Origin of the sequence: Rothia nasimurium (assembly GCF_928381705.1) — a bacterium.
In the GTDB taxonomy this organism is placed as follows: Bacteria; Actinomycetota; Actinomycetes; order Actinomycetales; family Micrococcaceae; genus Rothia; species Rothia nasimurium_G.
In genome coordinates this window covers 1-56,687 of sequence record NZ_CAKMSR010000009.1, presented here as the reverse complement: position 1 = coordinate 56,687, position 56,687 = coordinate 1, and the positions used below count along the sequence as shown (strand labels likewise).

General features: G+C 58.0%; 57 protein-coding genes, 1 rRNA gene and 1 pseudogene (1 of these 59 running past the window's edge). 40 read left to right on the top strand and 19 right to left on the bottom strand.

The genetic code is table 11. The annotated features are described in order from the left end of the window. Together dapF and L6762_RS08550 are read left to right on the top strand one after the other, a co-directional pair. A protein-coding gene (gene dapF, locus L6762_RS08555) for a diaminopimelate epimerase (RefSeq protein WP_237186843.1) crosses the window boundary here: on the top strand, positions 1-591 show its 3' portion. It extends 366 nt beyond the left edge of the window; 591 of the gene's 957 nt are visible here — the last part of the coding sequence; its start codon lies off the left edge, out of view; the stop codon is at positions 589-591. Next, positions 592-1,233, top strand: coding sequence for a class I SAM-dependent methyltransferase (locus L6762_RS08550; protein ID WP_237186842.1), 642 nt, complete (start codon positions 592-594; stop codon positions 1,231-1,233). Here the strand turns inward: L6762_RS08550 and L6762_RS08545 are convergent. Beyond that, positions 1,210-1,815, bottom strand: a complete 606-nt coding sequence (locus L6762_RS08545; protein ID WP_237186841.1) for a class I SAM-dependent methyltransferase — start codon at positions 1,813-1,815, stop codon at positions 1,210-1,212. The genes L6762_RS08550 and L6762_RS08545 overlap by 24 nt on opposite strands. Before the next feature lie 87 nt (positions 1,816-1,902). On the opposite strand from L6762_RS08545, the gene hflX reads away from it, so the two are divergent. Beyond that, on the top strand, positions 1,903-3,507 hold the full coding sequence (hflX, locus tag L6762_RS08540; RefSeq protein ID WP_237186840.1) for a GTPase HflX: 1,605 nt from the start codon (positions 1,903-1,905) through the stop codon (positions 3,505-3,507). After that, positions 3,504-5,540, top strand: coding sequence for an ATP-dependent DNA helicase (locus tag L6762_RS08535; RefSeq protein WP_237186839.1), 2,037 nt, complete (start codon positions 3,504-3,506; stop codon positions 5,538-5,540). Before hflX ends, L6762_RS08535 begins: the two co-directional genes overlap by 4 nt. Positions 5,541-5,558: 18 nt before the next feature. Here L6762_RS08535 and lexA read toward each other — a convergent pair whose 3' ends face one another. Then, a complete protein-coding gene (gene lexA, locus L6762_RS08530; protein WP_185173259.1) occupies positions 5,559-6,275 on the bottom strand; it encodes a transcriptional repressor LexA in 717 nt (238 codons plus the stop codon). A gap of 218 nt (positions 6,276-6,493) precedes the next feature. Here lexA and L6762_RS08525 point away from each other — a divergent pair, with 218 nt between their 5' ends. From L6762_RS08525 to L6762_RS08495, 7 genes are all read left to right on the top strand, one after another. After that, the gene (locus L6762_RS08525) at positions 6,494-7,096 is read left to right on the top strand and encodes a LysM peptidoglycan-binding domain-containing protein (RefSeq protein WP_237186838.1); all 603 of its coding nucleotides are present in this window, start codon (positions 6,494-6,496) and stop codon (positions 7,094-7,096) included. Positions 7,097-7,171: 75 nt separating this feature from the next. Next, on the top strand, positions 7,172-8,281 hold the full coding sequence (locus tag L6762_RS08520) for a histidinol-phosphate transaminase (RefSeq protein WP_237186837.1): 1,110 nt from the start codon (positions 7,172-7,174) through the stop codon (positions 8,279-8,281). A gap of 54 nt (positions 8,282-8,335) precedes the next feature. Next, positions 8,336-8,968 (top strand): imidazoleglycerol-phosphate dehydratase HisB, encoded by a 633-nt coding sequence (gene hisB, locus L6762_RS08515; protein ID WP_237186836.1) that lies wholly within the window; start codon positions 8,336-8,338, stop codon positions 8,966-8,968. Further along, a complete protein-coding gene (gene hisH / locus L6762_RS08510) occupies positions 8,968-9,648 on the top strand; it encodes an imidazole glycerol phosphate synthase subunit HisH (protein ID WP_237186835.1) in 681 nt (226 codons plus the stop codon). Before hisB ends, hisH begins: the two co-directional genes overlap by 1 nt. Positions 9,649-9,651: 3 nt before the next feature. Beyond that, a complete protein-coding gene (locus L6762_RS08505; RefSeq protein ID WP_167752239.1) occupies positions 9,652-9,822 on the top strand; it encodes a hypothetical protein in 171 nt (56 codons plus the stop codon). 53 nt (positions 9,823-9,875) lie between these two features. Continuing rightward, complete coding sequence (gene priA, locus L6762_RS08500) at positions 9,876-10,607, top strand: bifunctional 1-(5-phosphoribosyl)-5-((5-phosphoribosylamino)methylideneamino)imidazole-4-carboxamide isomerase/phosphoribosylanthranilate isomerase PriA (protein ID WP_237186834.1); 732 nt, start codon at positions 9,876-9,878, stop codon at positions 10,605-10,607. Continuing rightward, on the top strand, positions 10,607-11,527 hold the full coding sequence (locus tag L6762_RS08495; protein WP_237186833.1) for an SseB family protein: 921 nt from the start codon (positions 10,607-10,609) through the stop codon (positions 11,525-11,527). Before priA ends, L6762_RS08495 begins: the two co-directional genes overlap by 1 nt. On the opposite strand, the gene L6762_RS08490 is transcribed toward L6762_RS08495, so the two are convergent. Then, a complete protein-coding gene (locus tag L6762_RS08490) occupies positions 11,524-11,943 on the bottom strand; it encodes a DUF1844 domain-containing protein (RefSeq protein WP_237186832.1) in 420 nt (139 codons plus the stop codon). The genes L6762_RS08495 and L6762_RS08490 overlap by 4 nt on opposite strands. A gap of 367 nt (positions 11,944-12,310) precedes the next feature. Here L6762_RS08490 and infC point away from each other — a divergent pair, with 367 nt between their 5' ends. The 3 genes from infC to rplT all read left to right on the top strand — a co-directional run bounded on the left by infC (position 12,311) and on the right by rplT (position 13,858). Continuing rightward, on the top strand, positions 12,311-12,961 hold the full coding sequence (infC, locus tag L6762_RS08485) for a translation initiation factor IF-3 (RefSeq protein ID WP_083093583.1): 651 nt from the start codon (positions 12,311-12,313) through the stop codon (positions 12,959-12,961). 204 nt (positions 12,962-13,165) lie between these two features. After that, a complete protein-coding gene (rpmI, locus tag L6762_RS08480; protein WP_135011425.1) occupies positions 13,166-13,360 on the top strand; it encodes a 50S ribosomal protein L35 in 195 nt (64 codons plus the stop codon). Positions 13,361-13,474: 114 nt separating this feature from the next. Continuing rightward, a complete protein-coding gene (gene rplT, locus L6762_RS08475; protein ID WP_135011424.1) occupies positions 13,475-13,858 on the top strand; it encodes a 50S ribosomal protein L20 in 384 nt (127 codons plus the stop codon). A 422-nt stretch (positions 13,859-14,280) separates the two neighbouring features. Here the strand turns inward: rplT and L6762_RS08470 are convergent, their stop codons facing one another. The 6 genes from L6762_RS08470 to L6762_RS08445 all read right to left on the bottom strand — a co-directional run bounded on the left by L6762_RS08470 (position 14,281) and on the right by L6762_RS08445 (position 16,083). After that, positions 14,281-14,646 carry a GNAT family N-acetyltransferase gene (locus L6762_RS08470; protein WP_237186831.1) on the bottom strand — a complete coding sequence of 122 codons (366 nt, stop codon included), beginning with the start codon at positions 14,644-14,646 and terminating at the stop codon, positions 14,281-14,283. A gap of 90 nt (positions 14,647-14,736) precedes the next feature. Beyond that, complete coding sequence (locus tag L6762_RS08465) at positions 14,737-14,835, bottom strand: type II toxin-antitoxin system RelE family toxin (protein ID WP_272878698.1); 99 nt, start codon at positions 14,833-14,835, stop codon at positions 14,737-14,739. After that, entirely contained in the window at positions 14,836-14,994 is a 159-nt protein-coding gene (locus tag L6762_RS08460) for a type II toxin-antitoxin system RelE family toxin (protein ID WP_237186830.1), read from the bottom strand. Positions 14,995-15,073: 79 nt separating this feature from the next. Further along, positions 15,074-15,349, bottom strand: a complete 276-nt coding sequence (locus L6762_RS08455; protein ID WP_237186829.1) for a type II toxin-antitoxin system YafQ family toxin — start codon at positions 15,347-15,349, stop codon at positions 15,074-15,076. After that, the gene (locus L6762_RS08450) at positions 15,346-15,618 is read right to left on the bottom strand and encodes a type II toxin-antitoxin system RelB/DinJ family antitoxin (protein WP_237186828.1); all 273 of its coding nucleotides are present in this window, start codon (positions 15,616-15,618) and stop codon (positions 15,346-15,348) included. Before L6762_RS08450 ends, L6762_RS08455 begins: the two co-directional genes overlap by 4 nt. Positions 15,619-15,861: 243 nt before the next feature. After that, positions 15,862-16,083 carry a hypothetical protein gene (locus L6762_RS08445; RefSeq protein WP_237186827.1) on the bottom strand — a complete coding sequence of 74 codons (222 nt, stop codon included), beginning with the start codon at positions 16,081-16,083 and terminating at the stop codon, positions 15,862-15,864. Positions 16,084-16,589: 506 nt separating this feature from the next. Here L6762_RS08445 and L6762_RS08440 point away from each other — a divergent pair. From L6762_RS08440 to L6762_RS08430, 3 genes are read left to right on the top strand one after another with little or no spacing between them, the layout of a single operon-like run. Then, a complete protein-coding gene (locus L6762_RS08440; RefSeq protein ID WP_237186826.1) occupies positions 16,590-17,477 on the top strand; it encodes a sce7726 family protein in 888 nt (295 codons plus the stop codon). Between the two features lies 1 nt (position 17,478). Next, the gene (locus L6762_RS08435; protein ID WP_237186825.1) at positions 17,479-18,432 is read left to right on the top strand and encodes a sce7725 family protein; all 954 of its coding nucleotides are present in this window, start codon (positions 17,479-17,481) and stop codon (positions 18,430-18,432) included. 8 nt (positions 18,433-18,440) lie between these two features. Next, positions 18,441-19,514, top strand: a complete 1,074-nt coding sequence (locus L6762_RS08430) for an RES domain-containing protein (RefSeq protein ID WP_237186824.1) — start codon at positions 18,441-18,443, stop codon at positions 19,512-19,514. Positions 19,515-19,545: 31 nt separating this feature from the next. Here the strand turns inward: L6762_RS08430 and L6762_RS08425 are convergent, their stop codons facing one another. From L6762_RS08425 to L6762_RS12075, 4 genes are all read right to left on the bottom strand, one after another. Further along, on the bottom strand, positions 19,546-22,098 hold the full coding sequence (locus L6762_RS08425) for a DEAD/DEAH box helicase family protein (protein WP_237186823.1): 2,553 nt from the start codon (positions 22,096-22,098) through the stop codon (positions 19,546-19,548). Next, positions 22,095-23,720 (bottom strand): Eco57I restriction-modification methylase domain-containing protein, encoded by a 1,626-nt coding sequence (locus L6762_RS08420; RefSeq protein WP_237186822.1) that lies wholly within the window; start codon positions 23,718-23,720, stop codon positions 22,095-22,097. The genes L6762_RS08425 and L6762_RS08420 overlap by 4 nt, the downstream gene beginning before the upstream one ends. Next, positions 23,721-24,392 (bottom strand): N-6 DNA methylase, encoded by a 672-nt coding sequence (locus L6762_RS08415; protein ID WP_237186821.1) that lies wholly within the window; start codon positions 24,390-24,392, stop codon positions 23,721-23,723. A gap of 171 nt (positions 24,393-24,563) precedes the next feature. Then, positions 24,564-24,782 (bottom strand): type II toxin-antitoxin system RelB/DinJ family antitoxin, encoded by a 219-nt coding sequence (locus L6762_RS12075; RefSeq protein ID WP_423817096.1) that lies wholly within the window; start codon positions 24,780-24,782, stop codon positions 24,564-24,566. Positions 24,783-24,947: 165 nt separating this feature from the next. Here L6762_RS12075 and L6762_RS08410 point away from each other — a divergent pair, with 165 nt between their 5' ends. From L6762_RS08410 to L6762_RS08350, 13 genes and pseudogenes are all read left to right on the top strand, one after another. Beyond that, positions 24,948-25,883, top strand: a complete 936-nt coding sequence (locus tag L6762_RS08410) for a TrmH family RNA methyltransferase (protein WP_237186820.1) — start codon at positions 24,948-24,950, stop codon at positions 25,881-25,883. Continuing rightward, a complete protein-coding gene (locus L6762_RS08405; protein ID WP_237186819.1) occupies positions 25,883-26,326 on the top strand; it encodes a (deoxy)nucleoside triphosphate pyrophosphohydrolase in 444 nt (147 codons plus the stop codon). The genes L6762_RS08410 and L6762_RS08405 overlap by 1 nt, the downstream gene beginning before the upstream one ends. 111 nt (positions 26,327-26,437) lie before the next feature. After that, complete coding sequence (locus tag L6762_RS08400) at positions 26,438-26,944, top strand: hypothetical protein (protein ID WP_237186818.1); 507 nt, start codon at positions 26,438-26,440, stop codon at positions 26,942-26,944. 122 nt (positions 26,945-27,066) lie between these two features. Then, a complete protein-coding gene (locus tag L6762_RS08395) occupies positions 27,067-27,507 on the top strand; it encodes a hypothetical protein (protein ID WP_237186817.1) in 441 nt (146 codons plus the stop codon). Positions 27,508-27,654: 147 nt separating this feature from the next. After that, positions 27,655-28,782 carry a phenylalanine--tRNA ligase subunit alpha gene (gene pheS, locus L6762_RS08390; protein WP_237186816.1) on the top strand — a complete coding sequence of 376 codons (1,128 nt, stop codon included), beginning with the start codon at positions 27,655-27,657 and terminating at the stop codon, positions 28,780-28,782. A gap of 3 nt (positions 28,783-28,785) precedes the next feature. Next, complete coding sequence (gene pheT, locus L6762_RS08385) at positions 28,786-31,338, top strand: phenylalanine--tRNA ligase subunit beta (protein WP_237186815.1); 2,553 nt, start codon at positions 28,786-28,788, stop codon at positions 31,336-31,338. 223 nt (positions 31,339-31,561) lie between these two features. Next, complete coding sequence (locus L6762_RS08380; protein ID WP_237186814.1) at positions 31,562-32,230, top strand: hypothetical protein; 669 nt, start codon at positions 31,562-31,564, stop codon at positions 32,228-32,230. A 202-nt stretch (positions 32,231-32,432) separates the two neighbouring features. Then, positions 32,433-33,476 (top strand): N-acetyl-gamma-glutamyl-phosphate reductase, encoded by a 1,044-nt coding sequence (gene argC, locus L6762_RS08375; RefSeq protein ID WP_237186813.1) that lies wholly within the window; start codon positions 32,433-32,435, stop codon positions 33,474-33,476. Continuing rightward, the gene (gene argJ / locus L6762_RS08370; RefSeq protein ID WP_237186812.1) at positions 33,473-34,690 is read left to right on the top strand and encodes a bifunctional glutamate N-acetyltransferase/amino-acid acetyltransferase ArgJ; all 1,218 of its coding nucleotides are present in this window, start codon (positions 33,473-33,475) and stop codon (positions 34,688-34,690) included. Before argC ends, argJ begins: the two co-directional genes overlap by 4 nt. Before the next feature lie 16 nt (positions 34,691-34,706). Beyond that, the gene (gene argB / locus L6762_RS08365; protein ID WP_237186811.1) at positions 34,707-35,717 is read left to right on the top strand and encodes an acetylglutamate kinase; all 1,011 of its coding nucleotides are present in this window, start codon (positions 34,707-34,709) and stop codon (positions 35,715-35,717) included. Positions 35,718-35,863: 146 nt separating this feature from the next. Continuing rightward, the gene (locus tag L6762_RS08360; protein WP_237186810.1) at positions 35,864-37,081 is read left to right on the top strand and encodes an acetylornithine transaminase; all 1,218 of its coding nucleotides are present in this window, start codon (positions 35,864-35,866) and stop codon (positions 37,079-37,081) included. A gap of 222 nt (positions 37,082-37,303) precedes the next feature. Further along, on the top strand, positions 37,304-38,260 hold the full coding sequence (gene argF / locus L6762_RS08355) for an ornithine carbamoyltransferase (protein ID WP_237186809.1): 957 nt from the start codon (positions 37,304-37,306) through the stop codon (positions 38,258-38,260). Between the two features lie 16 nt (positions 38,261-38,276). Beyond that, positions 38,277-38,765 (top strand): annotated as a pseudogene (locus L6762_RS08350) (arginine repressor); the annotation flags it as partial. 55 nt (positions 38,766-38,820) lie between these two features. Here the strand turns inward: L6762_RS08350 and L6762_RS08345 are convergent. Then, positions 38,821-39,216, bottom strand: a complete 396-nt coding sequence (locus tag L6762_RS08345) for an ankyrin repeat domain-containing protein (protein ID WP_237186807.1) — start codon at positions 39,214-39,216, stop codon at positions 38,821-38,823. Positions 39,217-39,376: 160 nt separating this feature from the next. On the opposite strand from L6762_RS08345, the gene L6762_RS08340 reads away from it, so the two are divergent. Then, on the top strand, positions 39,377-40,951 hold the full coding sequence (locus tag L6762_RS08340) for an AMP-binding protein (RefSeq protein ID WP_237186806.1): 1,575 nt from the start codon (positions 39,377-39,379) through the stop codon (positions 40,949-40,951). 29 nt (positions 40,952-40,980) lie between these two features. On the opposite strand, the gene L6762_RS08335 is transcribed toward L6762_RS08340, so the two are convergent. From L6762_RS08335 to L6762_RS08315, 5 genes are read right to left on the bottom strand one after another with little or no spacing between them, the layout of a single operon-like run. Further along, positions 40,981-42,222: a glycerate kinase gene (locus L6762_RS08335; protein ID WP_237186805.1), complete on the bottom strand. Its 1,242-nt coding sequence runs from the start codon at positions 42,220-42,222 to the stop codon at positions 40,981-40,983. A gap of 29 nt (positions 42,223-42,251) precedes the next feature. Then, positions 42,252-43,769 carry an SLC13 family permease gene (locus L6762_RS08330; RefSeq protein WP_237186804.1) on the bottom strand — a complete coding sequence of 506 codons (1,518 nt, stop codon included), beginning with the start codon at positions 43,767-43,769 and terminating at the stop codon, positions 42,252-42,254. Next, positions 43,769-44,431, bottom strand: coding sequence for a response regulator transcription factor (locus L6762_RS08325; RefSeq protein WP_237186803.1), 663 nt, complete (start codon positions 44,429-44,431; stop codon positions 43,769-43,771). Before L6762_RS08325 ends, L6762_RS08330 begins: the two co-directional genes overlap by 1 nt. A 42-nt stretch (positions 44,432-44,473) precedes the next feature. Beyond that, the gene (locus L6762_RS08320) at positions 44,474-46,057 is read right to left on the bottom strand and encodes a sensor histidine kinase (protein WP_237186802.1); all 1,584 of its coding nucleotides are present in this window, start codon (positions 46,055-46,057) and stop codon (positions 44,474-44,476) included. Then, a complete protein-coding gene (locus tag L6762_RS08315; RefSeq protein WP_237186801.1) occupies positions 46,050-46,508 on the bottom strand; it encodes a hypothetical protein in 459 nt (152 codons plus the stop codon). Before L6762_RS08315 ends, L6762_RS08320 begins: the two co-directional genes overlap by 8 nt. Positions 46,509-46,730: 222 nt before the next feature. On the opposite strand from L6762_RS08315, the gene L6762_RS08310 reads away from it, so the two are divergent. The 9 genes from L6762_RS08310 to L6762_RS08270 all read left to right on the top strand — a co-directional run. Further along, positions 46,731-47,933, top strand: a complete 1,203-nt coding sequence (locus L6762_RS08310; protein ID WP_237186800.1) for an argininosuccinate synthase — start codon at positions 46,731-46,733, stop codon at positions 47,931-47,933. A 119-nt stretch (positions 47,934-48,052) separates the two neighbouring features. After that, on the top strand, positions 48,053-49,495 hold the full coding sequence (gene argH / locus L6762_RS08305; protein ID WP_237186799.1) for an argininosuccinate lyase: 1,443 nt from the start codon (positions 48,053-48,055) through the stop codon (positions 49,493-49,495). 9 nt (positions 49,496-49,504) lie between these two features. Further along, positions 49,505-50,056, top strand: coding sequence for an adenine phosphoribosyltransferase (locus L6762_RS08300; RefSeq protein WP_237186798.1), 552 nt, complete (start codon positions 49,505-49,507; stop codon positions 50,054-50,056). Positions 50,057-50,913: 857 nt separating this feature from the next. Further along, the gene (locus tag L6762_RS08295) at positions 50,914-51,120 is read left to right on the top strand and encodes a hypothetical protein (RefSeq protein WP_237186797.1); all 207 of its coding nucleotides are present in this window, start codon (positions 50,914-50,916) and stop codon (positions 51,118-51,120) included. 146 nt (positions 51,121-51,266) lie between these two features. Beyond that, positions 51,267-51,521 carry a type II toxin-antitoxin system Phd/YefM family antitoxin gene (locus L6762_RS08290; protein WP_237186796.1) on the top strand — a complete coding sequence of 85 codons (255 nt, stop codon included), beginning with the start codon at positions 51,267-51,269 and terminating at the stop codon, positions 51,519-51,521. Positions 51,522-51,524: 3 nt separating this feature from the next. Then, the gene (locus tag L6762_RS08285; RefSeq protein WP_237186795.1) at positions 51,525-51,779 is read left to right on the top strand and encodes a Txe/YoeB family addiction module toxin; all 255 of its coding nucleotides are present in this window, start codon (positions 51,525-51,527) and stop codon (positions 51,777-51,779) included. Positions 51,780-51,900: 121 nt separating this feature from the next. Beyond that, positions 51,901-54,201, top strand: coding sequence for a HelD family protein (locus tag L6762_RS08280; RefSeq protein ID WP_237186794.1), 2,301 nt, complete (start codon positions 51,901-51,903; stop codon positions 54,199-54,201). Positions 54,202-54,403: 202 nt separating this feature from the next. Next, positions 54,404-55,711, top strand: a complete 1,308-nt coding sequence (gene tyrS, locus L6762_RS08275) for a tyrosine--tRNA ligase (RefSeq protein ID WP_237186793.1) — start codon at positions 54,404-54,406, stop codon at positions 55,709-55,711. An 847-nt stretch (positions 55,712-56,558) separates the two neighbouring features. After that, positions 56,559-56,687 (top strand): 16S ribosomal RNA (locus L6762_RS08270); the annotation flags it as partial.

Genomic DNA, 56,687 nt, shown 5'->3' with positions numbered 1-56,687 from the left:
GGACGCCTGCTCATCGCCACCCGCGCCGGTATCAAGGCCGTGGGCCGCACCGAAGACGGCTACGCCATCGACATGGGCCCCTGGGGCTTCATCAACGGTGACATGGCCCGCGATAACGGCACCGACGCCCAGGTGACCGCCAAGGGCCTACGCACTCCCCGCGGGGCCCTGTCCATCACCATGGGCAACCCCCATACCGTCGTCATGCTGGGCACCGACGGAAAACTTGACGGGCTGAACCTGCACGAGGCCCCCAAGGTTTCACCCAACCCGCCTGAAGGCACCAACGTAGAGTTCGTCGTCCCCGAAGAAATCTCAGCAGAGGACGGCGACCCCGCCACCGAAAATATCGGCTCAATTCGCATGCGCGTGCACGAACGCGGCGTCGGCGAAACCCTCTCCTGCGGTACCGGCGCTTGCGCCGCCGCAGCCGCTACCCGTTTCTGGGGTGGTGAGGACGCCCCCGACGAGTGGCTGGTCCGCGTACCCGGTGGAACCCTCGCCGTCACCTTCGTGCTGGGCCCCGACAACCTCGAACACGTTGTCCTGGCAGGCCCTGCCGCTATGACCGGCAAGGTGCTGCTGGGCTAAATGACTGAAAACGTAGAAAACAACCGGGAACTCTGGAACGAGATTTACTCAGAGCGGGAACAGATGTGGTCGGGCAAGCCCAACGCCTCACTCGTTACCCTGATTGGAGACCGCGCTCCCGGCTCCGTCCTTGACCTTGGCTGCGGCGAAGGCGGGGATGTGCTCTGGCTGGCAGCCCGCGGCTGGCAGGCTACCGGCATCGATATTTCGGACGTCGCGGTAGGGCGCGCTCGCGCCCGCGCGGCAGCCGAAGGGTTGGACGCCAGCTTTATCGACGCTGACCTTACCGACTGGTCCACCGACCAGCGTTTTGACCTGATTGTCACGAGCTTCTTGCAGTCCTACGCTGACTTTGACCGTCTACCCCTGCTTGCAGCGGCCCTGGATCTGCTGAAGCCCGGTGGAGAGCTCATATCGGTAGCGCACGCAGGTGCCCCCTCCTTCGCTGACCCCGAGGACGCCCGCAAACACAAGGCCCGCATGGTCAAGGCGGCAGAAGAGGCCCGGGCCCTTGCTCAGGGCCGGGACGATATTGAAATCGTGCTAGCCGAAGAATGGAATCGGGATATCACCTCACCCGAGGGTGAGCCCGCAACCATTCCAGACGCGGTGATGGTGCTACGCCGGGCGGTGCACCTCTAGAATGCGGAAGCCCTTCGAGGTAGCGTAGCGGGCTACCTCTAGGTCGGGGAAAGTCTCAGCCAGCCACTTCTGTAGGGAATCTGAGCCCAGGTTTTTCTGCACGACCAGGTAGGCGGTACCGCCGGGGGCCAGGCGGGGGAGCCAGGTGCGCATGATGCCGTGTAGAACGTCCTTGCCCACGCGAATGGGCGGGTTAGACCAGATGGTATCGAAGGTCAGCGACTCATCGAGGGCATCGGGGGCAGCTACCGTCACGTTGGTGAGACCCAGGCGCTCAGCGTTCATCTCGGTGAGCTGGGCGGAGCGGGAGTTCACCTCGACCCCGTAGACCTCAGCATCAGGCGCTGCCATCGCCAGGGTCAGGGTAATCGGGCCCCACCCGCACCCGATATCGAGCATGCGCGCCCCCTGCGGGGCGGGGGCCTCATCGAGGAGAATACGGGTTCCCTTATCAACCCCACCCGGGCTAAAGATGCCGGAAGCGGTCAGAACCTGCACCCGGCGTCCGCCCAGCTCAACAGTCACAGGCTGGGGCGAAAAATCGCCGGTGGGGTTTTCAGAAAAATAGTGCGCGCTACTCATAGACGTTCATTCTACGCTAAGCCCCTGCCCTTACCGCCCCGGAAAAGCTAGAATAGAAGGACGCCTCAACCCACCTCGAAAGGTACTATGACCGAGACTTCAACCCCCAGCAATGACCCCAAACTTCCCTCAGATGAACAGCTGAGACGTACAGTAGACCGCGTGCTGGGGCGGGCACAGGGCAACGGTAGTGTGCTCGATGAGAGGGCCCGCGAACTCTCTAATAACCAGCGCGAACACTCTGAATACGATGGTGACCAGCAGGACCTTGAAGAGCGCCGAGCCCTGCGCCGAGTGGCCGGCCTATCGACCGAACTCGATGACGTCACCGAAGTTGAATACCGCCAGCTGCGCCTTGAACGCGTTGTGCTGGCAGGTGTTTGGTCTGAGGGCACCCTGGAAGAAGCTGAAAATTCCCTGCGTGAGCTGGCCGCTCTAGCCGAGACTGCGGGTTCTGAGGTTTTGGACGGCCTGGTGCAGCGCCGCCTCAAGCCCGACCCGGGCACCTACTTGGGCTCAGGCAAGGTACTTGAACTCAAAGACATCGTTGAAGCTTCCGGCGCTGATACCGTGATTGTGGACGCCGAACTGGCCCCCTCCCAGCGCCGAGCCATTGAAGATATCGTCAAGGTCAAGGTCATTGACCGGACCGCCCTGATTCTTGATATCTTCGCCCAGCACGCTAAGTCGCGTGAAGGTAAGGCCCAGGTTGAGCTGGCCCAGCTCGAATACATGCTGCCGCGTCTGCGCGGCTGGGGTGCCTCGCTGTCCCGTCAGGCTGGTGGCCGTGCCGCCGGTGGTGAAGGTATCGGTTCCCGCGGCCCCGGTGAAACCAAAATCGAAATGGACCGCCGCCGCCTACGCGCCCGCATGGCCAAGCTCAAGCGAGAGATCGCGGCCATGGCTCCTGCCCGCGAAACCAAGCGCCTGAACCGCAAGCGTAACCGGGTGCCGTCCGTAGCTATTGCCGGTTACACCAACGCCGGTAAGTCCTCCCTGCTCAACCGCCTCACCGACGCCGGCGTGCTGGTCGAGAACGCCCTCTTTGCGACCCTCGACCCCACCGTACGCAAGGCCCAGACTCCGGACGGCGTGGGCTACACCCTATCTGACACCGTCGGTTTCGTGCGCGCCCTGCCCACCCAGCTGGTGGAGGCATTCCGCTCTACCCTTGAGGAAGTTGCCGACGCTGATGTGATCGTTCACGTTGTGGATGTCTCCCACCCCGACCCCGAGGGGCAGATTCACTCCGTCCGCCAGGTGATTACCGAGGTCGATGCCCAAAACATCCCCGAAATCATCGTGCTCAACAAGGCAGATGCGGCCGACCCCTTCGTCATTGAGCGTCTGCGGCAGAAGGAACCCAACCACGTTGTGGTCTCGGCTCGCACCGGTGAGGGAATTGAGGAGCTACAGCAGAAGATTGCGGACACCATTCCCCGCCCCTCGATTGAGCTCAACCTGCTGGTACCCTTCTCAGCAGGTGGCGTGGTGTCCCGTCTGCACGAGTGGGACGCCGAGATCCTGCGTACTGCCTTTGTGCAAGACGGTACCTATGTGCAGGCCCTGGTCCGCGAAGAAGTAGCCTCTGACCTCGCTGAGTACGTGCTCGAAGAAGACCTTCTTGAGGTACTGCAACCTGAAATCGACGAAGCTATCGCCTCAGGGGCAGTAGAGACCCAGCGCGCATGAACGACCACGTCACCGCACCCACCGGGCAGGAGCTAGAGACCCTGCCCGGAGCCAAACCCGTCCTACAGCTCCTCGACACCGTCGTGGAGCGTTCCGGCGGCCAGAAGCGCGACGGCCAGCGTACTATGGCAGCCCACGTAGCCCGCGCCCTCGACACCGAAAAACACCTGCTGGTGCAGGCTGGCACCGGCACCGGTAAGTCCCTGGGCTACCTGGTACCTGCCATTCACGCTGCCCAAACAGCAGAAAAACCTATCGTGGTGGCTACCGCAACCCTGGCCCTGCAATCGCAGATTGTTAATCGCGATATTCCGCGCCTGCTGGAATCTCTGGGTGATGAACCCGAGCACGAAACCGACGTCGCTATTCTCAAGGGCCGCAACAACTACGTCTGCCTGCACAAGCTTGAAGGCGGCTACCCCGAGGACGATGGCGACGCCCTCTTCGATATGGACGCCGCTACCGGCGCCACCGGCCCCTCCGGAAAACTGGGGGAAGAGGTGGTGCGCCTTCGCGAATGGGCACAAACCACCGACACCGGCGACCGTGACGAGCTGCTGCCAGGCGTGAGCGATAAGGCATGGCGGCAGGTAGCCGTCACCGCCTCAGAGTGCCTGGGCAAAAAGTGCCCCCTGGTCGAAGAATGTTTCAGCGAGATGGCCCGAACCAGGGCTGCTGAATCAGATATCGTCATTACCAACCACGCCCTTCTCGCTATCAACGCCTTTGAGGGTGCTGCGGTGCTGCCCGACCACGACATCGCCATCATCGACGAGGCCCACGAACTGGCTGACCGCGTCACCGGCGCCGTCACCGGGGCACTATCACCGGCCGCTATTACCAAGGTTGCCCGCAGCCTCAAGCGGCACACGGACGCTGATCACAAGGCACTCGAACAGGCAGCGCTCGCCCTTGACGACTCTCTCAATGGGGTACCCGCTGAGATGATGCCCAAGGGCTTGCCTGACCGGGTTGCCGCTGCCATGGAACGCGTGCGCGATGCGGCGCGTCAGGCCCTCACCGATACGAAGAGCGGGGACAAGGACGGCGACGCCGGCCGCCAGATGGCGCGTGCCGCCCTGACCGAGGTGCACGAAACCTCAGAAAAGATGCTGACCGCTGACCCGCTCTATCAGGTTATTTGGGTTTCTCGTATCGGCTCCTGGGAGCCCGGTAGGGGGTATGTGGCGGCAGCTGACGATGACCCCGCTACCCTGAACATTGCACCTATCTCGGTTGCCGGTTATCTGCGAGAAGGTCTTTTCGAAAACCGCACCGTGGTGCTGACGTCTGCGACGCTGACGGTGGGAGAAAGTTTTGATGCCGCCGCTGGTGCCCTGGGGCTGATGGGTAAGGACGCTCCGCGCTGGGACGGTATCGATGTGGGGTCTCCCTTTAACTACCCCAAACAGGGCGTGCTGTATCTAGCCTCTGACCTGCCTAAACCTGGGCGGGGAGTTTCGGTAGAGCAGCTGGACCGTATCGTTGAGCTTGTGACCGCTTCGGGTGGCGGCGCACTGGGGCTCTTTTCCTCTAAGCGCGGAGCTGAGCTGGCTGCCGAGTACGTGCGAGAGCGCACCGACCTGAACATTCTTCTGCAGGGAGAGTCGTCTCTGCGCGCCCTGGTGCAGGAGTTCACCGAGGACACCGATTCCTGCCTTTTCGGCACCATGAGTCTCTGGCAGGGCGTGGACGTTCCTGGCGACTCCTGCCGCTTGGTCATGATGGACCGTATCCCCTTCCCCCGCCCCGACGATCCGCTGTCGCAGGCTCGCACCCGGGCGGTAGCAGCTGCTGGCGGTAACGGCTTTATGGCTGTTTCTGCCTACCACGCGGCGGTACGCATGGCCCAGGGCGCCGGCCGCCTGGTGCGGTCGGTCGGTGACAGGGGAGTTGTGGCCGTCCTTGACTCCCGCATCGCTACTCAGCGATACGGCTCTTACCTGGTGAAATCCCTTCCACCCTTCTGGACAACAACCCGCAAGGACGTTGTACTAGGAGCGCTTGAGCGCCTCAAACAGTCAATCGACTAGTGAGAGACTAGACCACCGTTAGAGACTGCGCAGTACGGAGACGACCTTACCCATGATGGTGGCTTTATCGCCCAGAATGGGCTCGTACTGGGTGTTCTGGGGCAGCAGCCAGGTGTGACCATCGCGCTGGCGGAAGGTCTTAACGGTGGCCTCGTCATCGAGCAGGGCCGCGACGATGTCACCGTTCTGGGCGGTGTTCTGGGCACGCACTACGACCCAGTCGCCATCGCAGATTGCAGCATCGACCATGGAGTCGCCCTTGACTCGCAGCATAAAGAGGTCACCCTGACCTACGAGCTGGCGGGGGAGCGTCATGACGTCTTCAATTGCCTGCTCAGCGGCAATGGGTGAGCCCGCAGCAATACGGCCCACCAGGGGAACGGTAGCGAGGTTATCGTCGGTCTGCGCGAAGGTGGGCACAATCGGCAGCGTGATGACGCTGGTTTCAGGCTTTGCTTCTTCAGGGGAGGTCTCGCCGGTGAGAACCTCAATGGCGCGAGGACGCTTGGGGTCACGCCTAATATAGCCCATCTCTTCGAGGCGAGAGAGCTGGTGGGTAACAGATGAGAGTGAAGCGAGACCAACGAGGTCACCGATTTCACGCATAGACGGCGGGTAGCCGTGCTCATCAATAGCGCTGGAAATGGCGCTCAAAATTTTTTTCTGGCGGGCAGTGAGGGGGCGAGAGCCCTTGTGGGGCGGGCTTGCCGGAGTCTGCGGAGTTCGTTCGCTCACGGTATCTCGTCTCTGTTGGTTCTTAAAATGTCAGCCACCCGGTGTTCACTATCAAGTGGTCTTCTAAGACTATGTCAAGCAAACAGGTTATTCAAACATTTGTTCTAATTTTTCTCGACTATGTTCGATTTTTCTGATAGAACATAGATACGAAGAAATTTTAGAACAAAGATTCGACTTTTGGTTGAATGTTTGAGCGTGAATCAGGAGAAAGACTTATGAGCACCATCGCCTTGCCCGAGTTTATGGCTCGTACTTCTTTGAAGAAGCCCCTTGATCAGGCTGCTACTTTTACCGTCCGTCAGCACCCGCAGGTGCCCGCATCGGCCGGGGCACTGCGGCAACCCCAGTACCGCATTCGTTTTGCGGCACCTGTGTCTGCGCGTCCCGCACCTGTAGCTCCCTTGCGGAATCTGCCTTCCCACCCTGCTGCTTCTACCCCGGCTCAGCGGCCTAGCGCGGTAGTAGAACCGTCTCAGAAAGCGAAGACGGGGCGTGGGAAAATCCGTTTGACCCGCCGGGGGCGCCTGGTTTTTAGGGGCCTGCCTCTACTCACCCTCGTGGCTCTTGTGGTTCTCGGTGCCCTGACTTTCCTTGCACCCGGCGAAGCTAAGAGTGCCACTGTCGAACCTGTTGTTCCGGTTAGCCAAACGGTCACCGTTGTGCACGGCGATACTCTCTGGACCATCGCAGCAGATGTGGCACCCGGTGAAGATAATCGCGACGTCATCAATCGCATCATGCAGATTAACGACCTCACCAGCGCACAGCTGGTTCCCGGTCAGGTTCTTGAGGTACCTGTCTACACTCAGTCACAGTAAGAAAAAGAGCGGTACCCTATGCCAGACTGCGAAACAAGAATGCAGCGTACGGGGCTAGGTCGCTACACTAGGGGAGTGACCGAAACTACCACAGCACTCGAAGCCCTGCCCCTGCGCGAAGATTTGCGGGGCCGTTCACCCTACGGCGCACCCATGATTGATGTTCCGGTAACCCTCAACGTTAACGAGAACACCCACCCCATGCCGCAAGAAGTTATCGATGCCATCACGCGCGATGTAGCAGAGGCCGCCGTAACCCTGAATCGCTACCCCGACCGCGAGTTCGATACCCTCAGAGCGGAACTCGCAGACTACCTGGGGCACGGTCTGACCCCCGAAAACATCTGGGCAGCTAACGGCTCCAATGAGATTCTCCAGCAACTCATGCAGGTCTTTGGAGGCCCCGGGCGCTCGGTCATGAGCTTCGTGCCCACCTACTCTATGTACCCCCTGCTGGCAGACGGCACCAATACCGCTTTCATCGCGGGTACCCGCGCAGCCGACTACTCCCTCACCGCAGCTTCAGCAGTTGAACAGATTGAAGAGCACAAGCCTTCTATCGTTATTCTCTGCTCACCCAATAACCCCACCGGCACCGGCCTGGGGCTAGACGTTATCGAAGCGGTCTACGACGCGGTGGCAGCCTACAACGGTATCGTCGTGGTCGATGAGGCCTACGCAGAGTTTGCCCAAGACCGCACCCAGAATGCTCTCACCCTACTTCCCGGCCGCCCTAACCTGGTTGTCTCTCGCACCATGAGCAAGGCCTTCGCACTTGCAGGTGCCCGCTTGGGCTACTTTGCAGCAGATCCCGCTGTTGCCGATGCCGTCCGCCTGGTTCGCCTGCCCTACCACCTCTCAGCCGTCACCCAGGCAACCGCGATTGCAGCCCTGCGCCACCGCACCCAGCTGCTGGCCAACGTCGACGACATCCGCGCCCAGCGCGACCGCATCGTGGAACACCTCACCGGCCTGGGGCTAGAACCGGCTGTATCGGATTCTAACTTTGTGTTCTTCGGCGGGCTCAAGGACGAAAAAGCTGCCTGGAACTACCTGCTAGAACGCGGCGTCCTGGTGCGCGATAACGGAATCCCCGGCTACCTGCGCGTCACCGCCGGAACCGAAGCCGAGACCAGCGCCTTCTTAGACCACCTCACCGACTACGTGCAAACTTTCGAGCGCTAAGCGCAGCGCGTAGCCCCATCAATATCGGCAGACACCTTAGAAAAAGAGACAGACATGGCAGTACCTACTGAATCATCCACCGGCATCGGCCCCCGTATTGCAAAGATGGAGCGGGCAACCAGCGAGTCGTCCGTCAGCGTCGAAATTAACCTCGACGGCACCGGCATATCAGACATCGACACCGGTGTGCCCTTCTACGACCACATGCTCACCGCTTTGTCTAAGCACTCCCTGATTGATATGACCATCAAGTGCTCTGGCGATACCCACATCGATGTGCACCACACTGTTGAAGATACCGGCATCGTGCTGGGCGAGGTGCTCCGCCAGGCACTGGGCGATAAGGCAGGCATCCGCCGCTTCGGTACTGCCACCGTACCCCTCGATGAAGCTCTGGCCTCTGCCGTGGTCGATATTTCTGGCCGTCCCTACCTGGTCCACACCGGCGAGCCCGAAGGCTTCGAATACCACCTCATCGGTGGGCACTTCACCGGGTCAATGGTGCGCCACGTCTTTGAGGCTTTCGCCTATCACGCCGGTATCTGCCTGCACATCACCCTGCTGGGCGGGCGCGACCCCCACCATATCGCTGAAGCCCAGTTCAAGGCTCTCGCCCGTGCCCTGCGTCAGGCAGTAGAGCCCGACCCCCGTCACGCCGGTATTCCCTCGACCAAGGGAGCTCTCTAATGAGCGAAGCTGTACAGCAGAAGCCCACCGTCACCGTTCTTGACTACGGGGCAGGGAACGTGCGCTCAGCCGTCCGCGCCCTTGAAGAAGCCGGCGCCCGAGTGGTGCTGTCCCGCAAGGAGTCAGACGTTCTGGGCGCAGACGGCCTGGTCGTGCCTGGCGTGGGTGCTTTCAAGGCCGTGATGGACGGGCTCAAAGAGGCGGACGCTATCCGCATGATTGGCAGGCGCGTTGCGGGCGGACGCCCCGTACTCGGCATCTGCGTAGGCCTACAGGTCATGTTCGAAAAAGGCGTTGAGCACGGAGTTGAAGCCGATGGCCTGGGCGAGTGGCCCGGCACCGTCGAAAAGCTCAAAGCCGAGGTCGTGCCCCACATGGGATGGAATACCGTCCGCGCACCTGAAGGGTCCACGCTCTTCGCCGGTATCGAGAACGAACGCTTCTACTTTGTGCACTCCTACGGGGTGCAAGAATGGACCTTCGACCAGAACAACGAAGCCATGCTGCCTCCCCAGGTCACCTGGGCTAACCACGGCGGCGACTTCATCGCGGCGGTCGAAAACGGGCCCCTAGCTGCCACCCAGTTCCACCCCGAAAAGTCGGGTGAGGCCGGCATCCGCCTGCTCAAGAACTGGATCAGTTCCCTGCCCGTAACCGGGCGTCTAGACGGGGTGAAGTAGGATATGTCAGCTACAACGTCCGGGCTACTGCTCATGACCGTAGGCATGATGTTCATCGGCGGAGCCTACTCCTTCTACAAGCAAAAAATTACCTGGGTGGCCCAGCTTGTACTGCTGCTGGTGGGCCTAGCCTTTGCCGGGTACGGCCTGTACGTCGTGATGAACTACAGCTAGCTCGCTACCCCATAGACCTAGATTTTTACCGTCCTACTCCCAAGGAGAGAACAATGACTGATCGTCTCGAACTGCTGCCCGCGGTCGACGTAGCCAACGGCCAGGCCGTGCGCCTGGTACAGGGCGAAGCCGGATCGGAAACCAACTACGGTTCCCCCGTCGAAGCTGCCCTAGAGTGGCAGAACGCCGGTGCTGAGTGGCTGCACCTGGTCGACCTCGACGCTGCCTTTGGCCGCGGCGACAACATTGAGATTCTGACCGAGGTAGCTCAGGAACTTTCCATCAAGATTGAGATGTCGGGCGGCATCCGCGACGACGAATCTCTGGAACGGGCCCTGTCGCTCAACCCCGCCCGCATCAACCTGGGCACCGCTGCCCTCGAAAACCCCGAGTGGACCCGCAAGGTCATCGCCGAGCACGGCGATGTTATCGCTGTTGGGCTGGATGTCCGCGGGGACGTACTGGCCGCCCGCGGCTGGACCAAAGAAGGCGGCAACCTCTGGGAGGTTCTCGACCGCCTGAACGATGACGGCTGCGCCCGCTACGTCGTCACCGACGTCACCAAGGACGGCACCCTGCAGGGCCCCAACCTGGAACTTCTGCGCAAGGTCGCTGAACGCACCGACAAGCCGGTGGTCGCCTCTGGCGGTATCGCCACCCTGGACGACATCGCCGCCCTGCGCACCATGGTGCCCCACGGAGTTGAGGGCGCTATCACCGGCAAGGCCCTCTACGCCGGCAAGTTTACCCTCGCCCAGGCACTCGACGTCGCAGGTCGACCCTAGTGACAGACTTTTCAGATCGCGTGCACCGCGCCCACACCCACGGACACGGCAACCCCGGAGACCCCAGCGCACCCCGCCGGGAACTCCCCGCACATATTGCTGCCCAGCTGGCGTCCGCCGGCCAAAAAACCGATACCGGCGGGCAGCCCTGGGAAGGACGCAACCTGGGGGAAGGCACCAGCCACACCCACAAGTTCCCCGGCGACGACGGCAGAACCGACCCCGCCCTGCAAAAAGTTCTCGATGCTTTTGCCGCGGGCGAAGTCGATGAAGTCGCCGTGGTCGATGCCCTGCGCTCCGTGCGTATCTTTGCCCCGGTCGTAGCCCAGCTATCTCAAGCAGAAATCACCGAGCACGGCCTGGTATCAGACAAAGAATCGGATATGGCGCTGGTGAGTATCCAGGGTCCGGACGGACGCCGCGCCCTCCCCGTTTTCACCAATGTAGACGCCCTCACCGCCTGGCACGACCTAGCCCGCCCAGTTGCCGCAGACATGCGGAAAACCGCCCTATCAGCCGTTGAAGACGAGAACCAGCTGATTGTGGTAAACCCCGGCGCCGACCTCACCTTCGTCGTGCGCCGCCCAGCTTTCTGGGCAATCGCCAAGGGAGAAGAATGGGTGCCCTCCTACCGCAACCCCCGGGTCGCCGAAGAGCTCAGCAACATTGCAGCGCCCCTGTCTGCCGTGGTTGCGGTTGAAGCAGGCCCCGGCACCGGTGTGTACTCGCAGACCGCGAGCGGACGCGTACTGGCAGGTGGTGGGCACGGGCCAGAGCTGAAAATCATGCTCAAACTCCGCCCCGGCCTCACCCAGGAACAGGTCAACCAGACCGTGCAGACCTTCCAGCAGGGGCTCGCCCTCAACCAGGTCATTGCCGAGCAGGCTGACTCAGTGCAGATCGCTTTGGCCTCAGCCTAGAAAACCGGCCCGGTGAACTTTTCGCCGGGCCCCTTGCCGGGGGCGTCCGGGTAGGGGGAAGCCTCACGGAAGGCCAGCTGGAGGGAACGCAGGCCGTCACGCAGGGGAGCGGCGTGCTGGGAACCAATCTCGGGCGCCGCAGCGGTAACGAAACCTGCCAGGGCGGTAATCAGCTTGCGGGCCTCATCAAGATCTTTGAGGTCTTCGGCGTTCTCTTCAGCAGCCAGGCCGCACTTGACGGCAGCGGCGCTCATCAGGTGAACAGCAGCGGTCGTAATGACCTCAACGGCGGGAACCTCAGCGATATCGCGCATCTGGGCGTTAACTTCTTCAACCTGCTCGGCAGTCAGACCATCGGGTAGCGCCTCGCCCTGCTTAGCGGAATCTTCAAAACGGTAGCTAGTTTCGTTGCTCATGGTTACTAGAATCTCACACCAACCCCACCGAGCGTGAATCGCCCGTCACACTCAACCCGACCGCCGGCGTCCGCCCCAAGAAAAACAGCCAAAACCCTTGAAAAACCGCCCCTAACCCAGTAATGTTAAGAGCTGTTTGCAAGTGGAACTTAAGTTCCCACCCGCTGCCGCCAAATCTGGTGACCGGGTCAGCCCCAGGCTCCCGCAAGGGAAACCTTCGAAGGCTCATAGCGCCGACTACCGGCGTCCGCGCCTTCAGCCTGGGTAGGTAACTGAAGCCTCCGCTTGCTAGCCGCAACCGGGGGCTTTTTCGCCCCCACAGAAATTCACGGGGGACACCCCCACCACAAGCAACAGGAGCTTTGTCATTAGCGATCCACGCATCAACGACCGCATTCGCGTTCCGGAAGTTCGACTCGTCGGCCCCGGCGGTGAACAGGTCGGTATTGTCCGCGTAGAAGATGCACTGCGTCTTGCTCAGGAGTCTGACCTTGACCTGGTTGAGGTTGCCCCTAACGCTAAGCCGCCTGTGTGCAAGCTTATGGACTTCGGTAAGTACAAGTACGAAGCCGCAGTCAAGGCACGTGAATCTCGAAAGAAGCAGGTCAATGCTTCTTTGAAGGAAATCCGTTTCCGCCTCAAGATTGATACCCATGACTACGAAACCAAGGTAGGGCACGCACGTCGTTTCCTGGCTGGCGGTGACAAGGTCAAGGCTATGATTCAGTTCCGTGGTCGTGAACAGCAGCGCCCCGAGATGGGTGTGCGACTGCTTGAACGCATGGCGAACGACCTGACCGAGGTTGGCACCGTAGAGTCCAACCCTCGCGTTGATGGTCGCAACATGGTGATGGTTCTTGCCCCGCTGCGCGGCAAGCAGGAAGCCCGCCGTGAGAGCCAGAAGTCAGGTGGCCGCAAGGGTCGCGAACGCGTCAACACCACCGAGGCAACCCCTGTAACTAACTCCCTGGCAGATGCAATGCCCGAGGAGCTCAAGGCACAGGCGTCAGCCGAATAGGAGCTGTTTAGACAACCAGGCGCGAGCTCGTGTAGGGTTTCGTGCTTGGTCGTCGTTCGCTCTACCGCTGTTTTTATTGAAAGATAAGGGCACCGGTGAGCGGGCAGAACACCCTTAAAACTTCCCCGCCCGCCGGGGACGTTGAGTTTTTCAGTTCCTCACCCCGTAACCGGGGCGAGGGTAGAACGTAAGGAGAATCGGCTCATGCCGAAGCAGAAGACCCACTCTGGTGCTAAGAAGCGCTTCAAGCTCACCGGTACTGGCAAGGTTAAGCGCCAGCAGGCCAACCGCCGCCACTACCTCGAGCACAAGTCCTCCCGTCTGACCCGTCGTCTGGCTTCTGACCAGATCGTAACCGGCGGTCAGGCTAAGGTCATCAAGAAGATGCTGGGCAAGTAAGCTCCTTCTTTTTGAAGCTTCGCCCCGAAAGGGCGCACCAAAAGTAGATATTTTCTCTCCTGCACCAGCGCTAGAGTTTTTAGCTGGGTAGGACATAGACGTTAGGAGACACACGTGGCACGTGTGAAGCGCGCGGTTAACGCGCACAAGAAGCGCCGAGTAATCCTTGATCGTGCATCAGGCTACCGTGGCCAGCGTTCACGCCTTTACCGTAAGGCTAAGGAACAGGTCACTCACTCACTGGTATACAGCTACGACCACCGTCGTAAGAAGAAGGGCGACTTCCGTCGTCTGTGGATTCAGCGTATCAACGCAGCTGCACGCGCTGAGGGCCTGACCTACAACCGCTTCATCCAGGGCCTGAAGGCTGCTGAGGTTGAGGTTGACCGTCGTATGCTGGCTGAGCTGGCTGTTAACGAGCCTGCTGCTTTCTCAGCTCTGGTTGAAATCGCTAAGAACAACCTGCCTGAGGACACTTCAGCTCCCAAGGCTGCCTAAGTCTTTTTAGGTTTGTCTTGCCCCATCTAAGTGGTGGGGTGCGGACGCCGCCTCCCGCTTTCCTGCCACCTGGCAGGGCAGCGAGGGGCGGCGTCCTTTTTGTTGTGGTCTTACTGGGGCTGGAGCCTCGGGCTGGAGCTGGAGCACCGGGCCGGGGTGTCGGGCGGGAGCGCCTTGAGCGCCCACCAGACTCTCGCAGTGACTACTCCTATGATGGGCGCAGCGAGAGTCTGGTGGACAGTCAGATTTTGAGCGGGGATGGATGAGCGGCTATGTGTCGGCCGCGGCGCAAGGTTGCTGTCTTTATGACAGTGTTCGGAGCATCACCCCGTCCTTTTCACGGCCTGCTACAGGGACGAAGCCCTCAGCTAGGTAGAGGTTGCGGGCGAAGTTATCGGCTTCTACAGAGAGGCTCATCTGGTTCAAGTTCCTGGTGGCAGCTTCTGAAATGATGGCATGTAGAAGCACTCGGCCAGACCACGGCCGCGGTGCTCTTCTGATACCCAGAGGCTGACTTCGGGGATTGTTTCGTCGATGTAACCGTAACCGGGGTCGTCCGCTGACAAGTAGAGGGCCCAGACTACCCCAGCCGGTTCTTCATCGTGGTATGCGGCGATACCAAAATCGCCGCGTGCTGGTTTGCAACGGGTGTAGTGGGAAAATTCAGGACGGGTGCGGACGTCCGTGAGCGTGAAACGCGGCCCACACCAGTTCATGGTTCCCAGAGTCGCTTGTTCGAGCAGGGGAGTATCTTCTGCGCTGAGCGCGCGATAAGTGTATGTTGGCATGATTTCAAGGGTAGATATTTGGAGCTAGATCTTGTGCATGGGGTCTTAGAGCAATTTCTTTTTCTTGGCTGGGAAGGAAATACTGTTATCTTATCTGTAGACTTCTCGTTTATGCCCTAGTTTGAGCACTAATATGACTAGTTCCCCGTGTTCTACTTCGTAGATAATTCTGTAATTTCCTGTGCGGATTCAGAGTTCACCGGTACCGCCCTTGAGCTGAATTGCTCCCTGAGGGTAGGGGTTGCTCTGCAGGGCTTCTATTGCTGTGATTATTTGTCGGGCTATCTGCCGATCCAGCTTCTTGAGGGTTTTGGCTGCGGTAGGGGGATAGGTGATGGTGTAGGGCATGGACGTCAGCTACAAGTCGAGTTCCTTTATTGTCCTTGTGCGGACGGTAGCGGGGCGGACTAGATACCGGAATTAGTACTCAAAAGAGGTCTGAATGGCTACCTGTATTGAGCAAGATGAGAACCAGCTGATCTTCAACGTGTTCATATATAAGTAGCCAGTCTGGTTCGATATGGCACTCGCGAGTATCGGCGTAGTTTCCAGTGAGCGCGTGGTCTTTGTGTTTTGCGCTGAGTTGCTTGCCCTCGGCGAGAACCTCAACAATATCCGTGAGTTTCTGAAGGTCTTTTCCACGCTTTTTAGCGGTTTTTAGACCTTTTTTGAAAGCATTAGTAGTGATGATTTCGTATCTCATAGTTCGTTAATGAGAGATTTGAACTCCTCGATTGACCTAATCCGGGGAGTGTTTGGGTCCTGGGCGAGCCGACGTCCTTCTTCGATGGCAGCAATGGTTGTCGCATTGGGGTAGGGGCGCCCAACGGTGAAAGGTATTCTTCCTTCGCGAAGGGCCTGCTTCATGAACATGTTGATTGCTGTAGACATGTTTAGTCCTAGCTCGTTGAAGAGTTCCTCTGCCTGGCGTTTAGTCTCCTCGTCGGTTCTAACGCTAATGGTGGTGCTCATAGTCGCTCCTTTCTTGCATTTGTGCGACATAGTTCTACATTAGCAGGGATACATCAATGTTTGAAGAGTTATCAGGTTCGAGGAAATAGGTGAATAAAAAGCAAATACGAGATGGTCGAGGCGCTTGGGCCATGGTGTGCTGGGGGCCTGCTTACGCAAAAGCCCACCCTGCTTTCGTCCTAGTGCGGACGGCAGCGAGGTGGGCTTCTGCGCTACCTGAAGCCGCAGGTGGGGTGGGGGCTGCTACTTAACCCAGGTGATGACCTCTTCGGCGGGCTTGCGGGTCTGGGGCCAGGGCAGCTCTTCGGTGCGGTAACCAAGGGCCAGCATGGTAACGATGCCTTCGGTTTCGAGGATGTAGGTGATGTCGTCGTCGCTGATTTTCTTCTCGGTGTCGAAGAACTTGATGGCACGACGGCGGTGGGCGGCGTCAAGGACGAGCTGCTTGATGTCTTGGTTCTGCATGGGGCATTCCTTACCGTTGGGTTTATAGTGCTTATCTACTCAACATCTGGAGTATTTAGTTTATTCCGGATTGTAAGTGGAATACGAAGCTTATTTGCCAAGCTAATGATAGTCATGCACTGCAGGCTTGCTATTTTTAAGAGATACATGAAACATTAAATGATCCCTTAACTAAGAGGCTTATTCATAAGGGGTTCCGCAGGCTCACGCTCGCTGCCGACCCTCTCGCCTGGTTCGCTTTGCTCTCAAGGGCGATTTACGCCCCGCCTAGCGGCGGATTCCGTTCGCTCTTACGTGCTGTCGCACCCGCTCACTTCATCCGAGCCAGCAGCTTCGCTGTTAGCCTGCTCCACCTACCCTAATGAATAAGTCTCTAAGCAGATGCTCAAAAGAAGGCTACTGGGATAATTTCTATCAAGCATCCATACTAAAAATTGCAATTTGTATTTTTGAAAACTATCGTGTATAATGTTTAGATTGATAAATTTTTCATTTGGGACATAGGTATGGAGAAAAAAACATTACTCGAGTTGAGTAGAGTATTTTCATCCTCAATTATTAGTGAGCTCAAAAGTTCGAGCAGGTCAGAAAGACTTGCCTCTCTTTTTATGTCTCTAGATCCAGTAGTGGGCTATAGCTCCAGTGCAGAAAAAATATCAGATATTTTTGAAACTTCATATAATTTACTCAGAAAAACAGGCAATAGAGATGAATACATTTATAAGAATGCTTTAATTATTAAGCAACTGCTTGGACGTCATAGTCTTAGCACTTCGACCGCGGTTAAAGAAATGCGTTCAAGAAACTCTAAAGCTGATGTTGTAATTTTCAATGGAACTTCAACAGCATATGAAATTAAATCGGAACGAGATAATTTTGAAAGACTTGCTAGTCAGCTTGAAGACTACAGAAGTACATTTGCGGCCGTTAACGTTGTAATCCCTACGAGTTGTATAGATGCAATATTAGACTTGGTACCTGAAGACGTAGGTGTTCTTGCGTTAAGTCAGCGTTATACTATTCAAACAATTCGGAAGTCTCAAATAAACCCATCTAGAATTGATAAAATTTCTTTGTTTAATACACTTAGAACAGCTGAGATTGAAGCAATTCTAACAAAAATCAATCCATTAATCGATATTAATATCCCTAATACTCTAAAAAGAAAAGCATATCTAGAGGACTGGAATCGAGAACCAGTTGAGAAGTTACATGCAGAGAGTGTAAAAACTTTGATAAATTCTAGGTCATGCATAAAAAATATAGATTTGATTAATCAACTACCTCACTCATTGAAAGCTGTAGGTATTGGTGATATTATGTCAGTTAAAGAAACAAATAATTTGTTGAAGTCGCTTAATAGCCCAATAAATCAGATATACCAATGGAGGTAATATGTATTATCCGTTTATGAGGGGGAAACAATTTGAGCTTCTAGCTTTACGAGATATATCGACTAGCTTCGAGGACCATAAGAAAGAACTAATTCACCCCATTATCGAACCAGTTAAAGAAAATCTTAACAGTTTGACGAGAGCGCTGCAGGCATTATCTAAATCACAAATTGAATCGTTTGTTATCATTAATCCAACTGTTGGATACTATCAAAAAGATAAGACTAGCCTTCTCGACTATCTGTGTAAATCGCATATCCGTGATATCTATCCGGCTGTTTATTTAACTACAGGTACATCTAACGATCAAATCGAATATTACCTGAATTCATTAGCCTCTTTTGACAAGATTTGTTTAATCCATTCTGGGTTTCCAGATTCTGAATTTATACTTAATCAGATTAGTAAAAGTGGCAAAGAATTTATTAATATATTCTTTCATAAGCACTCTTCAGCTATTTATAGAAATAAGTTCAGAGAATATGGTAAAAGAGTTTTAATTGACGATTATTTTGCAGCCGAAGAAAAAAATTCGGACTACCAAAAGCAAAGTTTTTTTACCGATATCCATTTACTTTTTAAAAATGAGTACAATTTGGATGGGTTCGGTGATTTCCAAACTATTGGGAGCAGGTACTCTGAATCGGGTGGACCAGCATATGCGGTAGCATTACATTTCAGCTACATAGACGCTGAAGGCGATAAAGAGATTTTTGTAAGGCACTACGTATCTGATACGAATCATACTCCAGCTGACCCTGCTAGCAAATTTGCAGAAGCCCTGGAAAAATTTTTTATTGACTATGAAGCAAATCCTGGTTTATTTTATGAGACTCAAGCAATAGTCGAATTTAAAAAATTAAAACAAAATGGGCATTTTCCAGGTCTAGGGTACATAAAAAAACTCTCAATTAAACATCATTTGGAGACGGTTGTTAATTTTTTGGGTAACTAGGGTGGCAAATGGGGAAAATAAATTTTAGAATTTGTGCTGAATGCTTTACTGACAAATATATTAGTGAAGTTATTTTTAACAATAAAAATCCATTTACTGGTAAATGTGATGCGTGTGGCTCAGATTCTAAGCTAGTTGCTGATTCGGAAAACTTTGTTGATGAGTTTGAACAGCTTCTAGAGATGTATACGGATAGCATCGATGAAGACGTAGCAGCAAACGCACTTTCAATAGCCGATAGGCTAAAAGAGGATTGGGGTTTATTCTCAAATAAGTCCCCAATTACAGTTGAAACTATACTAGAAAGAATAACGGGAGATTCATTTTCTGGAAAAAAATTTATTGTAGATGGTGATATAAATTCTCAACCAGTTAGTAGCATTTGGTCTGATTTTAAAGAAAAAATAAAACATGAGAATCGTTGGTTTTTTGAAAAACCTTTCGATGATTCTGTGATGAAGAATTTGTTTACGTTACTACTTGAGGAGCGACTCGTCAACAGTGAATGGTATCGCAGTCGAATCCATGATGAAGACTGTATTCTTCAACCAAGTGAGATGGGCCCACCGCCAAGCAGTGTATCTACGCACGGTAGGGCTAATCCGGCTGGAATCTCATATTTGTATGTAGCCTCTGATATAGCAACTGCTATTTCTGAAACTCGGCCCCATCCAGGCCAATACGCTAGTATCGCTAAGATTAAGTTTAGAAATATTGGTAATAACTTTGTTGACCTTAGAAATCCAGTGGATGATTTGTCACCTTTTGGGATAATGGACACTGTAGAAAATGCTGATCTCAAAGATTACTATTTGAGCGCTAAGCTCTTAGAAGTATTTTCAGCAGAGTTGAATCTCCCAATTGTTCCCTCAAAAAGTGGCTTTGATTATACTCCAACTCAATATATCTGTGAATTTATAAAATCGCTAAACTATGACGGTGTAATTTATAAATCTTCTCTTGGGGATGGTACTGGTTTCAATTTGGTATCCTTTAAATCGGCTGATGATGAGTATGTTATTGAGCAGACCATGTTGCACAATGTTGGATCAGTTAAAGTGCAATCAAAAATGATTGATTAATAATAAATGTGTGGCTATTATGATAATTTATTTAAAATGAAATAACTGTATCGTACAGCCCTACTTGTCGGAGATCTTTATGGCTTCTGATCCCGGTGTACGAGAGTGAGGCATCTTCATAGCGGCGGAACGCAAAAACTGCCTGATTCATATGCACCGAATTGAAAACCCGCAAGCTAACCAGCAACTCAAAGTCAGCAACGCTCAGGCCCGTAACTGTCTTAAATAAGTCCGGTTCTATCCTCGAGATGACATCCTGCAGGGTATTCTCGCGGAAATCGGTGAGATACATGAAAGCAGGAATGCGAGTTGCAAACTTGATGAGCTTTTCTTGAATCTTCCTTCGCTTATCTTTATATTCTTTCTCTTCCGCAGACAGCTTCTTCTTCTCGCGTGCAGACAAGGAAGCACCTTTAGACTTCTTCGTCTCAGAAACCTTGTCACTCTTATTAACTACAGTTTCAATGACATCAGTTCCCAAGGCACGGAAGCCCTCAATCTGCATGATAGCTTCCATAGCAGCCTCACTATTCATGACCCTACGAAGCGTCGCATTATCAACATTTACCAAGACAGCTGACTCCCATTTACGAGCCAAAAGCGTCGCAGAGGTACCAGCCATAGCAATATCAAGAATGCTCCCAGCATCTATCTGAGTCATTTTCGCACCGTCGTAGGCAAGCACGGGCAAAAATTTAACCAACTCAGCCACCGAATTCTCAGGATTCGACTCGGACGGATTCAGCTTTTGGCCATACTCAGCTATCTGACGCAAAGCCCGCGTCGGTGCAAAATCAAAGACAAAAGCAACAGGCTTCAAGATATCTTCTCTGCTGGGATCATCACCATCAGGATTCCTAATCGACCACGGCGATTGAACCCGGAAAGCAGCCTGAAAATATGTTTCAGGGCTCGACAAATTCCTCAACATTAAAATCGAAGACCATTGCTTGACCGTCACACCCGTGGTGAGCTTCCCACACGATAGCGTAATCGTCTTAGAGCTATAACCATCACCAATAGCGTTCCGAACGGGCGGTAAAGCCTCAACACCTACCCCAGCTTCGGCACCAGCAACAACCAAAACCTGATAATCATGCCAGTAGGTATTGTGCCTGGCCTTTAGAAGTCTAGCCATAGCATGACAAGCTGAAACATTAGGCAGGAACCAGAATGAGTGCTGTAGATACGGTAGGAGTCTAACGTCGGCGTAGGGGAAAGGCGGACGCGAACCTGAACGGAGAGCGTCTAGCTGAGTTGGTGCATGTTCACCACGAATCAGGTCTAACCATTTCTGCACATCTGATTCATGCACAAACCTAGCCTCAGCCCCGGTTCCTGTTGCTTCAAAGAAACTGTTGAGGTCAAACTCGTCAAACTCGCCTTGACTTGCAATCGATAGAATATCGTCAGGCATTTGGTAGGTCATCAGGCGCATTTCAGGCAGGGAACCGTAGGGGTTAAACTCGCCAGGGTGCTCCTGTTCCCAATCAATTTTTGCCTGTTGCTCATCGGTGTAGGTCCAGTTAAAGATTTGCTCTTCGATGAACTCACCACTGGTTAGAGCTTTAAAAGGTGTACCTGAGAGGTAAAGGTACGCCCTGGTTGTAATAGGTAGGAAGTCCTCTTCGGAATTGTTGAGTTCATCTAGTTCTTCGTCAAAAGTCCTAAGCGAGTCGTGAAATTCAGCCTTAAATTCTGCCTGACGTTCTTTGGCTTCTTCGCCTTCGAAAAGTTCCTTTGCTTTATCACGCCAGGCACCGAAATGGTACTCGTCAAAAATAACAAGGTCCCAGTTAATGGTGTGGAGCCACTCATTTTTAGCTTTGATGAGCCCTGTTGCCCTGTCTCGGCCCATTAGGTCTTGGAAAGACCCAAAATATACGAGTGGTCGTGAGGGGTCGTATTCTTCCTGGGCGGCTTTTCTCGACGCGTTGAGGTATTGCCATCCCTCAAAATCAATGTGAGATTCAAGGTCCTCTTGCCAGGCTGACTGTACTGCTGGTTTGAAGGTAACAACCAGAACGCGCTGGGCATTCATTTTTTGGGCCAGTTTATAAGCGGTAAAGGTTTTACCGAAACGCATTTTGGCGTTCCACAGGAATCGGGGCGTAACATCGGGTTCTTCGTGCCAGAGGGAAAAATAGTAATCGTAGGTAAAATCTACGGCACGTTGTTGTTCGGGGCGGAGCCCAAAAGTTTGGTGGCGCTTACCTGAAAAGACCTGGCCTAAACGGATTTCCTCAATGGCTGTTAATACATCGGCAACTGTGCAGCGAACCCACTCACGCGACGACCCAATAGCGGGGTTATTGAACCCTTTAGCCTTGAGATGGTTAATGACATCTCTATCCTTGAAAAGACTGCCATCCTGACGCTCTGCTAGGACATCTATGTGGAGGGTGTACTCCTGCTGCATTTGCCCTTGAGACTGCCGAATACGGTCATTGACATCGGCCTGGGTGGTCTGGCCAATCTTGATGAGACCCTCATAACCAGCAGGAGGGGTATTCGGCGTCCAAGCGTAGACCTTGAGACGGGCTGAGGGCTTTTCAGGGAGGAGCGCTTCAATCTTTTGACTCACAGCAGCTCTTCCTCCATGGGACGAACAACAGACTGGATATAGGAGATTTCTTCATCCGTTAGTCCATATTTGATATATAGGTCTTCATCTGTCCAGATACGGTCCCAGGCCTGTAATGGAACGAAGCCATATACGTTCTTTGAAGCATGTTGAGCTACTTTGCGTAATGAAACAAGAAAGCGTGCAAACTGGGTTCTGAGATATGAAGCTAAGCTTTTTGCTTCATCTTCTGATTCAAAGTGACCAGCAACTAGATAAGTCTCGGTGCATGCAGAATCAGGTCCTGCAATAATAGGGCGAGAAAGGAACATCGTTTCGACGGCAGCACTAGTCCCTTGCACACCTGTCATCAAGACCTTCCACTGGTCAATCCAGTCTTGATTAGATGGAATCTCATTTCTTTCTATCCAGCTAATACGTTGGGAACCAAAAAGAGTGATAGGGGATTCCATTCCCTTTGAATGTGCGTTTCCATGAACGTAAGTTCGTAGACCGAAAGGCTTTTGACTAGAAACCATTTTGTCCATGGTTTCTTCTTCAACGGCCTGTACCTTTTCGAGAATAGAAACCGCCTGATTAGATCTCACCAAGACATCAAACTGGTCAAGGTACCGCTCGACAGGCTCACCTGTGGGCTTACCGTCCCAAATAGTCTGAACGCTACACTTACCGTCATGATTCTTATCCCAGAGGAAGTAGGAAACACCTCCACGAATCTTAACCCCGGGGAAGGCCTCATAGAGTTTGGGGTAGTCTACGAGTGCTTTCATACGGTGGTCAGATAGCATTTTTTGCCGGTACTCATCTAAGCCCTTACCGCCAGCAAACCACCGGGACGGGGTAATAAAGACCGCATACTTTGGGTCGAGCTCTAAAGCCTTCTCAACAAAGTGCTGGTAGATAGGAGAAGCAGAGGCCCCATGCCCACCATCTGAGAGCTGGTAAGGCGGGTTGCCAATCACGACGTCAAACTGCATATCTTCTCCAAAAATCTTTCTTATCAGTGTTCGAGGTTCGTCAGTGTGTATAAAAGCGTAGGCATGGGATTCAAAGTCGTCACCTCGGCTATATTCCGCTTCGTTAGCCCCACAGAAAGAACAGCGTCTATTGACGTAGGTGTACTTCTTTGTCTTAGCGTTTTTGCGACTGATTAGCTTCTTCTTCCCACCAGTCCAAGTGTGCTCTATCCGCTCAAACCAGATATTGCCGTCATCAGTCTCAAAAGCAGTGCAAATTGAATGTTTTTTCGAGGCCCACTTGGAACAATAAACACTACGCCGGGCTATTAGAGCCGTTATCTCAGTAATCGCTATCCCGTAGACCTGGCGGGTCAAAATATGATTGACCCTTTCTTGAACATCGGGAATTTTGTCTTCGAGCCCTTTTACCAGGCGTGAAGTAATTTCACGCAAGAAGACCCCTGACTTCGTGAAAGGGTCCAAAAATTTCACGTCAGGATTAGACCAAATATCCTCACCATAACGCTCCTCCCAGGAGCGAGCCACCTGGTCGAGCATAGCCACAGCCAAGGTGGGCGGGGTGAAAACCTCATCGTTTGAGAGGTTCGCTATGCAGGTCAAAACATCAGGGTTATGGCCCCTTAACAGAGTGTTTTCTGTCATCTATCCGTCCAGTTCTGCTATCTGCTTGACCGTCATTGGCTTGTGGGTGTGTACCGGATCAAAAATGCTCTCTGCCTCAAGCTCCCCAAACAGACTATCTGTATGCTCATTACCTTGAGCAAGGTTCTTGCCCCTGGCAAGATTCTCGAAAGAAAAATCTCGGCGCTGAAACTTTCCCTTAGCCAGGTAGCCCCACTCAGGAAAAATTATCGCTTCGCCGTTGGGCCTGAGCAGGGTGAGAGCGTCAGCTTGAACAATATTGACATCCAGAACCTTACGAGCTGCTTTACCCCATTCGGGGGTGCTGCTGTCATTGATAAAAGCATCAAAGATACTAGCCAGGTTCTCACGGCATATTTGGGCATTATCTTCAAGCAACTCGATACCGTATATGCACATCAGTCCGAGTAGGGCATAGTGCCGGCGTTCAAACTCATTTTTGCCGTAACGGCCCTGAACGGTTGCTAATTTTCGGAGTAGCACCTGCACCAGAAAGTTGCCTTCACCGCAGGCTGGTTCCAGGAACCGTGAGTCGATACGTTCAGATTCATCTTTGACAAGGTTGAGCATTGCCTCAACGATATGAGCAGGTGTAAACACTTCACCATGGTCGGCAACTCGTTGTTTAGATTTAACGAGGAGCTCTTCCTTGAGATCAGCAGAATCTGCCATGATGTACCGCCTTGCAGTTATCGTCCGAACGGGGGGGCGCTCTTATCGAGACTATCTACCACCCCTCAACATCATAACTTTTCGCTTACCAATTCGTTATCCCCATAAGCTGATACCTCAACTCAGATGGGCGTAAGCAATGCCTTGCTAGCAGCTACACGACATGAGAGGTTAATTCCCTTTAACCTGAGCAACCGACCGGCGCAACATACTCACATTAGCCTCGGAATAAAACGGATCAATCGATACCTCAAAGGGAATCCTCTGCTCCCTAGTCATTTTCTTCGCAAACATCGAAAAGGCAGCAGAAACCGTAATTCCCAGCTCCTGACACAAGACCTCAAGGTCCCTCTTAGTCTGCTCATCCAACTTCACCTCTACCGCAGACATCACCACAACAAAGCCCTCCTCAAACTCAGCCTATATTCACTGTAAGGCTTACCCAGATAAGACTGAAGACCAGCCTGTCATTGTCTCAGGCTTACCCCCCACTCCCACCGCGTCCTTCCCCACAAACCCACAAGTCAGCAAACTAGCCATGAGACAATAGAACCTATGGACTTCAAAGAACGCCTCAGCACCCCCGTCGTCATGGAAAACCCCCAGGCAGACCGTGTCAAAGACATCGCCAAGCTTGCCACCCGGGCAGCCCGCACCAAGACCGGGCACTTCCTGGTCGAGGGGCCGCAGGCCGTCCGCGAAGCCCTCAAAGCCCACCAGGTCAAGCCCCTGCTCGACGCCGTCTACATCACCGAACGCGCCTTCGACCGCCACCCCGACGTCGTCGATCTGCTCGAAGAAGCCCACGGAACCCCCACCCCTGAGCCCGGCCGCAAGGTCTTCATGCGCATGGTGACCGAGCCTGTCCTCGCGGCCATGGCCGAATCCGTCAGCCCCCAGGGCATTATCGCCGTTGCCTTCCAGAATGACATCGCCCCCTCAGACATCTGGGGCGAAGGGGCCATCAACCCCAAGCTCATCGCCGTCCTGGCCCGCGTGCAAGACCCCGGCAACGCCGGCACCATCCTGCGGGCCGCCGACGCCGCCGGTGCTGACCTGATTGTCACCACCAAGGGCGCAGTTGACCTCTACAACCCCAAGGCGGTGCGCTCCACCGCAGGCTCCCTCTTTCACGTGCCCGTTATCCAGGGCATCGACCTCGAAGACTTCGCCGAGGACGCTAAGGCCCAGGGTATCGGCGTGCTCGCAGCGGACGGCTACGGGCGCGTCTCCCTCGACGACCTCCAGGACGCCGCCTTCGCCCTGCGTAACGGCGTCGAACCCCGTAAGAAGGTCAAGTATGACCTGGCCAAGCCCACCATGTGGCTCTTCGGCAACGAAGCGGCGGGCCTGAGCGATGAAGAGAAAGCCGCTGCCTCCCTGCGCGTGGCCGTTCCCCTGCGCGGGGCTGCCGAGTCGCTGAACGTCGGCATGGCAGCTGGTGTCTGCCTCTTTGCTTCATCCCTGGCCCAGAACCGCAAGGGCGACTAGTGGGGGAGCAGCCTACTGCCGTCTACCCGGTGCAGGTGGTCGGGGCGGCTATCGTCGATTCTTTGACCAGCCCCACCCGCCTGCTGGTGGGCCAGCGATCGGCTCCACCGGCGCTGGCGGGTCTCTGGGAGTTTCCCGGCGGCAAGGTTGAGCCCGGTGAAGCCTGCGAGGATGCCCTGCTCCGTGAACTGGGTGAAGAGCTGGGTGTTACCGCCCAGCTCGGTACCGAGATTATTGGCCCCCACCCCCAGGGCTGGGTGCTGAACGAGAAGGCCGCTATGCGGGTTTGGTTTGCAGAAATTACGGACGGACGCGCCACCGCCCTGCAAGACCACGCTGAGTTACGCTGGGTCCAGCTTGATGCCACGGTGCTGGAGCTGCCCTGGATTCCCGCTGACTTTCCTATTGTCGAGGAGTTGCTGGCGGGCGTCCGCGCCGCTTAAGCTGTAGAGAAGCGTAATAGAGCCTGCCCCCAGCGAGAATGTAAGGTATCTGACTTTTATCTCCGGTATGATGTGTAGTACGCAACATATCTTTTACATGGAGGTTTAGACATGTCACAGACACCCTACGGAACTAATGATTACTCCGCACCGAACGATACTCAGGCTATGTACATGGGCGGTCAGCTGGGCTTCGGGCAGCAGCCAGTAGCCCCTGACGCTGAGCAGAAGCACAAGCGCTCACAGACCGTTCTCTTGGCTACAGCTGTTGTTTACCTGCTGGTGCAGGTGCTGGGCTACGTGCTGGCACCCGAAACTATCGACGTGCTCGGCGAGACTGTGCCCACTGACCAAAATCCTGTGACCACTGTGGCGGGAACCGTTATTGGTCTGGCACTTTTTGCCCTGGTGTATTTCCTCATGGCTAAGTACAAAAAGGCCGGTCGCATCACCGGCTATGTTTTCGCGGGTCTGGGAATTCTTGGCGCAGCCTTCTCGGCGCTGGGCTCAATCTACATTTCGATTATTGTTGTTGCACTCTGCGTTCTGTGGCTGGTTCTGGCCATCGTCTGGATTGTTGCGGTATCGAATAAGTCTGTTGCTTCAATCCTGCGCTAGACCTTATCTTCTAGCTGTGATGGGCCCTCCGGTTGATCCGGAGGGCCTATTTTGTGCGCGCTTCACGGTCTTGAATTGTGACCGGCTGGTCGTTACGCTAAAAGAAAGGAGGCTGATTATTTATGAAAGAAAAAGAGAAACAGCAACTGGCTTTTAGCAGGGGAGAAGTGCCTACGGTTATCCGGGTAATGCAGGGCATTTTAGTGCTGTCGGGCATCGCTTACCTGACGCAAATGGTTACTTCCCTTGATGTCAGCGACGCACGGGGAGCCGTAAGTGCTGGTATTTCAATTGCCCTCACCTTCCTGCTATATATCTGGGTTATCCGCCGCACCGGCACCTGGCAAAAAGCAGGAGCTGCTAACCTGCTCGGGTTTGTCTGTACCGTCATCAGCACTGTTTCGCTTCTTTCACTGATCTGGGTTGCACCTCCTGCTGTCGGTCCAACGGCTATGACCGGGTTCCTGGTGTGGTCTCTAGCCAACCTCACCTGGCTTGGCCTAACTTTCACCCCTGTTGCCCGTGCTTTCTTTGAACGGGTTGATGTTATTCCAGCGCCCTAAGTGCCTGCTAGTGGTCACTTACCTGTGGGCAGCGTCCGTTCCGTTCCCATCGAGCGCGAGCCTGCTTCACCTTTTTGCACTAAACTATTGTCTTGATGCCCTGGGTGCGGTAAGCGCCCGAAACCCACATTGTGAAGAGAAGTGCAGATGACTGATTCTTTGCCCGAGGTGCCTGAGAACCCCACACCCTTCCAGGTGCTGGCTAACATTCGCGCCATTCTAGAAAAAGACCCCGAGAACGGTCTGGCGACCGTCCGCGATGCCTTCACCGCCGAGTTTGAGCGGGCTCAGAAGGAAATCGCCGAACAAACCCCCACCTTTGAAGAACTCAAGCGTGTGCGCCTGGACTTTACCGGCGAGAAGGCCGGTTTTATTCTGGCCAATAAGCAGATGCGCGATCTGCGCAAGGAGCACAAGGCTGAGGTTGGCAAGATTATGGGCCAGGTGCGCGGACGCCTGACCAAGGCTCTTGAGGCCCGTAACGCTGAGCTGGAAGAAGAGCGTGACGCCCGTATTCTGGTTGAAGAGGCTGTGGACGTCACTGCCCACACTCCCCGCCGCCGTATTGGCGGCCGCCACCCCATCAGCGTCCTGCAGGAGCAGATGTGCGATATCTTCGTGGGCATGGGCTGGGAGATTGCCGATGGCCCCGAACTTGAATCAGAGTGGTACAACTTTGACTCGCTGAACTTCAAGCCTGACCACCCGGCCCGCGAGCTGCAGGACACCTTCTTCGTGGAGCCCACCAGTGCCCACCTGATGCTGCGTACCCACACCTCCCCGGTGCAGATGCGCTCCCTGCTTTCCCGCGACCTGCCCCTCTATGTGGTCTGCCCCGGCCAGGTTTACCGCACCGATGAGCTCGATGCTACCCACACCCCGGTCTTCCACCAGATTGAGGGCCTGGCCGTTGATAAGGGCCTGACCATGGCTGATCTCAAGGGCACCCTGGAGCACATGGCCCGCGCTATGTTTGGCCAGGAGGCAAAGATTCGCCTGCGCCCCAACTACTTCCCCTTCACCGAGCCGTCCGCTGAGCTGGACGTCTGGCACCCGGACGCAAAGGGCGGCCCCCGTTGGATCGAGTGGGGCGGCTGCGGCATGGTCAACCCCAATGTGCTGCGAGCAGCCGGTGTTGACCCTGAAGTTTACTCAGGTTTCGCTTTTGGTATGGGCATCGAACGTACCCTCATGTTCCGCAACGGTGTGCAGGATATGCGCGACATGATTGAAGGCGACGTCCGTTTCTCACAGCAGTTCAAGATGGAGATCTAACCCATGCGAGTACCCCTTTCCTGGCTGCGTGAATACGCACCCGTCCCGGCCGACGCACGCGCCGAAGATGTCATGGCTACCCTGGTCACAGTTGGCCTGGAAGAAGAGGACGTCCACCGCCCCACCGACGAGCTGACCGGCCCCATCGTGGTGGGTCAGGTGCTCTCCATGGAGCCCGAAACCCACTCCAACGGTAAGACCGTTAACTGGTGCCAGGTGCGCGTTGTGCCCGAGGGGCAGAAGCAGACCCTGACCGGCAAGGGCATTGAAGAGTCCGGCGTGCAGGGTATTATCTGCGGCGCCCACAACTTCAAGCCCGGCGACAAGGTTGTAGTGACCCTGCCCGGGGCTGTGCTGCCCGGCGGCTTCGCTATCACCGCCCGCAAGACCTATGGCCACAAGTCAGCCGGTATGATCGCCTCCGTCAAGGAGCTCGGCATTGGTGAGGACCACGGCGGCATCCTGGTGCTCTCCACCCTGGGTCTTGACCCCGAGGTCGGCACCGACGCCATGGACCTGCTGGGTCTCTACGACGAAGCTGCCGAAGTTAACGTCACCCCCGACCGTGGCTACGGCTTCTCCATTCGAGGTATCGCCCGCGAGTACTGCCACGCCACCGGCAACGACTTCGATGACTTCGTACTCGATCTGGCTGCCAAGGCCCCTGCTGCCAACGGTTCTGGCCTGCCCGTCACCCTGACCGACTCTGCCCCCATTCACGGCAAGGACGGCGCCACCCGCTTCGTTGCCCGCTCGGTCAGCGGCGTGGACGCAACCGCCCCCGTGCCCACCTGGATGTCCTCCCGCCTGCGCCTGGCGGGCGTCCGCTCCGTCTCCCTGCCGGTGGATATCTCTAACTACGTCATGCTCGAAACCGGCCAGCCCCTGCATTTTTACGATGCAGATAAGCTAACCGGCGGCATCACCGTGCGCCGTGCCGAAGCTGGCGAGAAGCTCACCACCCTGGACGAGAAGGAACGCGAGCTTCACGCCGAAGACCTGCTGATTACCGACGAGTCCGGCCCCATCGGCCTGGCCGGTGTCATGGGCGGGGCCTCCACCGAGGTCTCCGACTCAACCACCCGCATCGTGATTGAGGCAGCCCGCTTCGATGAGGTCTCCATCGCCCGCACCGCCCGCCGCCATAAGCTCTCCTCTGAGGCCTCCAAGCGCTTTGAACGCGGCGTTGACCCCCAGATTCAGGCAGCTGCCGCCCAGCGGGCCGTTGACCTGCTGGTAGAGCTGGCAGGAGCAACCGTTGATGAGGGCGTGACGGACGCCGGTGGCAGCTTCGAGCCCACCGTCATCTCCCTGCCCGCCGACTACACCGCAGGCCGCATTGGCATCGACTACACCGAAGAGCAAATCGTTGGCTCTCTGGAACAGATTGGCGCCAGCGTTGAAGTGGCCGAGGGTTCTTACGAGGTTACCGTGCCCTCATGGCGCACCGACCTGGGTGCCAAGGAAGATTTGACCGAGGAAGTTGCCCGCCTGGTGGGCTACGATAAGATTCCCTCGACCCTGCCCGTGGCCCCTCCCGGTCGCGGCTACACCGTCGAGCAGACCCTGCGCCGCCGGGCCCTGAACGCCCTGGCAGCATCGGGCCTGACCGAGGTCTTTGCCTACCCCTTCGTCTCTGATGAAGATAACAACCTGTGGGCAACCCCTGTAGCCGGTGAAAAGGTGGATTCTATCCGCCTGGCTAACCCCATCTCGTCCGCCCAGGGCTGGATGCGCCGCTCCCTGCTGCCGGGCCTGACCGAGGTGCTCTCCCGCAACCTCTCCCGCGGCTTCAAGAACCTGGCCATCTACGAGACCGGTTCCGTCTTTATTCCCGGCACCCAGCTGGGGTCAGCCTCAATCCCCGGCCTGGGCGTCAAGCCCGCCGACGAGGTTCTGGCCGACCTGAATGCCGGTATTCCCGACCAGCCCCGCCACATCGCCGGTCTTTTCGCCGGTGCTGAGCATGAGGAAACCCCGGGCATTACCGCCCGTGCCTTTGACTGGCGCGATGCCCTTGACTCCGTGCTCCTGGTTGCCGATGCCGCGGGCGTGAAGCTCACCCTTACCAATGGCGAGCACCAGGCCTTCCACCCCGGCCGTACCGCCGTGCTCAAGGACGCAGCTGGTGAGGTCATCGCCTACGCCGGTGAGCTGCACCCCAAGCTGCTGGCCAAGCTGAACCTGCCCGAGCGCACCAGTGCCTTCGAGCTCAACTTCACCGCCCTGATCGCCCAAGCTGGTGAGGCGGTTCAGGCTACCGGTATCTCCGGCTACCCGGCAGCCAACCAGGACGTCGCCCTGGTGGTCGATGCTGCGGTCCCTGCCGCTGACGTGGCCGCCGCCCTGGCTGAGGGCGCCGGGGAGCTGCTTGAGGACGTCCGCGTCTTCGACGACTACCGCGGTACCGGCATCGAAGAGGGCAAGAAGTCCCTGGCCTTTGCCCTGCGCTTCCGTGCCACCGACCGTACCCTGACCGCTGATGAGGCCTCCGCGGCCCGTGAAGCAGGCGTTGCCCTGGCCGCCGAACGCTTCGGCGCGGTTCAGCGAGCCTAAGCACCGCAAACCCTCACACAAGGGGTAGAGCCCGGCGGACGCGCGTCCGCCGGGCTCTTTGCGTGCAGCGGGTGGATTGTGGGGAAGTCCAGGGCAGCGCCTGGGAGGCACCGCTGAAAAAGCTGACCCTTCTGTGAGACCGATAAGCCTTTTAGGGGCTGACGCGATAGAATGGACTTCCGCCTTCATCTAGGCAATCACCCACAACCTCTGGAGATGCACCGTGAGCGATCAGCGTTACCTCGAAGACCGCGATAACTTCGACGAAGATGACCGCACCGACGACTTCTTCACCTTCACTGAAGAGGAAGAAGACTACGAGGAACCCCGCGGACCACTTGGGCCCAAGCTGGCTGCGGCGGGCATCATGATTCTGGCCTCCATCTTTGCCATTATCCTGCTGATCGGCGGCATCCGGACCTTCAACGAGGCCCGCGCCAACGAAGGCTACGAGGGGCGCTCCTGGGTCATGAGTGGCACCTTTGAAAAGGTCACCAGCGACCTGCAAGGTGATAGCAACGTGGCGACTTACACCGGTACCCTGCCTGACAACACCGCGATGACCGGTAAGACTTTTATTTCGGAGATTGCTGATCCTGTGCAGGTCAACCCTGGCTCCACCGTTGAGTTCCGCGGCTCCCAGACCGGTACCGTCAGCGCTGACTTCCCCGAGACCGTCGATGCCCTGCTGGTGCAAACCGGAGACGCTAACCTCACCGTGGCCCGTACCGGCGAAGAGGGCAGCCTGGTGCCGGTGACCGAAGATACCGTAGCCTCCCAGAAGCGCAGTGCTATGTTCCGCCTAGCTGGTGCGATTCTGGTCTTTGGCGCCGGTGTTGTCGGCACCTTCATGATGATCCGCAAGCGTAAGGGCGCAGAGAGCCTCGACTAGGTTGAGCTGTTCCCCACCTCAACATCAAGGGGACCGCATTTTCAAAAAGGGACCGCATAATATGCGGTCCCTTTTTGGTTTTCAGGTCCCTTTGCGGGGACGGGAGCGGACGCGCGTGGGTGGCTTTGCGCTCGCAGGTTCACATTGCGAAACGCAGTGCATAAATATTTACTACTATGTAAAAACATGCAAATATGGTGCTATGACTATTACCGTAGCTGTCACAGGTGCCACCGGGTATGCCGGTGGTGAGATTCTGCGCCTGCTGGCCACCCACCCGCATATTGAGGTTAAAACTGTAGCCGCGCACTCGTCCGCTGGCTCCCGCCTGGGCGACCTGGCCCCCCACCTGCGCGCCTATGCCGACCTGGTCGTTGCCGACACCACTGCCGAGGCCCTGAGCGGCCATGACGTAGTCTTCATGGCCCTACCCCACGGTGCCAGTGCAGAGATCGCAGCCCAGCTACCCGAGAACACCCTGGTGATTGACGCCGGAGCAGACCACCGCCTTGAGAACGCTGACGCCTGGGTGAAGTTCTACGGCTCAGAGCACTCCGGCACCTGGCCCTATGGCCTGCCCGAGCTGCCCACCGCCACCGGCAAACAGCGTGAGAATCTGGTGGGGAGCAAGCGAGTTGCTGTGCCCGGCTGCTACCCCACAGCGTCCATCCTGGCCCTGGCTCCCGGATTTGCCGCAGGCCTGCTGGAACCCACCGATGTTGTGATTGTTGCGGCCTCCGGCACCTCGGGAGCAGGGAAGAGCCTCAAGCCCCACCTGCTCTCAGCAGAGATCATGGGTGGCATGAGCCCCTACGGGGTTGGCGGCTCCCACCGGCACACCCCCGAAATTGAAGAAAAACTTTCCACCGTAGCGGGGGAGCAGGTGCAGATTTCCTTCACACCAACCCTTGCCCCCATGCCCCGCGGCATTCTGGCAACCGCTACCGCGCGCGTCCGCCCCGGCGTCACCGAAGCCCAGCTGCGTGAAGCCTGGCAGGCCGCCTACGCCGACGAAAAGTTCGTGCATCTGCTTCCTGCGGGGCAGTGGCCCACCACCAAGAGCGTGCAGGGCTCCAACCACGCTGAGATGCAGCTGGCATACGACGAGCACGCCGGGCGCGTCATCATCACCAGCGTCATCGACAACCTTGCCAAGGGCACCGCAGGCGGTGCCATCCAATCTATGAACATTGCCCTGGGCCTGCCCGAAAACGCAGGTCTACTCCAGGAAGGACTCGCACCGTGACCGACACTATCCACCAGATTGAAGGCGTAACCACCCACGGCGTGACCTTCCCCCGCGGCTTCCGTGCAGCGGGCGTCCGCGCTGGTATTAGCGCTGTTGAGGGTAAAAAAGACGTCGCTCTGGTCGTCAACGATGGTCCGGTTAAAAACGTCGCCGCGGTCTTTACCAGCAACCGCTTCGCCGCTGCTCCTGTCCTCTGGAGCCAGCAGGTCATCAGCGATGGCCGGGCGGACGCCGTCCTGCTCAACTCCGGCGGCGCCAACGCCTGCACCGGTGCCCCCGGCTTCCAAGACACGCACGCGTCTGCTGAACTCGTTGCTGACCTGCTCGGCGTCTCAGCCGACGACGTGCTGGTGTGCTCCACCGGCCTCATCGGCGAGCGCCTGCCTATGGACAAGCTCACCGCGGGCGCAAAGGACGCCGCAGCCTCCCTGGGCGTGAGCTCCGGCTCTTCGCTGGCGGCGGCTGAAGCCATCATGACCACTGATACCGTCTCAAAGCAGGCCGCTATCGGCGTGGAAATTGAAGAGGGTGGCGCCTACCTTATCGGCGGTATGGCCAAGGGCGCAGGTATGCTGGCACCGGGGCTGGCGACCATGCTGGTGGTCATCACCACCGACGCTCTCATCTCACCTGACAACCTCGATACCGCCCTACGCGAGGCCGTGCGTCTGAGCTTCAACCGGGCCGACTCCGACGGCTGCATGTCGACCAACGACACCGTTATTCTCATGAGCTCCGGCGCCTCCGATATCGAACCCGACCTGGGCGTCTTCACCGAAGCCCTTACCAAGGTCTGCCAGGACCTCGCCCTGCAACTCATTGGGGACGCCGAAGGCGCCAGCCATGATATCCACGTGCGCACCCTGGGCGCTGCCAGCGAAGCGGACGCCGAAGAAGTCTCCCGGGCTGTCTCCCGCTCCAACCTCTTCAAAACAGCCATCTTCGGCAACGACCCCAACTGGGGCCGCATCCTCTCTGAAGTCGGCACCACCTCAGCCGCCTTCGACCCCGATAGGGTCAACGTCACCATCAACGGCGTGCAGGTCTGCACCGGCGGCGGCATCGGCGAAGACCGCTCCCTGGTAGACCTAGCCGCTCACCGCAAGGTAACCGTCGAGATCGACCTGGGTGCAGGGCAGCACGAAGCTACCATCTGGACTAACGATCTTACCCACGACTACGTCCACGAAAACTCGGCCTACTCCAGCTAACCCAAAGGAACACCAGATGGCAGAGCAAAAAAACGCCCACGCCCGCTTCGATACTGCCCAGCAAAAAGCGAAAACCCTGATGGAAGCCCTACCCTGGATCCAACAGTTCCGGGGCAAGATTATGGTCTTCAAATACGGGGGCAACGCCATGATTTCGGACGAGTTGCGCGCTGCCTTCGCCGAAGACATGGTCTTCTTGCGCACTATCGGTATCTGCCCCGTCGTCGTGCACGGCGGCGGCCCCCAAATCACCGCCATGCTCACCAAACTCGGCATCGAAAGCGAGTTCCGCGGCGGCCTGCGCTACACCACCCCCGAAGCCATGGACGTCGTCCGCATGGTACTCACCGGCCAGGTTGCCCGAGAGCTTGTCTCGCTGATCAACTCCCACGGACCCTTCGCTGTCGCTATGAGCGGGGAGGACGGCGGGCTGTTGCGCGCCCGCCGCATTGGCACCGTGGTGGACGGCCAAGAAGTTGACCTGGGCCTGGTGGGTGAGGTGGTCGGTGTGAATACCACCGCTATCATGTCCATGATTCAGGCCGGAAAAATCCCCGTGATTTCATCTGTTGCCCCCGAAATGCACGACCCCGAAAAGTACCCCGACCACAACCACGGTTTAGCGGGTCTTACCGGCGAAATCCTCAACGTGAATGCAGACACCGCAGCTGCAGCTGTTGCCGCTGCCCTGGGAGCCGAAAAACTCGTCGTCCTCACCGATGTGGAAGGCCTCTACGCCAACTGGCCCGACAAAGACTCCCTGATCTCATCTTTGACGGTCAGCGAACTTCGGGAGATGCTGCCCGGCCTGGTGTCCGGCATGATCCCCAAGATGAGCGCCTGCCTGCAGGCTGTAGAGCAGGGCGTCCCTAGAGCCTCCATCGTCGATGGCCGCCTGGCCCACTCGCCCCTACTTGAAATCTTTACCGACCGCGGTATCGGCACCCAGCTCACTCCCGATGATGTGGACGATACCCCCTGGCACCACCCGGCCCCAGATTTTCAGGTCAAGCCCATTACCTATTAGAAATACAGTAGCTCTGCGGCACATGCCTCTGGCCAACACCCTAAACGCCAGCCCCGAGCCAGTTGGCCGTCAGCACGTGCCGCAGAGCCCTAAATACCGCTAGCGCGAAATATCTGTTTCGCTCGCTAACCTCAACGGGAAATACCATGTCTCAAGAACAACTATTGAACAACTACAAAGATGAGCTACTCGGGGTCTTTGGCGACCCCTCCCTGGTGCTGGTCTCGGGGCAGGGCTCTCGGGTGACGGACGCCGACGGCAAGGTCTACCTGGATCTGCTCGGCGGCATAGCCGTCAATGCCCTTGGCCACGCCCATCCTGCCTGGGTACAGGCGGTCAGCGAGCAGGCCGCAACCCTAGCCCACGTCTCAAACTTCTTCACCACACCCCAGCAGATTGCTCTGGCCCACCGCCTGCTGGGCTACTTGGGAACTGAGCAGGGTCGCGTTTTCTTCTGCAACTCCGGCACCGAAGCCAACGAAGCTGCCTATAAACTTGCCCGCCGCCACGGTAACCTCCACGGCAAAGGCACCATCCTCGCCCTTGACCACGGCTTCCACGGGCGCACTATCGGGGCTCTTTCCCTCACCTGGAAGCCCGCCTACCGTGAGCCCTTCGAACCGCTCCCCACCGGCATCAAACATATTCCTGCTACCCTCGAAGCCCTCGAAGAAAATCTGACCGACGACGTCGCTGCCCTCATCGTCGAGCCCATCCAGGGGGAGGCCGGCGTCCTGCCCCTGCCCGCAGGCTACCTCACCCGCGCCCGCGAACTCACCCGCGACAAGGGCGCCCTGCTGATCGTGGACGAGGTCCAGACCGGTATGGGCCGCACCGGCCGCTGGTTCGAACACTCCCGTGAACTCACCGGCGAGAACCTGCCCGACGCCATCACCCTGGCCAAGGGCCTGGGCGGCGGCTTCCCCATCGGCGCCATGGTCGTAGTCGGCGAAGACAATGCCAGCACACTCGAAGCCGGTATGCACGGCACCACCTTCGGCGGCAACCCCCTGGCCACCGCAGCAGCAACAGCAACCCTCGAAACTATCGAAGCCGAGCACCTGCTCGATGCCGCCGCCCAGCGCGGCTCCACCTTCAGAGCCGCTATCGAAGAAGTAGCCGGCGTGGCAGAAACCAGGGGAGCGGGCCTGCTGGTTGGCATCGTCCTCACAGACGAAGCAACTGATACCGGCGCGCCCCTGGCACCTGCCTTTGTCGCCGCCGCCCGAGCAGCAGGCTTCATCGTCAACGCTCCGGACGCCCGCACCGTCCGCATCGCCCCCGCCCTCACCATTACCGACGCCGAACTGGCAGAGTTCACCGCTGCCTTCCCCACTATTCTGGCTGAGGCGCGACAGCAGTAAATGCGGATGGAAAAATGTCGGTGAACATCGCGGATGCCTTTCTGCCGACTAACCTTCTCACAGGCTCGCTAGCGCTCGCATGTGATTCATGCCAGCCCCAGCCAGTCGGCGTAAAAGGCATCCGCGATGCCTACTCTTATTCACAAACTGCATAACTATCAGTAACTGTGCATATAATGAAAGGTCAGCTGAAACGCTGCCCCCCAACCCTAGGAGAAAACCGTGGTACGCCACTTCCTCAAAGACACCGACCTCACCCCCGCCGAGCAGGCGCAGGTGCTCGATTTGGCTGCCTCCATGAAGGCGGACCGCTACGGCTACAAGCCCCTGGCGGGCCCCCAGACCGCAGCTGTCATCTTTGATAAAACCTCGACCCGCACCCGCTTCTCCTTTCACGCAGGTATCGCAGAACTCGGCGGCAACCCCCTGATTGTTAACCCCGGCGAAGCCCAGCTTGGCCATAAGGAAACCATCTCAGATACCGCCAAGGTCATCTCCCGTATGGTCTCCACTATCGTCTGGCGCACCTACGCCCAGGCGGGTCTTGAAGAGATGGCTGAGCACTCCCGCGTGCCCGTCATTAACGCCCTCTCCGACGACTACCACCCCTGCCAGATTCTCGCCGACCTGCTCACCATCCGCGAGCACAAGGGCAAGCTGGCCGACCTCACCATGGTTTACCTGGGCGATGCCGCCAACAACATGGCTAACTCCTACCTGCTCGGTGGCGCCACCGCGGGCATGCACGTTCGTATCGCGGGCCCCGAGGGCTACCTCCCCGCCGACTCCGTCGTCGCAGAAGCCCAGCAGCGAGCAGCCGAAACCGGCGGCTCCATCCTGGTCACCACCGACCCCGACCAGGCCCTAGCAGGCGCCGACGTCGTCATCACCGACACCTGGGTCTCCATGGGCCAAGAGGACGAAAAAGAAGCCCGTGCCCAGGTCTTCAAGCCCTACACCGTCAATACCGAGGCTATGAATAGGGCTGATTCCAGCGCTATCTTCCTCCACTGCCTTCCCGCCTACCGCGGCTACGAAGTCACCGCCGACGTCATCGACGGGCCAGCCTCCGTCGTCTTCGACGAAGCAGAAAACCGCCTCCACGCCCAAAAAGCCCTCATGGCCTTCCTGCTCGCCGAGTCCAACCTAGCCACCAACGTCCGCACAGCTCTCAGCTAAACCGACCAGAAAAAGAGAAGAAACAATGGCGATTCCCTCCACCAAAACCGCGCGGCAAGCCCGCATCATCGAGGTGCTCCAAACCCACCGCGTGCGCTCGCAGGCCGAACTAGCCCAGCTACTCACCGACGACGGGCTCAAAGTCACCCAGGCGACCCTCTCCCGCGACCTGGTGGAAATTGGCGCCGAGCGCGTGCGCGACGAAAAATCGGGGCTAATCTACGCCGTACCTAACCACCCCGTCCGTCGGAGCACCCAGGAAGGCCCCGACGCTCGCCTCGTTTCCCTCTTCAAAGAACTTCTTGTGACTGCCGAGGCCTCAGCCAACCTGGTCATCCTGCGTACCCCGCCGGGCGCAGCCCAGTTCCTGGCCTCAGCTATTGACCAGGCCGGGCTAGAGCCCCTGCTGGGGTCCATCGCGGGCGACGACACCGTCATGGTCATTACCCGCGACCCCAACGGCGGCGAAAAAGTAGCCGCCCTCTTCCTCGAGTGGGCGGCTTAGGCAAAGAAAAACTAAAGAACAGGGGCGGGCTACCTCGGTAGCCCGCCCCTACTTTTTAGGCGAAGAGCTTCTTCATCTCTTCAAGGTTGAAGAATTCGGCGACGTCGGCCGGGGTCTGGCTTCCCAGGGTCTCGTCGGCTCCGGCGTCCAGGAGCATGCGGGCGATGGGCAGATTGTTACGGAAGGTCGCGCAGACCAGGGCGGTCTGGCCCCGCTCGTTGAGCCGGTCAAGATCAGCGCCCTCGTTAATCAGCAGCTGAACCAGCTCCGAGTGCTCGTGGTAGGCGGCCAAAATGAGCAGGGTGTCGCCCTTTGCGTTGGTCAGGTCAACGGGTACGCCCTGGTCAAACAGGGATTTGAGGGCTACCGGCTTGTTGTCCCGTGCCAGGTCGAAGACCGAGTTGAGGAAGTCGATGTCCTGCTCGGTCAGGGTATGGTTCACATCTGTCATACTGTCACTTTCTCAGAAAGTGAGCCCCTTTAGCAACCCTGTCTAGACCAGCAAACAACTCATGCCGACCTTATTTAGAACTTTCGTTCAGAAGTGTTGACCGGGTGGGTGTGAAAGAATAGGCAGGGCCAGCTAGGCCCCGCAAGGAAAGGCTCCCTTAGTGAATATCAAGCACGACCAGCAGACCGTAGCTCCCTCTTCCCAGAATAATCTGGCTGCCCTGCTTGCTGCCCGCGCTAGCTCTGAGCGCCCGGCCCTGACCTGGGCAGGTGGGTCTTTGACCTACCAGCAGCTGGCTCAGCTGGTCGGCGCTGCCCGCACCTGGCTGGGGGAGCGGGGCCTGGTTCCCGGCGACAGGGTGGCCCTGGCCCTGCCGAACGTACCGGCCATGGTGGGCCTCTACTACGGTGCCCTATCGCTAGGGGCGGTGGTGGTGCCTATGCACCCCCTGCTGTCGGCTCGTGAGGCTGCCTATCAGGTGCAGGACGCCGGTGCCCGGCTCCTGGTTGCTGCCGCCGGTACCCGGGTGGGGCAGGAGAGCGAGCAGATTCTTGACGAGGTGGAAGGCCAGCTTACCTTTGAGGTGCTATCGCCCGATGCGATGTTTGGTGCGGACGCTCCCGCCCCGCAGCCCTGGGAGGCTCACCCGGTTGCCGCTCAGGACCCGGCCGTTATTCTCTACACTTCGGGAACCACCGGCGCCCCGAAGGGGGCGACCCTCACCCACGCCAATATGCTCTCCAATGCCCTGACCTGCGTGGATGTCTTTGGTTTCACGTCAGACGACATTATTTTCGGGGGCCTTCCCCTCTTCCATGCCTTTGGGCAGACCGTATCGATGAACGCGGTACTCGCAGCGGGCGCCGCCATTGCTCTGCTCCCGCGTTTCACCCCGGGTGGGGCAGCCCAGCTGTGTGCCACTGCCGGAGTTACGGTGTTTGCTGCAGTTCCTACCATGTACAGTGCCCTGGCTACCTATCTGGGCACCGACCCTGCTTTGACCCACCGGCTGCGGGGGCGCGTCCGCTTCGGCATATCGGGCGGGGCTGCTCTGCCCGCCTCTGTCCACGCTGATATTGAGCGCCTGGTGGCCTTCCCCATCTACGAGGGCTATGGCCTGAGCGAAACTGCACCCGTTGTGTCCTTCAACCGGGCTGAATACGGCCTGGTGATTGGTTCTGTCGGCAGGGCCCTACCCGGGGTAGACGTGAAAGTAGTCGATAGGCAGGGCCAGCCGCTGGCTACCGGTGAAGCGGGTGAACTGTGGGTTGCCGGGCCCAACGTTATGGCCGGGTACTGGGGCCGTCCCGAAGCGAGCGCTGAGGTGCTCAAGGGCCGCTGGTTTGCCACCGGCGATGTAGCCCGGCTCGATGAGGCGGGAAATATCTTTATCGTTGACCGCCTCAAAGACATGATCTTGCGTAACGGCAACAGCGTCTACCCGCGGGAAATTGAGGACGTCCTCTACACCCACCCCGCTGTCCAGCTGGCAGCCGTGGTGGGGCAGCCCTCTGAGACCGTGGGCGAAGAAATTGTGGCGGTAGTGGTGCCGCGCGAACCCCTGGACGCTTCGCAGCAGGCTGAGCTGACCGCGTCCCTCGATCAGCTGGCCCGCCGGGAACTTGCCGCCTACAAGTACCCGCGTCGCTATGTTTTCAAAGAGGAGCTACCGCTGGGGCCCACCGGCAAAATTTTGAAGCGGGTACTGGCAGAGGCCCTCACCCAGGAAGTCTAGGGGAGAGCCTCTACCGTTCGCCGGTTACCTTAGGCGGCAGTTAGCTGCGCCCGGCGGGACCGCATGGAGGCCGAAAGCGAAGCACCCAGCAGAATCATGCGGAAGGTGCGCTCTGCCGAGTCGGTCAGCAGCTCTTCACCGTTGACCAGGGCATCTTCGAGATCCATGGGCAGGGGGATAATCGAGGCGAAGGCGTCGATACCGGCATCGTGTACGCGGTAGGCCTTCTTACCGATAGAGCCAGCCAACGCGAGGACCGGGGCACCTGAACCCTGGGCGCGGGCGGCGATTTCTGCGGGAACCTTGCCCTTGGGGGTCTGGAAGTCGATAGCGCCTTCTGCGGTAACGACCAGGTCGGCGTGGCGGATTTCTTCATCAAGGTTGATGCCGGCCAGGCCGGAGTCGATAAGGGCCTCAAAGCGCGGGGTGAGTTCGGCGCCGATGAAGGCCAAACCTGCCCCCAGACCGCCGGAAGCGCCGGTGCCTGCGCCGGTGTGGAAGTCCATGTGCAGCTTGCCGTCGGTCATGGCCTCGTAGGTCTCTTCCAGCAGGTTGGCCCAGTGGGTCAGGGCCGCATCCAGCTGTTCAACCTGCTCGGGGGTTGCCCCCTTCTGGGGGCCAAAGACGCGGGCAACGCCCTTGGGGCCGGTCAAGATGTTGTGTTGGTTGAGAGCCAGGACGATGCGCACCTGGGAAAGGCGGGGGTGCAGACCGGAGTAGTCGATGGACGCAGCCTCGGTCAGGTGGGCACCGCCCAGGGGGATTTCTTCTCCGGCCTCGTTGAGAATACGGGCACCCAGTGCTGAGAGGGCACCTGCACCGCCGTCTGAGGTGCCTGAGTCGCCGCAGCCTACCAGTACGGTGTGTACGTCATCGTTATCGAGTGCCGCAGCAATGAGCTGCCCCACCCCGTAGGTGGTGGTTTCAGCGGGGTTACGCAGATCCTTAGGTACCAGGGAGAGCCCCGCTGCCGCTGCCATTTCAACGACCGCGACGCCGTCCTGGGCTCCACCGAGCAGGGCGTAGTGGGAACGAACCTGCTGGCCTACCGGGCCGGTGACCTTGGTGTGCACGAGCTTGCCGCCGGTGGAGCCAGCCAGCATCTTTGCGGTGCCCTCGCCGCCGTCGGGAATCGGCATGGTCACGGTGTTGACGCCGGGAATGACGCGGCGGATACCGGATGCAATGGCGTCCGCTACAACATCAGCTTCGAGAGAGCCCTTGAAGCCGGAAGGGGCGATCAGAATACGCTGGGGAATGGACATGGTCATGGTGTTTCTCCTTGTAAAGGTGTGGTGATTTAGAGGTAGAGGGGCAGGCCCAGGGCCGGCCAGATGAAGAAGGCGAAGCCGGCAATGAGCGCTGCGTGCAGCGGGGCCAGCCAGGCCGAAAGCTTGAGAAGGTCGGACGGGGTGTAGGTGGGTTTCCCGTCGATGGAGGCAAAGAGGGCTACCGGTTTAGCGCTGGATGTCAGCGTGTGGCAGAAGCCGGCGGCTGCGGTTGAGATGAAGGCGGCTGCTACCGGGTTGACCCCCAGGGGAATCGCGGCGGTGATAATCAGGGGAACCAGAACGGCCGAGCGGGCTGAGCGGGACTGAATCACCAGGTGGGCCACCGTCGAGAGGGCGATGACGAGAAGCACGAAGGCTGCCGCGCCGCTGCGTCCTAGCCCTGAAACCGGGGCGAAGATTGACTCTGCCAGCCAGGTCGCTGCCCCCGACTCCGAGAGAGCGGTACCAATGGCCAGGGTCGTGGCCATGAAGATGAGCATGGGCCAGGGGGCCTTCTTGAGGGCGGCAGCCAGCTTGACGGATCCGAAGCCAGGGGCACTAGCGGCCAGTGCGCCGAGCACGGCCACAATCACCGGGTCTACCTCGTGGAAGGACTCCGTGCACCAGAGCAGGATTGCAAGGCCGAGTACCAGGGCGATATTTTTCTCTGGCTGGGTAAGTGCGCCACGTACGGGGGTGGAATCTTCGGTTTCAAAGTCTGCCAGGTCGATGTGCAGTTTTGCCGGAGCGTCGTCGCGGGTGGGGAAGAGCGCGAAGACCAGTTCGGTGACCAGAAGCGAGGCAAGCAGACCCAGGCCTGAGCCCAGAACCATCCATTCAAGGAAGCCGATGGTTTCTAGCCCGTAGGCCACCAGGATTTCGGCGGTGACCAGGTGGGCACCTGCACCGATAAACGAGGCAACCGCTGAGACCAGGATGGTGGAGGGCGCTAGGATTCCCAGGGCCTTGACCAGCTTGGGGCGGTCGGGCATAGCTTCTGCCATGGCCAGGTAGATGGGCAGGGCAAGGGCTGCTCGGCCTGAAGGTGAGGGGACCAGGTAGACGGTCAGAAAGAGGGCTAGGTTGTAGAGGTGGGCGAGCTGACGCGGGGTGCGGGCCAGTGCTACGAGCCGGGCGGTGAGACGGCGGGTGAGACCTGAGGCGGTCAGCGCTTGGGCCATCACCACAGCGGCCACCAGCAGCCAGACAGCCGAGGTACCCAGTGAGGCGGTGAACTGGTCGGTGCTGATGATGCCGGTGAGCACCAGAGCTACCGCAGCTGCGAGTGAGACGTAGGTGTCTGACAGCGGGCTGAACACCCAGGCCCAGATCGCCAGAATAAAGATGGTGAGGGTGAGGGCCCCTTCGAGGGAGAGCTCTTCTGAGGTGACTCCGGTCAGGGCTGTGCCCGCAATCAGGAGCACCGCCAGGAAGAAGGAGATAAGCACCTTGACGGTGATGAAGCTGGGGGCCTGTACCGGTAGCGGCGCGGTGTGGGTCGGCGGCTCCTGCGCCGGGGTGGAGGTTGAGGTGTAGAGAAGTTTCATTAGACGAACCTGTAGCCTGCCCCGCGTACGGTTGCGATGTAGTCGTCGCCGATTTTCTTGCGAAGGGCGCGAATGTAGACGTCAACGATGTTGGAGTTGGGGTCGAAGTCCATACCCCACACCTGCCCCAGGAGCTGCTCTCGGGAGAGCACCTGGTTCTTGTGGCGCATGAAGGTCTCTAGCAGGGCAAACTCGCGGCTGGTGAGCTCGGTGCTGGCTCCTGAGACGGTGATCTGGCGGGTGAGCACATTGAGGACGAGGTCGCGGTGGGTGAGGGTGGATGCGCTGCTTTCTTCGCGGTTGGTATCGAGCAGGCGCAGGCGGATGCGGGCCAGTAGCTCGGCAAACTGGAAGGGCTTGGTCATGTAGTCATTAGCGCCGTTTTCGAGCCCTTCGAGGGTGTCTGAGACGGAGTCGCGGGCGGTGAGCATGATGATGGGGGTGGTGATGCCGTCGGCGCGTAGGGCCTTCATGATGGTGAATCCGTCCATGCCGGGTAGGCCTACATCGAGGATGATGAGATCGAAGTCGCTGACCTTGGCCAGGGCGTAGGCTGAGCGGCCTTCGTCGATGAGGGTTGAGGTGTAGCCGGCTGATTTGAGGCCCTTGACGATGAAGGACGAGATACGCGGGTCATCTTCAACGATGAGGATATGGCTCATGGCGGTGCTTCTTTCGACGTGTTTGGGTGTGTGGGTGAGGGGTTAGCGGGTCCAGCTGGGGTAGCGGGTGACGGTGACGGGGGTATCTGCCGGGGTGCTGTCGTCCTGGCCCTGGTCGGGGTCGGTGGGCGCTGGCAGGGTGATGCCGAAGATCGCGCCGATGCCGTCGTCCGGCTGGGCGATCCAGACGGAGCCCTCGTGGGCTTCTGCGATGGAGCGGACGATGGCCAGTCCCAGGCCTGCCCCGACCGAGTGCTTTTTGGCGGTGGCGGGGTTTTTGGCGTTGTTGCGCTTGAATCGTTCGAAGAGGGTTGCGGCGTCTTCTTCGCTGACGCCGGGGCCCTGATCTCGTACCCAGAGCTTGAGCTCGCGGTGGGAACCTGCTCCCTCAAAGGCTGAGCCGATAGAGATGGTGGTTCCTTCGGGGGAGTACTGGGCTGCGTTGGCGCAGAGCTGGACGAGAGCCTGGGTGATGCGCTGTTCATCCAGGTCAACTTCACCTTCTGCGATGTCGGCCATCATCCAGCGGTGGTCGGTAAAGGCCTGTACCTTCGAGTCGAGGGTAATCATCAGGTCGGCGACGTCTACCGGGTGCGGTGAGACAAAGTCAGGACGCTCGGACTTGGCGAGGGTGAGCAGATCGGCGACGATACGACCCATGCGTTCTAGCTCATCGTCGACCAGCTGCAGGGTCTGATCCTGTTCCTCGGTGCGGTCCATGAGCTCAAGGTGACCGCGCACGATGGTGATGGGGGTGCGCAGCTCGTGGCTCACGTCGTCCATAAACTGGCGTTCAATCATGGCTGACTCCTCCAATCTATCTAGCATCTGGTTAAAGGTGTGGCCCATAGCTGCCACGTCGTCGTCGCCCTTGACGGCGACTCGTCCTGAAAAGTTTTTGTCGTTGATTTCTTGGGCGACGGTGCGCAGGCTCCGAATCGGTTTGGTGATACGGCCCGCGACCAGCCACGCGATGACTACGGTGGCAGCTAGCCCGCCCAGCCCCACCCAAATCATGGTGACGATGGTGTGCTGCACCGCATCGAGCTCAGGCTGGATATATTCCACAACGATGAGGTGCCCGGTCTGGGTTCCATCGTCGGTGTTGAGGCTGACCTCGACCTTGCCCCAGTGCACCGGGCCTGCCGGGGTTTGCTCGATTCCCGACGTCCTCTCATACCCGGTGATGAGGGCAAGGAGGTCCTGATCCTGGTGCAGCCTGTAGCCGGTTTCTTCGGCGTAGTCCTGCTGCTCATCGATAATGATGACCTGGTTGCTGGTAACGCCAATGAGCTGCTCAGCGTAGCCGGTGAACTGGCGGGACACAAAGGCTGTGAGCAACTGGTCCAGGTCTTCGAAGGGGGCAGCGGTGGTGGGGTCTACACCGAGTTCAGCAAACGTGCGGAACTCTGAAATTTCGCTTTCGGTACTTGCTGCGGCGTTGGCGCCGACCTCGCTGATGAGGATCTCACGAACCGTGAAGATGAGGCCGGTGATGATAAAGGCGGTCACCAAAACCATCCATGCGACAATGCGAAGTCGTACCGACCCTGTGCGTTGGTTGTTCAGGCGGGAAGAGTCGCTAGAACGCCGCTTGGCCCACAGCTTGGTGAGAGGGTTAGTCATCGTCGCCATCGTCATCGACCTCGTAGTCATCATCAAAGTCATCGTCGTCGGCAGGTGCGGGGGCGGGTGCCGGTGCCTGTTCTACCACGACGGGAGCCGGTGCAGGTGCGGGAGCCTGCTCGACTACAACAGGGGCAGGGGCCTGCTCAACCACTGCGGGGGCCGGGGCTTCAACAACAGCCGGCGCCTGCTCGGCGGGGGCTTCTTCAACCGGGGCTGCTTCCTCAGCCGCTGGCTCTTCGGTGGGCTCAGGGCTGGGGCTCTCGCTGCTAGCTGACGGCGAGGGGGTTGCAGAGGCGGACGCTGACGAGCTGGGGGAGGTGGTGCGGTCGAGGACGATGGGGTCTACCTCGTCACCGAGCTGGCCGCGGAAGCTCATCAGTAGAGCGAGAGCGGCGACCATTCCAACAGCTGCTAGGAGCAGGATTCCGAACATGTATTTCTTGAGCATGTTTCTAGTGTGTCAGTCGTCTTTAAAAGTTCTGTGAGTATTCCATTAAGGTTTTTTCATTTTGGGGTGCGCGTTTCTCTTGCCGGTTTTGTAACGGCGCGCGATGATAGTAGCGCGTATCACTGGCCGATACGTTTTGCATAATTATGTCTGAGTGTGCATAATTATTTATAGAACCTGCGGGGACCTCCCGCCCCTGAATGTAATATCTCAAGGAGCACCATGAAAGAGCGCATCGTCCTGGCCTACTCAGGCGGTCTAGATACCTCAGTTGCCATCGGCTGGATCGGCGAAGCAACCGGCGCAGAAGTTATTGCCGTTGCCGTTGACGTAGGGCAGGGCGGCGAGGATCTTGAGACTATCCGCCAGCGCGCCCTCGACTGCGGTGCCGTTGAAGCCTATGTGGCGGATGCCCGCGATGAATTCGCCAATGAGTACTGCATGCCGGCTCTCAAGGCCAATGCCCTCTACATGGACGCCTACCCCCTGGTATCGGCTGTTTCCCGCCCCGTCATCACCAAGCACCTGGTAGCAGCAGCCAAGCAGTTCGGCGCCACCACCGTTGCCCACGGTTGCACCGGTAAGGGCAACGACCAGGTCCGCTTTGAAGTGGGCATCCAGACCCTGGGCCCCGAACTCAAGTGCATCGCCCCCGTGCGTGACCTGGCCCTGACCCGCGAGAAGGCCATCGACTACGCAGAAAAGAACAACCTGCCGATCGTCACCACCAAGAAGAACCCCTTCTCCATCGACCAGAACGTCTGGGGTCGCGCCGTTGAGACCGGCTTCCTCGAAGACATCTGGAACGGCCCCACCAAGGACGTCTACGACTACACCGATGACCCCACCTTCGCCCCCACCCCCGACACCGTCGTCATCTCCTTCAAGGAAGGCGTCCCCGTTGCCATCGACGGCCAGGCAGTCACCCCGCTTGAAGCTATCGAGATTATGAACCGCCGCGCAGGTGCCCAGGGCATCGGCCGCATCGACATCGTCGAAGACCGCCTGGTTGGCATTAAGTCCCGCGAAATCTACGAGGCTCCCGGCGCTATGGCCCTCATGGCTGCCCACAAGGAACTCGAAAACGTCACCATCGAGCGCGAGCAGGCCCGCTTCAAGAAGATTGTCGGCCAGCGCTGGACCGAACTGGTCTACGACGGCCAGTGGTTCTCACCGCTGAAGAAGTCCCTGGACGCCTTCATCAACGACACCCAGAAGATGGTCAACGGCGATATCCGCATGGACCTGCACGGTGGCCGCGCCGTTGTCACCGGCCGTAAGTCAGAGACCTCCCTCTACGACTTCAACCTGGCCACCTACGACGAGGGTGACACCTTCGACCAGTCCATGGCCCGCGGCTTCATTGAGCTGTTCGGTATGTCCTCCAAGGTCGCTTCAGCCCGCGACCAGCGCCTGGGTCTCTAAACCTCGCCCAGCCCGTGCCGCCCAACCCCGCGCGTCCTTACCCTGCTCAAGGGCGAGGACGCCGGCGGGCGGCTTTGCCGTACCCCGCACGATTTTCCCAACCCCGCAAAGGTAAAACTATGTCAGCTGAAAAGCACGGTACCAACGACGGCGCCCTCTGGGGCGGACGCTTCGCAGGCGGCCCCTCTGAGGCTCTTGCCGCCCTGTCGAAGTCAACCCAGTTCGACTGGCGTCTAGCGCCCTACGATATTGCAGGCTCCCGCGCCCACGCCCGTGTGCTGGCTAAGGCCGGTCTGCTCACCGACGACGAACTGGCCGGCATGATTGCAGCCCTCGACCAGCTTGAAGCCGACGTCCGTTCTGGCGCCTACACCCCGGCGGAGTCGGACGAGGACGTCCACGGTTCCCTCGAAAAGGGCCTCATCGAACGTGCCGGGGCCGAACTGGGCGGTAAGCTGCGTGCTGGCCGCTCCCGCAACGACCAGATTGCCACCTTGGGCCGCATGTACCTGCGCGATCACGCCTCCATTATTGCCACCGGCGTCATGGACACCATCGATGCCCTCATTGCCCAGTCCGAGGCCCACCCCTACGCCCCCATGCCCGGCCGCACCCACCTGCAGCACGCCCAGCCCGTCCTGCTCTCCCACCAGCTCCTGGCCCACGCCTGGGCGCTCTCTCGCGACCTTGACCGCCTGCTGGACTGGGACAAGCGCGCCGCCGTATCACCCTACGGCTCCGGGGCGCTCGCGGGCTCTTCCCTGGGGCTGGACCCCGAAGCCGTAGCAGCTGATCTGGGCTTCAACTCCGCAACCCACAACTCCATCGACGGCACCGCCTCCCGCGATGTCTACGCCGAGTTCGCCTGGATCGCCGCCATGATTTCGGTAGACCTCTCCCGTATCTCTGAAGAGATTATTCTCTGGGCCACCAAGGAATTCTCCTTCGTAACCCTGCACGACTCCTTCTCCACCGGCTCATCGATTATGCCGCAGAAGAAGAACCCCGATATCGCTGAGCTTGCCCGCGGTAAGGCCGGCCGCCTGATCGGTGACCTCACCGGCCTGCTTGCAACCCTGAAGGCCCTGCCCCTGGCCTACAACCGCGACCTGCAGGAAGATAAGGAACCGGTCTTTGATGCCATCGACCAGCTTGAAGTTCTGTTGCCCGCTGTCTCCGGCATGATTGCCACCCTCACCTTCAACACCGACCGTCTGGCTGAGCTGGCTCCCCAGGGCTTTGCCCTGGCGACGGACGTTGCCGAGTGGCTGGTGCGCGAGGGCGTGCCCTTCCGCGTGGCCCACGAACTGGCCGGTGAAGCTGTGCGTGTCTGCGAAGAAAAGGACTGCGAGCTGTGGGACCTGACCGACGAGGACTATCTGGCTATCTCACCTGCCCTGCACGCGGGCGTCCGCGAAGTGCTCACCGTTGAGGGGTCTTTGAACTCCCGCAGCGCCCAGGGCGGCACCGCCCCGTCCGCTGTTGCCGCCCAGCTGGAAGCACTCAAGAGTGAGCTAGAACCTGCGCGTGCTTTCGCGGCCCGCCCCCAGGTCATCAGCTAGGCTAAAAGCATGATTAAGCCCGTTGATTCTTCCCTGCCCCTTGAGGAGCAGATTCCCGCTGCCTGCGCCCAGATTCAGGATTACCCCAAGGAGGGCATCCTTTTTTACGACGTCACCACCCTGTTCGCTAACCCGCAGGTGTTCCGGGCGTCGATGGAGGAGCTGGCCCGCCGTTTTGAGGGGCAGTTCGATATTGTGGCTGGTGTTGAGGCTCGTGGCTTTTTGATGGCTTCGGCTATCGCCTATATTGCCGGTACCGGCGTCATGACCGTGCGTAAGGCAGGTAAGCTGCCGCGCGATACCTACATGAAGGAATACTCCCTCGAATACGGCCAGGCCGCGATTGAGATTCACAAGGACGACATCCCGGCAGGTTCCCGTGTGCTGATTGTGGATGACCTTCTGGCTACCGGCGGCACCCTTGAGGCGGCCACCCACCTGATGGAAATGGCTGACCTGAAGGTCGCCGGCATTGGCGTGCTCCTGGAGCTTGAGGGCCTGGGCGGACGCGAAATCCTGGCTGGCCACCGCCTGGAGGCTCTGTCTCTGGTCGCTGAGTAGGTCTTCTACACATAAAATTTTGTAACTTGAAGCCCAACAACGGTGCGTACGTACTGTTGTTGGGCTTTTGAGTAAGCTGGTGATATCACTATTACCGCACACACTACGAGGTCATGATGCGCCGTAAACTTTTTGTTTCCTGCACTACTGTTGCTCTGCTTGGTCTGGTTGCCTGCGGCTCTAACGCTCATCAGGCTGAATCTATCGAATCACCAACTACTGAGGCGACCAACTCAGCAAGTGCATCGGCTTCTCCATCTTCTGCATCCACTGTAGCTACCAGTTCAGCTAGTGCCTCCAGCGCCGAAACTGCTTCATCGGAGCCTTCTCCTGAAGTGACTAGCGAAGCAGCTGTTGCTTTAGCCGCACCGGGCACAGATTGCGGTCTTGCCCAGTCAACCGGAGTTCAAAGCCATATCTATGTCTTTGGTGGCCAAGTCAGCTGTGATGAGGCCGTTGACGTTATGCAATCCTTCCTGCCCTCGATGACAGACGGTTCTGCAGGGCAGGCCCCTGCACAGGTAGCTTTGGGTAACTACACCTGCTTAGAAAGTGGTAGCTCGAGCCGCACAACGGGTGCTTACGCTACTTGTACTAACCCTGTGAACAGCGCATACATCCAACTGCGTTCAGGCATTGCCCCTATCCCGGGGCCGGTAGCTGATACTGCGCAATACTATTCCACGGTTGCTCAGAGTACCTATGACTACGGTTTTGCTCCGGCTGGTGCGTCGACGGGAACCTTCGGTTGCGGTATCACTATGGGAGGTCTCGGCGTAGTATGCGAGACCGCTCAGACCAATGGGGCCGTTGCCGGCAATCCTATCGGTGGTTATGTCAAAACCTGGAAGGTTACCATGAACCCGAGCGCTGGCGTGGTTGTTGAGGAAGGCGGCCTGCAGGGGCCGAGTGAGACAACGTCTCAAAGCACCGCGCTTGATGTTGGCACCGTTATTAACTTCAACGGTGTTTCCTGCCAGGCTGTTTCTGCCGATTCCATCAAATGCATTGGCACTGACGGCGCAGGTTTCACGATTTCACCTGACGGCGTGACCCAGCCCTAGCGGCGTTTGAGCGGACGCCCGTCCTTCCCAAGCAGGGGAGAGGCGGGCGTCCGCTTCGTTCTGGAATGGGCTGCGTTGTTCTCTCGGGGACTATCCAAGAAAAACCACCAGTCGTACAATTGGTTGTACAAGAAAGGCTGTGTGGAATGAAAACAATGACCTATTCAGAATCTCGGGCTCGGTACGCAGAGGTCATGGATTCTGTTATCAACGACCGCGAAGAAGTCATCATCACTAGAGTGGGGCACGACCCCGTCGTCATGCTATCGCTCGAAGACTACGAGTCCCTCAAAGAAGCCGCCTACCTCATGCGCTCCCCCCGGAACGCTCGTCGAATCTCTGAATCAATCGCGCGGCTGAAAGCTGGTCTGGGGGAAGAGCACCAGCTGATCGAAGAGTAAGCCATGAAAATCGTGTGGGATGAAAACGCCTGGGAAGACTACCTCTGGTGGCAGCAGCAGGACCGCAAAGTCCTCAAACGCATTAACACTCTGATCAAAGATATTGCCCGCAACGGGCACGAGGGTATCGGCAAACCCGAGGCCCTTAAACACGACTGGTCAGGGTTCTGGTCGCGGCGGATTACAGACGAACACAGACTCATTTATGCGATAACAGATACGTCAATCTTGATTGCCGCCTGCAGATACCACTACTGATAGGCAGCGATTGAAAGTCTGGGCGCCCTGCCCCGCCGAGCTGCCGCGGGCGTCCTTTCTTTTTGCTCGGGTGTACGGGTAGAATGGAGGGCTTGAATTTTCCGCGATGAAGGGTTCCCTCTTGACCGAGAACACAACCGCAACCGGTGAGCAGACTGCCGCTGAAAAAGCCTACGAGGCTCAGCTGGCAGGTGAACGAGCCTACGTGGGCAGGCTGTACGCCCGCCTCGATGAGCTCCGAGAGATTAACGAGAAAAAGCTCAAGAGCACCCGCAAGAACCAGGCTGTTGGCAGCCACCAGAACCGTTCAGAGCGTGACGCCTACGCCCAGCATTATGAAGACCGCCTGGCCCAGTACAACGCTGTCGACCACCGCCTGGCTTTTGGCCGTCTTGACCTTGACGACGAGGCTATCCGCTATATCGGCCGTATCGGCCTGGCAACCGAAGACCACGAGCGCCTGCTCATTGACTGGCGCGCCCCCGAAGCGGGTACCTTCTACCAGGCCACCGCTTTCAACCGTCAGGGTGTGCGCCGCCGCCGCCACCTGATGCTAGAACGCCGTGAAGTCACCGGCTTCGAAGATGACGTGCTCGACTCAACTCTGCTTGAGGAGGGCGATGAGAACCTGCACGGTGAGGGTGCCCTGCTGGCGGCCCTGAACCGCAAGCGCACCGGCCGTATGGGCGATATCGTGGCGACAATTCAGGCAGAGCAGGACGCCATTATCCGCGCCGACCTGGCAGGCGTCCGCGTTGTGCAGGGTGGCCCCGGTACCGGTAAAACCGCCGTTGCCCTGCACCGTGCTGCCTACCTGCTCTATACCTTCCGCGAGCGTCTCAATAACGCTGGTGTTCTGGTGGTCGGCCCCTCTGCTTCCTTCATGTGGTACATCGAGCGTGTGCTGCCCTCCCTGGGCGAGACCGGCGTGGTGATGTCGTCCTTAGCTACCCTGTACCCCGGTATTAAGGCTGTACCCGAAACCGATCCCGCGGTTGCCCAGATTAAGGGCGACCTGCGCATGGCCGAGGTCATTAAAAGGGCTGTGGCCGACCGTCAGAAGGTACCGGCCAAGCCCGTGAAGATGTACGTGGATTCCACCGCCATCGAGATGACCCCCGGCATGGTCAAGCACGCCCGTGCAACCGCCCGCTCCACCGGCAAGCCCCACAACGAGGCCCGCGAAACCTTTGTGAAGGTGCTCCTGAAAGAGCTCACTACCCAGCTCAACGAAAAGCTGGATGCCGCCGCAGGCCACGCGGTTGACCGCCCCTACCTCGAAGACGATGTCCGCGGGTCCCTGGACGTCCGCCGAGCTATCAACCTCGCCTGGATGCCCCTGTCACCCGAGACCCTGGTGCGCTCGCTGTTTTCCAAGCCGGAGTACCTCCACAGCGCGACCGCCGGCGTCCTGACCGATACCGAACGCGACGCCCTGGCCCGCCCAGCGAACCTGCCCTTTACCGAGTCCGATGTACCCCTGCTTGATGAGGCAGCTGAGCTGCTCGGTGATTTTTCCAAGGTCGCTGGTGCCGGGGCTGCTGCCCGCGCTGAGGCTGCCCACCAGGCTAACCTCGAAAATGCGCGTAAGGCTCTGGAGAACGTGGACCAGCAGCTGGCCGATATGGGTGTCGATGGTGTGGTCACCGCCGAGCAGATTGCCGAGCTGAACGAGGAACGCGGCGAGCATATGACCGCCGCCCGCGCCGCGCAGGCCGACCGTACCTGGGCCTACGGGCACGTGGTGGTCGATGAGGCCCAGGAGCTTTCCCCCATGCAGTGGCGCCTGCTCATGCGCCGCTGCCCCATGAAGTCCTTCACGATTGTCGGCGACATTGCGCAGGCTTCATCGGCTGCTGCTTCCCAGTCCTGGGCGCAAGCTCTGGAACCCTTCGTGGGGGAGCGCTTTACCCTGGACGAGCTGACCGTTAACTACCGCACCCCCGCCCAGATTTCGGACACCGCCGTTGCGGTTGCCCGCGCTGCCGGCCTGGAGATTTCAGCCCCCCGCGCCGTGCGCGAGGGTAACTGGGCACCGACCGCTCGTATCGTGGGTGAGGACGGCCTCTACCCGGCTGTGGTGAGTACCGTCAGCAATGAGCTGGAGCAGGGCGCCGGTGGCTTGATTGGCGTGATTGTCAGTGAAGAGCGCTACCGCGAGACTGCCCTGGCGATCGCTGCCGAGCACAAGGGTAAGCTGGGCACCTCAGCCTCAGCCCTGGAGCACCAGGTACTCATTCTGACCCCGTGGGAGGCCAAGGGCCTGGAGTTCGACACCGTGATTATCGTTGAGCCCGCCGACCTGGTGCGCGCTGCTAACGGTTCAGTTGGTGACCTTTACGTTTCCATGACCCGCCCCACCCAGCGCCTTCACCTGCTGGCCTCGCGTGAGCTACCGGCTGGTCTTGTCCCTACAGAGTAGCCTTCTTTTGGTTTCTGAATGAGAGGACGCCGCTGCCTCCTTCCCTGCCGTTGAGCAGGGGAGTGGGGTGGCGGCGTCCTTTTTCTATCTCTCAATCAGAGAACACCGCAGCTGTCCGAAGCCTGCCTGGGCGGTGAACTGGTACCGTGGTAGCAGGTGGCTTTGCCACTGCTTTTTGTTCATTACTAACCATGGAGTAACCGTGTCTGAAGAGACTCTTGCAGCTCAGCACAACGATGATTCCTTCGAGAATATCTGGCAGGAATTGAAGTGGCGTGGATTTGTGCACGTCAGCACCGACGAAGAAGCCCTTGAGAAGGCGCTGGCTGAAGAGACCGTGAACTTCTATATCGGTTACGACCCCACAGCGGCTTCCCTGCACCTGGGGCACCTGGTGCAGCTGCTGCTGATGCGTCGCCTGCAGCTGGCTGGTCACCGCCCCTTCGGCCTGGTCGGTGGAGCTACCGGTTTGATTGGTGACCCCCGTCAGACCTCTGAGCGCGTCCTCAACTCCCGCGATGTGGTGGAGGGCTGGGTAAGCCGTCTGCGCGGCCAGATTGAGCGCTTCCTATCTTTTGAGGGTGAGAACGGCGCCCAGATGGTTAACAACCTGGACTGGACCAGCGAGCTATCTGCTATCGATTTTCTGCGTGAAATCGGTAAGAACTTCCGCGTGGGCACCATGATTAAAAAAGAGATCGTGGCTAAGCGTCTGAACTCTGAAGAGGGTATCTCTTACACCGAGTTCTCCTACCAGATTCTGCAGGGGAATGACTTCCTCGAATTGAACCGCCGCCACAATGTCACCTTGCAGTGCGGTGGCTCCGATCAGTGGGGCAACCTGACCAGTGGCACCGAGCTGGTTCGTAAGGTCACCGGTAAGTCTGTTCATGCTCTGGGTACTCCGCTCATTACCAATTCGGATGGCACCAAGTTCGGTAAGTCTGAGGGCAACGCTATCTGGCTGGACCCCGAGATGTGCTCACCCTACGCTTTTTACCAGTTCTGGCTGAACACTGCCGATGCTGACGTAGCTGACCGTCTCAAGGTCTTCACCTTCAAGACCCGCGACGAGATCGCTGCCCTGCAGAAGTCGGTTGAAGAAGAGCCCTTCAAGCGCCTAGCCCAGAAGACCCTGGCCTACGAGGTGACCTCTCTGGTACACGGTGTTGAGGCTACCGAGAAGGTAATCGCTGCTTCTGAGGCTCTCTTCGGCAAGGGCGATTTCGCTGCCCTGGACGAGGCAACCCTCAAGGCCGCTACCGCAGAGCTGCCCCATGCGGTACTTTCAGCTGATCAGCTCGACATGGTGTCTGTGCTGACCGAAACCGGCCTTTCTGCTTCTAAGTCCGAGGCCCGCCGCACCCTCAAGGAAGGCGGCGCAGCAATCAACAACGTCAAGGTACAGGGCGAGGACGCCGCCCTCACCGAATCTGACCTGCTTCTCGGCAAGTACGCGGTAGTTCGCCGCGGCAAGAAGAACATGGCAGTTGTTGAGGTTGCCCAGTAAGTTCTTCTCTTGAGTGAGGACGCCCGCCCCACCTCTTCTCCCTAGACCGGGGAGGGAACGGGGCGGGTTTTGCTATTTCTGCTGGTCAGAGCAGTAAAAGTGGGGGAAGGTGGAGTTTGCACGGGGTGAGACCCGGTGGAGCTGGAAAATTTTTTGAAAATATTTTTGAGAAAATTTAACCCGCTGTTTACTAGGGGAAATATCTTCGTTTGGGTGGGTTTAGGTGGTGTTTTGAGGGAAAAAGAGCCTCGTTGGGGTTGCATGCTCCAAAAAACCTGCGTAAAGTATAACGAGTCGCTGAGGCACGGGGAACCGGCCGAAAGTGAAAAATAATCGAATAGTGCACCACAAGTTGAGTCGATATAAGACTCCCAGGGAAAGTTGATTGAACTGGTTTTCGGGTTTGAAGCTAAGGCTTTGAAGTAAAGAAAAGAGCTTGTGGCTATCGTCACGCTCTAGCGAGTTGCGATGATGGAAAAAGCATTATAGACTGAATGAGTTACCCAAACGGGTAACACAAAAACTGAGAATGACCGATACGAAACACCGGCCAACATCTGGCTAGGGTTGAGAATGCGGTTTGTTGCTTGAAAACTCAATAGCGTACCAATGTTATAAATAACATTCTTATCGTCCATCATCACAATACCAAGACCACAACGGTTCTGGAGTGATATGGAAATTGAACTGATACCAAATATTTATATAACAATGTGAGAAACCAACGGTTTCTTACAGAATTTGATAATCAATTGGTTTCAGATTCGTCAGCTCGAACCACACCACCCCGTGGTGAATGGTTCGCTAACAATCAGAGACCAGGATCATCAACTACTTCATTATTTTTCTAACGGAGAGTTTGATTCTGGCTCAGGACGAACGCTGGCGGCGTGCTTAACACATGCAAGTCGAACGATGAAGCCCAGCTTGCTGGGTGGATTAGTGGCGAACGGGTGAGTAATACGTGAGTAACCTG

Coding starts and splice junctions, on each gene's coding strand:
- L6762_RS08550 (WP_237186842.1), top strand. CDS start 592: ATGACTGAAAACGTAGAAAACAACCGGGAACTCTGGAACGAGATTTAC.
- L6762_RS08545 (WP_237186841.1), bottom strand. CDS start 1,815: ATGAGTAGCGCGCACTATTTTTCTGAAAACCCCACCGGCGATTTTTCG.
- hflX (WP_237186840.1), top strand. CDS start 1,903: ATGACCGAGACTTCAACCCCCAGCAATGACCCCAAACTTCCCTCAGAT.
- L6762_RS08535 (WP_237186839.1), top strand. CDS start 3,504: ATGAACGACCACGTCACCGCACCCACCGGGCAGGAGCTAGAGACCCTG.
- L6762_RS08525 (WP_237186838.1), top strand. CDS start 6,494: ATGAGCACCATCGCCTTGCCCGAGTTTATGGCTCGTACTTCTTTGAAG.
- hisB (WP_237186836.1), top strand. CDS start 8,336: ATGGCAGTACCTACTGAATCATCCACCGGCATCGGCCCCCGTATTGCA.
- hisH (WP_237186835.1), top strand. CDS start 8,968: ATGAGCGAAGCTGTACAGCAGAAGCCCACCGTCACCGTTCTTGACTAC.
- L6762_RS08505 (WP_167752239.1), top strand. CDS start 9,652: ATGTCAGCTACAACGTCCGGGCTACTGCTCATGACCGTAGGCATGATG.
- priA (WP_237186834.1), top strand. CDS start 9,876: ATGACTGATCGTCTCGAACTGCTGCCCGCGGTCGACGTAGCCAACGGC.
- L6762_RS08490 (WP_237186832.1), bottom strand. CDS start 11,943: ATGAGCAACGAAACTAGCTACCGTTTTGAAGATTCCGCTAAGCAGGGC.
- rpmI (WP_135011425.1), top strand. CDS start 13,166: ATGCCGAAGCAGAAGACCCACTCTGGTGCTAAGAAGCGCTTCAAGCTC.
- L6762_RS08470 (WP_237186831.1), bottom strand. CDS start 14,646: ATGCCAACATACACTTATCGCGCGCTCAGCGCAGAAGATACTCCCCTG.
- L6762_RS08460 (WP_237186830.1), bottom strand. CDS start 14,994: ATGCCCTACACCATCACCTATCCCCCTACCGCAGCCAAAACCCTCAAG.
- L6762_RS08455 (WP_237186829.1), bottom strand. CDS start 15,349: ATGAGATACGAAATCATCACTACTAATGCTTTCAAAAAAGGTCTAAAA.
- L6762_RS08450 (WP_237186828.1), bottom strand. CDS start 15,618: ATGAGCACCACCATTAGCGTTAGAACCGACGAGGAGACTAAACGCCAG.
- L6762_RS08445 (WP_237186827.1), bottom strand. CDS start 16,083: ATGCAGAACCAAGACATCAAGCAGCTCGTCCTTGACGCCGCCCACCGC.
- L6762_RS08440 (WP_237186826.1), top strand. CDS start 16,590: ATGGAGAAAAAAACATTACTCGAGTTGAGTAGAGTATTTTCATCCTCA.
- L6762_RS08435 (WP_237186825.1), top strand. CDS start 17,479: ATGTATTATCCGTTTATGAGGGGGAAACAATTTGAGCTTCTAGCTTTA.
- L6762_RS08430 (WP_237186824.1), top strand. CDS start 18,441: ATGGGGAAAATAAATTTTAGAATTTGTGCTGAATGCTTTACTGACAAA.
- L6762_RS08420 (WP_237186822.1), bottom strand. CDS start 23,720: ATGACAGAAAACACTCTGTTAAGGGGCCATAACCCTGATGTTTTGACC.
- L6762_RS08415 (WP_237186821.1), bottom strand. CDS start 24,392: ATGGCAGATTCTGCTGATCTCAAGGAAGAGCTCCTCGTTAAATCTAAA.
- L6762_RS12075 (WP_423817096.1), bottom strand. CDS start 24,782: ATGTCTGCGGTAGAGGTGAAGTTGGATGAGCAGACTAAGAGGGACCTT.
- L6762_RS08410 (WP_237186820.1), top strand. CDS start 24,948: ATGGACTTCAAAGAACGCCTCAGCACCCCCGTCGTCATGGAAAACCCC.
- L6762_RS08400 (WP_237186818.1), top strand. CDS start 26,438: ATGTCACAGACACCCTACGGAACTAATGATTACTCCGCACCGAACGAT.
- L6762_RS08395 (WP_237186817.1), top strand. CDS start 27,067: ATGAAAGAAAAAGAGAAACAGCAACTGGCTTTTAGCAGGGGAGAAGTG.
- pheS (WP_237186816.1), top strand. CDS start 27,655: ATGACTGATTCTTTGCCCGAGGTGCCTGAGAACCCCACACCCTTCCAG.
- pheT (WP_237186815.1), top strand. CDS start 28,786: ATGCGAGTACCCCTTTCCTGGCTGCGTGAATACGCACCCGTCCCGGCC.
- argC (WP_237186813.1), top strand. CDS start 32,433: ATGACTATTACCGTAGCTGTCACAGGTGCCACCGGGTATGCCGGTGGT.
- argB (WP_237186811.1), top strand. CDS start 34,707: ATGGCAGAGCAAAAAAACGCCCACGCCCGCTTCGATACTGCCCAGCAA.
- L6762_RS08360 (WP_237186810.1), top strand. CDS start 35,864: ATGTCTCAAGAACAACTATTGAACAACTACAAAGATGAGCTACTCGGG.
- L6762_RS08345 (WP_237186807.1), bottom strand. CDS start 39,216: ATGACAGATGTGAACCATACCCTGACCGAGCAGGACATCGACTTCCTC.
- L6762_RS08335 (WP_237186805.1), bottom strand. CDS start 42,222: ATGACCATGTCCATTCCCCAGCGTATTCTGATCGCCCCTTCCGGCTTC.
- L6762_RS08330 (WP_237186804.1), bottom strand. CDS start 43,769: ATGAAACTTCTCTACACCTCAACCTCCACCCCGGCGCAGGAGCCGCCG.
- L6762_RS08325 (WP_237186803.1), bottom strand. CDS start 44,431: ATGAGCCATATCCTCATCGTTGAAGATGACCCGCGTATCTCGTCCTTC.
- L6762_RS08320 (WP_237186802.1), bottom strand. CDS start 46,057: ATGACTAACCCTCTCACCAAGCTGTGGGCCAAGCGGCGTTCTAGCGAC.
- L6762_RS08315 (WP_237186801.1), bottom strand. CDS start 46,508: ATGCTCAAGAAATACATGTTCGGAATCCTGCTCCTAGCAGCTGTTGGA.
- L6762_RS08310 (WP_237186800.1), top strand. CDS start 46,731: ATGAAAGAGCGCATCGTCCTGGCCTACTCAGGCGGTCTAGATACCTCA.
- argH (WP_237186799.1), top strand. CDS start 48,053: ATGTCAGCTGAAAAGCACGGTACCAACGACGGCGCCCTCTGGGGCGGA.
- L6762_RS08300 (WP_237186798.1), top strand. CDS start 49,505: ATGATTAAGCCCGTTGATTCTTCCCTGCCCCTTGAGGAGCAGATTCCC.
- L6762_RS08295 (WP_237186797.1), top strand. CDS start 50,914: ATGAACCCGAGCGCTGGCGTGGTTGTTGAGGAAGGCGGCCTGCAGGGG.
- L6762_RS08290 (WP_237186796.1), top strand. CDS start 51,267: ATGAAAACAATGACCTATTCAGAATCTCGGGCTCGGTACGCAGAGGTC.
- L6762_RS08285 (WP_237186795.1), top strand. CDS start 51,525: ATGAAAATCGTGTGGGATGAAAACGCCTGGGAAGACTACCTCTGGTGG.